The sequence below is a fragment of the Streptomyces sp. NPDC104106 genome, from assembly GCF_055584345.1.
In genome coordinates this window covers 1-57,262 of record NZ_JBVJMF010000029.1, presented here as the reverse complement: position 1 = coordinate 57,262, position 57,262 = coordinate 1, and the positions used below count along the sequence as shown (strand labels likewise).

Sequence of the window (57,262 nt, the reverse complement as noted above, 5' to 3'; positions counted from 1 at the left end):
GGCGCTCGGCGACCAACTGTTCCAGAAACGCATCTTCGTTCTCCGGCTTCACGGCCTGAGGAATCATCCCGAGCAGCTCCCGACCAACCGCATCGCCAGGAACCGTCGCGATCTCGGAGACCTCGGCCTCGCCTTCGGCAACGGCGAACGACCACACGTCACCGCCCTGCACATGCAGCGCCGCACGCGGGTCGCGCCGCAGGTGCCCGACCTTGATGCGGTCGGCCGTCGTCGAGAACCGCACAATGCGGGCCTCGGAGTCCCAGCTGTACAGCATGGTGGTCAGGTGGGGGTGGCCACTGCGCTTGACGGTGGCGAGCGTGCCGAACTGCTGCTTGCCAAGCAGGTCGGAGAGGGCTTCGTCGGACAGTGAGCGAGGCGCTGGTCCTTGAGTCATGACGTGGTCAACATCCATAGCCACCCAACAATTTCGGGGACGCCGTCCCCCCCCCCCCACTTTCACAACACGCTCTAGATCGCTTGTTCGAATTACTCAGATTGAACTCGCGACGTCCGGTGGTCTGATCGCGTCCAGATCCATGATCAGGCCGGTGGGCGGCAGGCATCCGTCGATCAGGTGGGGCCGGTACTGGATCTTCTTCAGCTTCCGCTTGATCACGCGGGTCAGGTGCGCGAGATCGGCAGCGGCGAGGTCGGCCAGGTGCCGCTTGAGGAGCGACCAGATGCCCTCGGCCGGGATCAACTCCGGTACGCAGGAGGGCATCTGGAAGATCCGCAGCCAGTCCTTGTGCTCCTCGGCGTAGTCCGCCAGATCCTTCACCAGGTGCACGTTCAAGTTGTCCCAGCACCGCACCACGGGTGTACCCAACTGCAGGTGGGTTATGACGATCAGATCGCGGTACTGGCGCCAGGAGAATGTCTTCGGTTCGCCCCGGCGCCCGTGCCAGATGTGCAGCGCGTAGAAGAACCGGGAGCGGTGCCCGGCGCGGTAGCAGACCACCCCGGCGATATTGACCCGACCCTGGTTACGGCCACGCACCCGAACCACGGGCCTACTCCTGCGGGGCGCCCAAGGTCTGGCCCTTCGGCGGCCTCAGCCCCTGACCTGCCTCGTCCTCAAAGCAGACGTGGGCGCCCAGGTCCGCCGCTGTCCTTTTACCTGCGGCCACACCTCGGCTTTCCACACCTCGATGGCCTCCTCGTCGCGTTCGATCGCCCGCCGCAGCGGGACCTGCGCGGACCAACCGTGCCGGCGTAGCAGCTTCCACACACCCTGGACCGTGTAGCCGACGTGGAACATCCGCCCGATCAGCAGCTTGATCCGCTTGAGCGTCCACCCCTGGAACTCATCGTCCCAGCCATGCGCCGGCGGACCGCGCTTCAACTCCCGCTCCAGCCGCTCCCACTGCCGTGCACTGAGCCGCTCGACGGACACCGGCCCCTTCGAGCGCAGCGCCTGCCCACCGCCCAGCTGCCACGCACACCGCCAGCGCCGCACCGAACGCGAGGTCACCCGTAACTCCCGCGCTATGACCTCAGTCTTCTCACCGCCTGCGAACCGCTCGGCGGCCTCCAGCCGCAGCCGCTCCCGCTTCTCCGGGACCGGTGTCAGCCCGCCCCCTTGCGCATATCGCATGAGGTCGTCGTAGCACAGGGATCACCACGCGTCACGACCGCCCGGGCAGCGCCGATTCAACCTGAGTACAGACACACGGACAATTTGCGAACGAGTGCCCGGAGCGGATCGACCGGAGCTCCTGGCGTCGAGCCGGTCGCGGACGCGACATGTCACTCCCACTGCCGGAGGGACCGAGTATCGACGTCACCACGCCTCTACGCCTGTTCCCCTGCTGATGGCTGTCCGAATTCCCTATGATCTAGGGGCCTTAGGAGTGGGGCGGGGCCCCGTGGCGTCGACTCGGAGGTCCGATGGATCCGGCCAGTGTCGGTACGACCGCTCGCATTGCCTCCTCGGTCGCGCGGCCGATCATCGCCCGGCTCTTCGTCAGGGAGGGGCCGGGCGCGGGACTCGTCGACAAGCCGGTGCGTGTGTCCCGGTTGGTCAGCTGGCACGGCGAGAAGCGCAGCCTGACCCATCTCGACATGTGGAAGATCGCCCGGGAACTGGTGAAACTGGCCGTCGAGGCGAACCCCCACGAGCCTCCGATCGCGTCCGACGAACGCGAATCTCTGGCGGATGCTCTCGCGGCGACGCTGAGTGTTCTGGGCGAACTGGACATGGACGACGTCCAGGCGGTCCGTCTCGGGCAGGAGGAGCTGGCGCACCGCCTGAAGGCAGCACGTCCGGACGCCACGCGCGACCTGTCCGCCGACGCCACCGCTCTCTATGACAGCCTCCTGGATCTGAGCTGTCTCCACATCCTGCACTTCTTCACCCAGCGCTCGACCTTCATCGCCAATGCGCTGGTCGCCCAGACCCGCATGCTTGACGAGACACTGCGCGCGCTAGACGCTCTGGTGGACCGTATTCCGCGTCCCGGCAGCGCCGACGAGGAGTTCGAGACCCGCTATCTGGCGCACATCGAACGCAAGTATGGCAAGCTCAACATCTTCGGCCTCGACCTGAGCGACCCCAACCGAGCTCGCTGGCCGCTGGACACCGCCTATTTGAACCTGGAACTGGCCTCGCAACGTGCCGGAGCCTCGCCGTCGGCGAACCGCCGGCGGGTGGAGGAAGCCCTCTCCGACTGCAACCGGGCGATGCTGCGGGGAACGGCGGGATCGGGCAAGACCACCCTGCTGCAGTGGATGGCCGTCTCCTCCGCACAAGACGCCTTCCCCGACGGGCTGGCGGAACTGCGGGGCCGCGTACCGTTCATGCTCCCACTGCGCGCACTCGCCCAGCACCCAGGACTGCCACGTCCCGAGGAATTCCTCGGCGCAGCGGGCAATATCCTGCACGGTCTGCAACCGGAACACTGGGCTGACCGAGTGCTCGCAAGCGGCCGCGGCATGGTCCTCATCGACGGCGTGGACGAAGTATCCGAGAGCGAACGACCCGTGGTGCGGCGCTGGCTGCATGATCTCGTCGACCTTTACCCCGGGACCTTCTTCCTCGTCACCTCCCGCCCGTCGGCCGTGGGCGCGCACTGGCTGGCGGAGCTCGACTTCGCCGAGTTCAACCTGCTTCCGATGACCCGCCATGACGTCGACCGATTCGTCCATCGGTGGCATGCGGCCGTCCTGACCGTGGTCGATGAACCCGAGGAACGACAGGCGGTGGAACGCTGCCGGGACGCCCTGAGCACCACGCTGCGGCAGAAGTACGACCTGTATCGGCTGGCCACCAACCCTCTGATGTGCGCCCTCATCTGCGCCCTGCACCGCGACCGGCTCACCCACCTGCCCGAGCGCCGCATGGAGCTGTACGCCGCCGCGTTGAGCATGCTGCTCGTGCGCCGCGACAAGGAGCGCGAGATCGCCGCGCCGGAGGGGCTGGCGCCCACGGAGGAAGCCCAGGTCCAGCTACTCCAACGGATCGCGTACTGGCTGATCCGCAACGGACGTTCGGAAGCCGCCCAGACCACCGCGATCCGAATCATCCGCGAGAAGCTCCCGGCCATGCCGCATCTGGCACCACCCGACCGGGCCGAGGACGTCTTCAGCTTTCTGCTGCTGCGCAGCGGGCTCCTTCGGGAGCCGTCGGCCGGTATGGTGGACTTCATCCACCGCACGTTCCAGGACTATCTCGGGGCCAAGGCGGCCGTCGAGGCTGAGGACCTTGACCTGATCGCTGAGTCAGGCCGTGACGACCAGTGGGACGACGTGATCCGGCTCGCCGTCGGTCACGCCCGGGACGGCGAACGCGCCTATCTTCTGCGGAAACTGATCGAGCTAGGAGACCAGACCGCCGACCCGCGGCTGCGTCGGCGCTACCACCTGCTGGCCGCCGCCGCGCTGGAGCACGCCACCACCCTCGACCCGGCGGTCCGCGCCGCGGTGAACCTGCGGGCCTCGGCCCTCATCCCGCCGGCCACTTCGGCGGACGCGGAGGAACTCGCCACCGCCGGGGACATTGTCCTCGACTTCCTTCCCGGACCGGAGCAACTGACCCCGGAGCAGGCCCGGGCGACGGTGATGACCATCGCCCGGATCGGCGGGGAGGCCGCGCTCGACCAGCTGGCCCGCTTCAAGCGTGTTGGCGACCGCAACGTACGGCAGGAAGTCGCCCTGTCCTGGCCCTACTTCGACGCCCACGCCTTCACGGAGGAGATCCTGGACGGGTTGCCGCTGGACGACCTCACGCTGCACCTAACCGGTCCCGAACAGATCAGCTGCCTGGAGTCACTCGATCGGATTCCGCACCTCCTCCTCAGGGGGCAGATGTTGACGAACGAGCTCGTGAACGTCCTCGCCCCGATAAAGGTCCACTCCCTGTCGATCGCACCGTCGAGCGCCGTGTCGATCACGCTTCCCTCACTGACCCCGCTGAGCGGGCTGAGCCGACTCACGATCGAGACTTGCGATGTCATAACGGACCTGGCCGCGCTCGGCGAGAGCCCAGTCGCAGAACTCTCCCTGCACCGGCTGCCGGACGGGGTGGATCTCTCCTTCCTGGCACGGGCCTCGAACCTGAAGTCCCTAACCTTGTCCTCCCTGCACGGTGTCCCGCTCCCCGGGATACCACTGTCCCAAGTCACCTCGCTCAATATAGAAGGGATCCTGACGGGACAGCAGATACCGGACTTTGCCGCGGCCTTTCCCTCCCTGGCCTCCTTCACCCTGCGCCTGGCCTGCCAGAGCTACCAGGCGCCCGTCGACCTGTCTCCGCTGCGGAATGTGCCGCGCGCACACATCGACGTCACCCTCGTGGACGCAGGGAAGATCCACGGCCTGGAGACTCTACCCGCCGACCGCGTCGCTGTGCGGCACGAGGGACGGGGCAGGTCGGAGGGTAGGATCAGGACTGGCCTTCTGCGGCGGTTCCGCACATAGCGCACCGGGCCTTGCGCATACCGCATGAGGTCGTCGTACCGCAGGGATCACCACGCGTCACGGCCGCCCGGACATCGCCGATTCAACCTGAGTACGTGTCACTTCGGACACGCCCGACCGGAGCCGTGGTCGAGGTCGCGCCGGGCGCGCCAGGGCCTGACGCCGGCGCGGATGGCAGCGGTGCGGGAGTGGCAGCTGGCCACCCCACTGGCCCGGATCGGCCGCCCCGAGGAGGTGGCCTGGGCAGTCACCCGGCTTGCCGCACCGGCCGCGTCGTTTGTCACCGGAGTGGTACTCCCAGTCGACGGCGGGGCAGTCGTGGCGTGATAGGAGTGGCCCGGGAGGTGGGATGGGTGCGGATCGGTGAACTGGCCAGGGCGACCGGGACAACCGCCCGTGCGCTGCGGCACTACGAGCAGGCCGGACTGATCTCCTCGCAGCGGGCCCCCAACGGCTACCGCATCTACGACGAGCGGGCGGTGGTGCGGGTCCGCAATATCCGCTACCTGCTGGCCGCCGGCCTCACCCTGGACGACGTGCGGGTGTTCCTGCCGTGCCTAGACGGCGATGTGGCCGCCGCATCGCCCTCGGACAAGGGCCTGCGGGTCGCGTTGGAACGGCTGGCGGTCCTCAACGAACGGATCGCTGCCCAGACCGAGGCCCGCGACCGGCTGGAAGCCGCGTTGCGACAGGCAACCGGTGGCCGGATCCGCCCAGTGGCCTGAACGCCCGCCTCGTCGCAGAAGCCGGAGGAACCTGGAGTCACTACGCCTTCCACGGCCACTCACGGTGACCACGCGCCCTCACCGGCCAAGGAATACGCGACTCTCGATTACGCGAGGTCGCCAGTGTCAGGCCCCCCGTATGCAGGTCGGGGCAGAGTTCGTGTTGCCACAGTGAGATGAACGTCGGCGACCGGATTCCGTGACACCCCGGTCCGTCGCGGGCTTCGCGTCCGGGTCAACGCCAAGCTAAAACGTCCGTTTTTGCTAGACGCCCGGCTCACGGCTCGCGTCGTCACACTGGAGGGAACGCCGGCAGCAGGATTTTGTGACACCCCCGCTCGGGGAGCGGGGCGCAGCTCAACGCCCCGCACTCGCCGCGTGACAGACCGCTGGCGCCTCCGTCATCGGCTGGCGCCCTCGGGCCACAGAACACGAACCGGGACGCCCGTCCGCTCGGCGTACGCCACCACGTCCGCTGTGCCTCCGTATGCCCACGCCGGTTTCCCATCCCATACGGCGATCAGCTCGTTGACCAGGCCGACGAGGATTTCGGATCCGGCCTGATGGGCTTCGGAGGTCGATTCGGTCATGCCGGTGTGGTGGACGTCGACGGCGCGGGAGATGAGCCGGTCGTAGACGGGATGGTGCCAGTCGGGCAGGCTCTGGCGGTATTCGGCGGCAGGGACGACGACCTCAAGGCGGCCTCCGTGCTGCAGGACGGTTTCGGCGAACCAGGAGTCGGGTCCGTCGGCGATGCACGAGATGCCGATCAGTTCGCCCGGGTCGTACTGGCTGACCTGGTCGACCAGGAGAGCCCGCACTTGTTCCTCGACCTGCGTGCTCAGTCCGCGGTGTCCGCTGATCCCGACCCTCATGCCGTGGTCACCCTCCTACAGGTAGACGCCGTGCAGGCGCTCGTCGAAGTCCCGCACCACTTTGGGCGGTGAGGTGGTGGTGAGGCTACGGCGCACGGCGCGGGCGCGTTCCACGATTCGGCCGGAACGGAACTGCAGGCCGGTGTCGAGCGCACGGGAGGCGAGGGCGAACGCGGCCTCTACCCGTCCGCCGGCAAGTTGCCCGGCGGCGATGTCGAGGACCAGCAGGGCACGCTGTTTCGAGTGGCCGGTGGTCAGGGCCTCGACGTCCTCACCAAGCACCCACTCCGGCAGTTGGAGGCGTGCGCCGCAGGTCACACGGCAGGCGGCCACCTTGTCCGGGGTGAAGGAGAACACCCATGGCCACGGTGGCGGTTCCTGGTCGGCCCTCAGCGTCTCCGCTGCTGTGCGGGCCGCCGTCAGGGCTTGGTCGGCGCTTCGCCGGTCCCCGGCTGCCGCGTGGCCGAAGGCTTCGACGCTGGACAGCCATGCGTCGGCTACGACCGGGCGCTGGTCACCGAGCACCCGCCGGGCGCGGCGGGCGAGGTTCAGGGCCTGCACACCGTTGCCGGCGTGTGCCTCGAACTGGGCGAGTGTGCCGGTCTGGTACGCAGTCAGAAGCGCATTCCCCGCCGCTCTCGCGGCTTTGACAGCCCCGCCGTACCAGGAGCGGGCCGATCCGTGGTCGCCCTTGTCCCAGGCGAGCCAGCCCGCGAAGGAAGCGGCCTCGCTGCCCACGGCGGCCAGCCGCGGCCGGTCGGCGTCGCCGGTCGCCGTGCGGGTGATGGTCTGGATGAGCCGGATATGGCCGTCCACCGCGTCGGCGAGGTCCCTGGATGGGGTAGTGCCATCGAGCCTGCGGTAGGCGCTCGTGGTCAGCCGTAGCGCGGCGGCCTGTCCGCCGGTCGTATCGTGCGTGTCTGGCACGGCGGCCAGGATGGGGGCCATCGCGGCGACCGCGCCGCCAAGGACGGTGCGTCGGTGCATGGAATCGTCGTCTCTCCCCTGGGGACCTGCGCCGGGCGCCCGTCTGCCAGCCCCACCAACGCCGGCGGAATCTGAAGGTGCGCAGCCGCCGCAGTCAGGACGTCCGTGCTGTATGAGGATGGGCCGCGCTTCTCCAGACGAGAGACGGCGGACTGCGACATGTCCAGGGCCTGCCCCAGCGCTGCCTGCGTCATCTGCCGCCCCTTTGCGGACCAATTCGATGACACGTCCGTAGTCCCCGGCCCGGGAGGCGTCCCGGATCGGGCCTGTCTGGAAGTCCACGACGTGCCCCCCACGCTACGAGTCCATGCGGCGTCCGGCGCCTGCCCGTACCCGCTGGGCGCATATCCGTATGCGCATGCCGCATGGGTGATGGTCCCATAGCGCACGTTGATCGTTGACTGGGTGTCAGCCCAACCGCCCCCGCAGCGGGGAGCGTTCGGCCGGTCGTCCCCAACTCGTCGGGGACGACCACGACACATCGACCGCGAGCGCGAGGCGACCGATCATGACGCGCAGCGTGGCTCCCCACCTGCCGGGGCGCGTGGGGATCGCGGCCGGTTCCCGCCTCTTGCGTGGGACCACCCATCGACAACAGTAAGTCATCAAACTACTACTGGTTGTCACTGCTGTCTGCGGGGCCCGACCGACTGAAGGGACGCACCTCATGGGATGGTACGAGCATTTCGGAGAGCTCTTGGTGGCCTACACCATCAGCGACTCCGCCAGGAACAGCTTCTTCTATTCCTCGCTGCGCGTGGGGGACAGGCAGCACGGGGACATGAACGTGTGGCTGCCCACCGACATGGGCCATCCCAGCTTCCGGCCGCTGGGGTCCTACGCGCGCCACTACAGGAGTTGGATGGACGCGATGAGGGACGTGGAGTTCGGGAAGTACGGGAAGGAGCCCCGGATCATCATCGCGCCAGTCTCCGCCCAGTCGGACGTCGTGGCCAGTCCGGTCGGCTACACGCGGCTGTGGTTCGACCGCAACACCGGGGCGGAGCGCCACGGGGCGGTATGGCGGCCGGAACCGCCGCGCGGGTACGTGGCCCTGGGCGACGTGTGGCACGAGGACTGGAACATCATGCCTCCCCTCAACGCGATCTGGTGCGTGAAGCAGGGGGCCGTCAACGGCCACACCTATGTGCGCCGCGGAGAGCTGCGCGAGCGGGTCTGGATCGACCGTGGCACCGGAGGCAACGCCGGCGACGTGGCAGTGTGGCGGGTCGACGTCCCGCCGAACGAGGCCGACAACTTCGAGAGGCTGCTCCTCGCGCCCAACACGGTTACCACGGTCACCAACTACAACGACGCTCCGGCGCCCACGGACTCCTCGTGGGTCCTGAGCCTGCCGGACGGCGCGGTGAAGAACCCGCAGCCGTCACCGCCGCCCTTGACGTCCCACGCGGAGCCGGCCCCTGTCGCCCCGGTCGACCACCGGGTGGTGCGCGTGCCGTTCACGGGCGTCAAGGACGAGGCCCGCAGCTTCGAATGGAAAGTGTTGAACAGCCCGTTCTACCGGCTGCACCGGCGCGTCGGCTACAACGTGGCCTTCCACAAGGACAACCAGCACAACAGCTCCGACGCGCCGCCGGAGGGCACGGACGTGACCGTCGGCATCAGCGAGGCGCAGTCCGAGTTCTTCTTCGAGAAGACCACCATCGTGATCTCCGCCTCGGCCGGCATCTCCTTCAAGGGCCTGTCGGCGGGGATCGACACCAGCATCACCCGGGAGGTCGGCTTCGAGCGACGTACCTCGGTCGCCGAACTCCGCTTGGACACCGACAAGCCCCGGATCGCGGTACCGGCGAGGTCATCGGGCGTCATCTGGATCAAGACCAACCAGCTGGCCTTGTACCGCGCCGAGCCGGCTGAGGGCGGATCCCCGGTTGCCGAGCCTGTCCAGTTCGACTCCAAGAGCTACGCCACCGCCACCTACCCCGACCGTCCCGCCGCCGAGCCGGTCGAGGCCGTCCCTGCCCCGGAGCCGGAGTTCCGGCAGCTGCCCGACATCGACTGGGAGAACGGCGGCCGCATCCCCGGATACGACGGAGAGGACCCGGTGAAGAAGCTGCAAGCCGCGCTGCTGGAAGCACCCGAACAGCCATAGCCCGACGGATCGGCATTCCTGCCCGGCAGCCGCGTAGCGGCCCAGGCAGGAATCCCGAAGACACTACCGCCCGGCGTCGCCGGGGCGAGCAGGCCGGTCACGGGCACGAGCATCCGTCCGATCTCATGCCCGCAGAGAGCTTCACGAGTGCAGGAACCGCGCTCGTGAAGCTCCCCAGGCAAGGAACAGCAAATTGTGCATGCCTCGGATACCGACCCTTTACCAGTGGGTGCGCGAGACCACCGAGGCCATCGTCGGCGCGGTCACCGGCACACTCGCCTCTCCGCGCACCCTGCTGCTCGGCAGGTTCGACGTCTGCCGCCGCCTTCAGTACGTCGGCCGCACCACCACTGTCGCCCGGACAGCGAGCAGCACGGTCGCCGGGCTACTCGCCCCGGCGCGGCGCGGTCATCCATGGACGGACTGGTCGTTCTCCGCCGGGTGGGGCAGCCGGCAGGCCCTGGACGCCACACTGGTGGAACCGGAGTTGGTGGTGGAAGTCGGCGTCGACGTCGCCCGCGATGCCTCCGGCCGGTGGCGCCACCCCGCACGCCTGCACCGTGCCCGCCCCGACCTCTCCCCCGCCGACGTCCCCCGCCTGGCGTCGCCGCCGCGCTGACGGCGGCACGGGGGCGCGTCGGCCTCGCCGACGGCAAACGGCTGAGCGCGCACCCTGGTCCCCGGCCGCATTGCCCATCTCGCCCGTCCCTTCCTCCTTCACACCAGCCAAGGAACCTTGGGCGAAAGCGGCCGCAACGAAGATGTCAGCGGGCCGACCACGAAGAACCCGCGTGGTGACCGGCACGGACACGGAGACGGTTATCCGGGGCGCGCAACAGTAGGCGCAACCCTCGGACCTCCGGGTTTTAGCGGCGTGCGGCGCCCGGGCGAGGCACCCTGACAGTCCCACGCAAGCACATGGATGCGCACCGGCCGCACAGACAGGAGGAGCAGGGTTCCACTGCTGAGTCTGCGGGGCCGGTGCATGACTCACGTACCCTGCGGTGCGTCCGATAAGCCCGATCCCTCCTGGCCGTCGCAAGCGCCAGTGGGCCCGGCCGTGTCGGCCGGGCCCACTCATTTCTCGTGCTGGCGCGCTCCGCGCCCGGGTGACTTTCGTCTACCAGCGGTACCAGCGGCCCTTGCGACCTCCGCTGTCCGCGGTCCGGACGACGAAGCCGAGCAACCACACGACGAGCACGATCACTGCGATCCACCACAGCGCCTTCAGGGCGAAGCCCGCGCCGAAGAGGATCAGGGCCAGCAGAAGAACCAGAAGCAGGGGAACCATCGTTATCAACCTCCTGGCCACCGGATGCCCTTACTTCGGCCCTACAAGCACACAAAATATGAGTTACTTCCAAGGAGTGAGGGGCATATGCGCGCCGCACGCCGTGGACGGTTCCCGCTTTCTCGCACCTCACGCACCGCAGACACGCAGCATTTATTACTCAAAGCTGTGTCATGGCCTTGGGTTTGGTGGGACCGTTACGGGGTCGCGCGTGCAGCCGGCACCCCAGACCGGCGACCGAGGAAACAGCCGCACGGCGGCCATCGAAGGAGGCCGAGCTCAGGCCGCACAGTGCGCCGCCGGCAGCGAGGATCTCGAAAGGCGCCAACACAGGCACGACCGTGGGCGACGCATGAGGCGGCGCGTTGCTGTGAATCAATCGCGTTCGCGGAAGTGGGTGACGCCATCGCTGCCTGCGGGCGAGCAGTCGCCGCAAGCAGTGGCGGGCCGTTGGTGGTTCGTTTCTCCGGTGAACCTCCACCCGCCATCCGAGTGATGCCGCTGACGGCACGCCGGCGCCCACGCGTTAGAGCCGCTACCTGTCTTGATCAGCTTCATTGCCGATCGAGAGAGATGAGCGCATGCATCCGTTCCACGCGAAGCTTGCCCTGGTCACCGCGGCGGTCGCCGCGCTGCTCGCCCCCGTCAGCTCCGCTCCCCCGGCTGCGGCCGCAGTGCCCGCCACCCACGTGGCCGGTGCTCCGAGCGTGCGCCGAGATCTTCCCGAGCCGCCGCCGGCCGAGGTCGTCCGCAAGGAACTCGGTGAACTCACCCGTCGCCGCTCCGCATCCGATGACCGGCTACTCGCGCTCGAAGTTCCCGCACTGGATCGCCCAATACGGCACCTGCGACACCCGCGAGGTCGTCCTCGCCCGCGACGGTCAGGACGTCGTCCAGGACGACCAGTGCCGCGCCGTCTCCGGGGTCTGGTACAGCGCCTACGACGGCAAGGTCTCCACCAGGCCGTCCACCGAGGTCGACATCGACCACGTCGTCCCCCTCGCCAACGGCTGGCGCTCCGGCGCCGATGAGTGGACCACCGCCAAGCGCCGCCAGTTCGCCCACGACCTCACCAACCCGCAGCTGATCGCCGTGTCCGCGAGTTCGAACCGGCAGAAGGGCGACCAGTCCCCCGACCAGTGGGCGCCGCCGCTTGCGCTCCTACTGGTGCACCTACGCGCGTGCCTGGACCCACGTGAAGTACGTCTACGCCCTCAACATCACCGAGCCGGAGAAGGACAAGCTGAACGAGATGCTGGACACCTGCCCCGCATGAACACGAGTCCGGACACCGATTCCTACACCAGCACCGTCACCGCCGGCCCGGGCGGGGCGATGACCGACGAGGCCGGCGTCATCACCGGCGACCTCACCGTCCGTACCACCCTCGCCGACGACGGGCGTGGCGCGCATGTCGCCGTCCAGTACACCGGTGCTGACGAGTGGTACACCCTCACCGGCAGCCCCGCACCCATCCCCGAGGGAGGTCTGCCGGCCTACCACCGGGACGTCCTCGGGCGTATCCGGCGGGGCCAGGGCGCCACGGCCACCTGACCTGACGCCATCGGCAGCTCCGGCCTGTGGGCAGGCCGGAGCTGCTCCCGCATTGCCCGGACAGAGCGGACGGCGGCCCGGAGGGGATAGCCGGCTCCGTCTGGCCAGCGGCGAGTCCCCGTGACGGGAAGGTTGGGCCCTGGGTGGTCATCGGGTCCTGAAGCGGCGGTAGAGGTTGCGGGCCACGTATACGCCGGGGCCGCCGAAGCCGACGATGTCGGCGTGTCCGTCGCCGGTGATGTCGGTGAGGAAGCAGGGGTGGCGGTCGACGCGCCAGGCGCCGGCGTCGTCGTTGTATCCGAATCCTCGGCACACCAGTTGGGCCTGGTCGAACAGTCCGTCGCCGCGGTTGTGCGCCACCCAGACGCCTTCGTCGCCGAAGCCGATGATGTCGGGGGTGCCGTCGCCGGTGACGTCGCCCAGGAGCCGCAGGTGCTTGGTGCCCGTCCAGCCCTGGGGGAGGCCGAAATCGTTCAGGACGAGTTTCGCGGGCTCGAAGGTGCCGTCGCCGCGGCCGCGTGCGACGACGACACCCTGGGGGCCGAACCCGACGATGTCCACGGCTCCGCCGGCGGTGGTCGCGAGCAGGAACCGCGGGTGCTCCTCGGCCGTGGTCCATCCGACGGGGGGTGCGACGGGCCGCTCATGTGGCTGATTGTGCACTGTCGATGAGGTCGAGCGTGGATTCGTTCGAGTTCGGTTGAGCAACGATGTGGTGTACCCACCACACGTGTCGTTCGCGTGCAGTGGAGTTGCGGACGAGGGTGCCGGTGACGAGGCGCCGGAACTCGTTCGGCTCCACGAGACGACGGCCCGTGCGTATGCCTCCCGTGCGGCCCGGTCGGCGCCGAGCGACCCGACCCTGCAGGTTCAAACGCCAATTCCGGGACGGAGCACCTGGACAAGACGGCTTCTGAACCCGTGGTCCGTCCGCCTTGGTAGCGGCAGGTCGGGCATATGCGGCGGGACAAGGTCGAGTGGGCCGCTCGGCGAGTGAGCGCGGCCTGTCGTGGGGCTGGGTGTGTCAGCACTCCAGTCGGTAGCCGTGTCCCCTGAGCGTGGTGATACGGGGCAGACGAGCCGGGCGGGAGGCCGTTTCGGTGGCTTCGGTGAGGCGGCGGCGCAGGCCGGCCATGGTGACGTCGAGGGTTTTGGTGGATCCGAACCAGTTCTCGTCCCAGACCTCGGCCATCAAGGTCTCACGGGAGACGGCTTGTCCTGTATGACGGCCGAGGAGGGCGAGCAGTTCGAACTCCTTCGGGCGCAGGAGGATGTCCATGCCGTGCAGGGTGCAGCGGCGGGCTGCGGTGTCGACGACGAGGTCGCCGAGCCGGAGTGGGATCGCGGGCGTGATGGGGGTGCGGCGGCGCAGGTGGGCGCGGAGGCGGGCGAGCAGGACGGTCAGGCTGAAGGGTTTGACGAGGTAGTCGTCGGCTCCGGCGTCCAGGCCGGCGATGACGTCGATGTCGTCGGTGCGTGCGGTGAGGATGATGATCAGCAGGTCGGGGAGGCGAGCGCGCAGGAGCCGGGCGATGTCGATGCCGTCCGTGTCGGGCAGCCCGAGGTCCAGGAGCAGGGCGTCGTAGGGCGTGCGGGCGGTCTCGGCCAGGGCGCCCTCGCCGGTGCGGGTCCAGTGGGATGTGTAGCCGTTGCTGCGCAGGCCGGTTTCCAGGTGGCGGCCGATGGTGTCGTCGTCCTCGACGACGAGGACGCGTGGGCGGTCGTGGTCCGGCACGGCGGGTGGGCGCATGCCCGACAGACTAGGAGCAGGCGTCGTGGCCGGCGCGGTCGGCGGCCGTGGGGCGGTCACAGGTCTCGCAGCTCCTCCACCGCGGGGCGTTTGGCGCGCCGGATTCCGTTCAGGGCTGCGGCCAGTACGGCTGCCAGCGCGGCGACTGCGGTGAGGGCCAGGTAGGAGCCGGGGACGGCGAGGCTCGCGGGTGGTGGGTCGAAGACGCCGGTCAGTACCTTGACCAGCATTTCGGACAGGGCCCAGCCGATGAGTGCGCCCCCGGCCAGCCCGCCGGTGATCAGCAGGAGGGCTTCGGTGAGGACCATGCCGCGCAGCTGATGGTTCTTGGCGCCGAGGACGGTGGCGATGGCGAAGGTGCGGCGGCGTTCGGCCAGACCGAGGGCGAGGACGAGGCCGCCGGCTCCGGCGGCCAGCAGGACGGCGAAGGCGAGTTCGATGCGGGTCAGTCCGGCCAGGTCGACGGAGGTCAGGCTGGTGCCGACGGTGCCCCGGGCCTGGGTGAGGTCGGTGACGGTGGCGCTGGTGCCGAGCTGGTGGCGCAGCTGTGCGGCGATCTGCTTCTGGTGGGTGCCGCCGGTGTCCAGGAGGAAGGCGCCGACCGCGTCGCTGCCGGTGGTCTTGGCGATGTAGGAGGCGTTGGCGACGAAGAAGCTGTCCTTGGGCGCGGTGGGGAACTCCTTGACGATGCCCGCGTAGTGGAACGGGACGGTGTGCAGCGTCTTGGTGCGGGCGTCCTGGATGCGCAGGTTGACGGTGTCGCCGGGGGAGAGCTGGAAGTCGTTGACTGTCTCGGCGCTGACCAGCAGGTCGTCGGGTCGCTGGGCGAGCTGGTGCATCAGCTGGGCTGCGGTGCCGCCCGAGAAGTAGGCGTCCTGCAGGGAGGTGGCCTGCGTGATGGTGCCCGGGCGGACGCCGTAGAGGTCCTGCAGGTCGGAGCCGACGTAGGCGAAGCGGTGCTGGAGCGGCTCGACGTGCCGCACGCCGCCGATCTTCAGGGTGCTGGCGGCGCTGGGCGGGATGGGTGCGCCGGGGGGTCGGGTGACGGTGACGTCAGCGCCGTTGGTCAGCCGGGCGTCGACCTCGGCCTGCTGCTTGTAGGTGGAGTTGAACACGGCGGTCGAGATGGCGAAGGACACGGCGAGGGCGAGGAGGACCACCGAGCGGGCGAGTGGACGTCGGCGTCGGGAGAGAACGGCGGCCGTGGTCCCGGCGAGTGAGGCGGTCAGGGGGCGGGCCAGGCGGGCCAGGACGGGGCGGCCGTGGGTGAGGGCGAGAAGGGTGAGGCGCCACAGCAGCAGGGCGGCGCCGATCCACAGCAGGGCCGGGCCGAGGAAGGCCCAGTACGACACCGAGATGCTGGGGACACCCTCGGGGGCCAGGACGAGGGCGTACTGGTTGCCGGAGGAGGCGCGGAAGACCAGCCAGGAGCCGATCAGGAGGGCGAAGTCCAGGCCGTACCGCATCCACCACGGGTTCCTCGTGCTGCGAGGGCCGGACTCCTTGCGGGTTTCCGCGACGGTCACCGTACGCAGGTCACGCAGGGCCGGGACGAGGACGGCTCCTGCGGCCACGGCGGCGCCGAGGACGAAGGCGAGGGCGTACCAGAGGGCCCAGGTACCCGCGCCCGCTCCGAAGGAGGTGGCGCCGAAGGCGAGGCGGCCGGTCAGCGCGGCGATGCCGACGCCGGCCAGGCCGCCGGCGACGGCGATCAGGGCCGCTTCCAGCCCGGCGAGGGCGGTGATCTGGCGGGGGCGCAGGCCGCGCAGCCGCAGCAGGCCCTGCTCCTGGCGGCGCCGTTCACCGCCGGCGGAGGCGACCGCTGCGGTCAGGGCGGCGGCCAAGACCGCGCCGGGGACGCCGAGGAAGAGGAAGAGGATCTGGGCGTAAAGGGCGTCCTGGCGGGCGGAGTCGAGGGCGGCGCCGACGTTGTTGCCGACGAGCGCGGCACCGGATGAGCGGGCTTCGAGGTTGTGGGCGGCTCGGGTGATGGTGGTGAACGCGGCGGCCGGGTCGGAGGGCAGCCGGCTGTCGTCGCGGGCGACGTGGATCTGGGTGGTGACGCCGGTGGCGCCCCGGGTGAGGGAGGCGAACTGCGCGGCGGGCAGCAGGACGACGTTGTCCGGGGGCGCGGTCGGCTGGGACTGGGCGGGGGCGCCGACGGTCTGGAAGAGTGAGTCGGCCTGGGGCAGGTCGATTACGCCGTCGATCTTCACCTGGCGTATGCCGGCGCCGGGGAGGCGAACGCTGATCGTGTCGCCGGGGGCGGCGTGCAGGTTGGAGGCGGTCTGCTGGGCCAGCAGGACTCCGTCGGAGGAGCCGGAGAGGGTGCGGATCTCGCCGGGGAATTGGCTGCGGTAGCCGTCGGGCAGGCCGAGGGCCATACCGGGACCGGTGGTCTGGGTGCTGCCCTGGACCTGGGCGGTGAAGCCGGAGGTGTGGGCGAAGCCGACCGGCAGGGCGGCGCGGGTCCCGGGCGTCTTGCGGATGAGTGACCGCACCGTGTTCGTATCGGCGCCAGGCTGGACTTGGACCTGCCAGTCCACGGCGACCGAGCGCACGGCGCGCTGGGTCATGGTCGCTTTAGACGCGGTGAGGAAGGAGCCGAGGGCGGCGATGAGAGCGACCGCGAGGGCGATCCCGGTCAGTGCGGCCAGCAGCCGTCCTGCCCGGTGCTGGGTCAGCCCGCGCGCCCAGGCGGTGATCATGACGTCTCCTCAGGTTCGAGCAGGCGGCCGTCGCGCATGCTGCGCTGGACGGTGAGCCGGGCAGCGACGGCCGGGTCGTGGGTGGTGACCACGAGGGCCGCGCCCGTACGGTCGGCCGCCGCCAGCAGCGCGTCCAGGACGCGGGTGCCGCTGGCGTGGTCGAGGCGCCCGGTGGGCTCGTCGGCGAGAATCAGCCGTGGGCCTTGGGCCAGGACCCGGGCGGCTGCCGCGCGCTGGGCCTGTCCGCCGGAGATCTCCTCGGGCAGCCGGTCCGCCAGGTCGGCAGCGTCCACCAGGGCGAGCGCCGCGAGAGCCGCCTGCCGGGTCTCTTGCTCCGGCCGGCCAGCGAGGACCAGCGGCAGGGCCGCGTTCTCCACCACGTTCAGGGCCGGGATCAGGCTGTCGCCCTGGAAGACCAGGCCGATGTCGTACGGCCCCAGGGAGGCGGCCCGCCGCACCGTGCCCCTGGTGGGCTGTTCGAGCCCGGCAAGCAGGTGCAGCAGCGAACTCTTGCCCGACCCGGAGGGGCCGACGACGGCGAGCCGATCGCCGGACCCGATCTCCAGGTTGGCACCATGTACGGCCACGACCGCCTGTGTGCCCCTGCCGAAGGTGAGAGCCGCGTCGGCGCAGGCCACAAGCACCTCATCCTGTGACATCAGGCGCCTCCTGCGACACGGGATAGCCCGCCGGAGCAGATGTGCCGGTGGCCCTGCCGTCCTCGAGCGCGATCACCCGGTCCGCGCTCCGGACGACTTCCGCACTGTGCGTCACGATCAGCACCGCGCACCCCTGTGCGGCCCGCTCCCGCAGCATGGCGAGGACCACCCGCTCGGTCTCTCCGTCGAGTTCGCCGGTCGGTTCGTCGGCCAGCAGGACAGCGGGCGCATTGGCCAGCGCCACGGCCAGCCCCGCCCGGGCCAGCTCGCCACCGGACAGCTGCCGGGGCAGCGCATGCGCCCGTTCGCCGAGTCCCACCTGGGCCAGCAGCTCCCTGGCCGAGGTGACGGGTTTGCGGGCCGCGGCGCGCTGCGGCAGGCGGACGTTGTCCCGCACGCTCAAATGGGGCAGGAGATTGCGGGTCTGCAGCAGCACGCCGATGTGCCGGGCGCGCAGCCGTGCCCGCTCGGTCTCGGGCCGGTGGCTGATGCGTACCCCGTCCACGCGGACCTCGCCGCCGGAGGGCTCGTCGAGCCCGGCCAGACAGGCCAGCAGGGTGGACTTGCCGGATCCCGACGGTCCCACGACCGCCACCGTCTCGCCCCGCCCGACCCGCAGGGACACCCCGCGCAGGGCGAGCGTCTCCTCCTCGCCGGCCCGGTAGAAGCGGTACAGCTCACGGGCGGCCAGCACAGGCTCTGACGGCATGGTGCTCACCGCCAGGCGAAGGAGTCGCTGATGGTGCGCCACGGGTCGACGTTGTCGGCGTTGACCGGGCCGGACAGGGTCAGGTCGACCTCGTGGCCCGCCTTGTAGAAGGCGTACCGCTCGAACGCGTCGCGCACGACCTTGCCGGTGACAGGGTCCTTCGCCGAGTCACCCTGATAGGTCAGCAGGACGACGCGGCCGGCGTGCCGGGACACCTCCGACACCTTTGGCGCGGCGAACTTCGGGACCTCGGCGCGCAGCTGCGGTACGACCGTGTTGGTGACCGAGGAGACCGTGGGTGCGGTGGACGCGGAGATCGCCGTGATCCTCACGGTGTTCAACTTGTCCGTGAACATGGTGACGCCACCCTTCTCGCTGCGGGCCCAGCCCTCGGGCACCTTCACGGTGAAGCCGGTGAAGGACCCGCCGGTCGGCTGGTAGGCGACGTACGCCTGATTGTCCGGGATGTCACCGGGCGGGTTCGACTCGGTGGGTGCCGCGTTGTTCTGCGGGTTTGCGCCGCTCGGCGAGGAAGCCGGCGGCCTCGACGTCGTCGAACCGGAACCGGAGTGCGAGCCGGAGCCGGAACAGCCCGCGGTCACCGCCGCGACGAGTACCAGTCCGGCGGCCGCGGACGTCCTTGCGTATGCTGCCATCACCACTGCCCTCCAGAAGGTTCCCGGCCGGACGGTCATGGCACTCACGTTAGGAAGCGGCGGGTTAACGCCGCCCTCGCCGAGGGTTAGACGACGGCAAAAGCCGGTGCCTCATCCCGTCCCGGATGGTGGGCGGCCCGCATGATGAGGGCACGAGACAGCGTGTGGTGCGGGTGGCCCTGACCACCGTCCTGGTCGCCCGCGTCCTCCTCGCCCCCCTCTGCGCCGCTTCCCGACCATTTCCGAGTCGCCAGGCGGACGATCCTGGGCAAACCTGGAGGGGCACGACGGGCCTTGTGGGGCGTATGCGCCACAGGGGGAAATTCGTCGACCAACGGGAGCCCATCCATGCGTGCCACTGTCCGCAGCCGCTGTGTCCGTGCGCTCGCCGCAGCCCGCCCGGTCAGCCGCGCTGGTATCGGCCGGATCGGCGGAGCCTTCGCGGTCGGCAGCGCGCCGATGCCGACGCTGGGCGCCACGCACAGCAAGACGCCGATGGCGACCGACGCGGTGTGCGCGCGGTGACCATCAGGGAGCTGCTGAGCTGATGCATCCCACGCCGATCGCCCGCCTGCTGATCACCGGCGCCGCGCTCGCCGGCTGCAGCAGTGCGATCCCCCACAAGGGCGGGTCCCTCCCCTCCAAAGCCCCCCTCAACCCCGTTCAGCAGCAGAAGATCCGGGGTCTGAGGGGCAGATCGCCATGTGCGTACGGCACCTACGCCCTCGGCCATCGGCTAACGGGCGCGGTCCTGGTCGCCCTCTGGGCCGCGGTGCCGCACTCGGCCGTCCTCTCTCCCCGGCCTACACCGAGCCACTGCGCACTCGCTGCGCAGGCGATGACCAGGCCGAGGCCGCTGCCGCAGGTATCGCGGGAGCGTGCAGGTACGAGGGACGGCCCCGGTAGCCGGTGCCGATCCGTGGTACGGCGACCTGCGGCCTTCGGAAAACAGCACGGTCGCGAGGCTGCCCGGGACGTCGCAGATGGTGTGCTACCCGGTGGGCCGAGTGTCCTGGAGCGGCGGCATCAGGGGTCAGGGGCCTCTCGGGAGCGTTCGGACCGCAGCCGGCCTGGCAGAGCCCGCCGAGAGAGGGCTGAGAGCCGTCATCGGCCACCGTAACGCGAGGGACATGTCTCAGGAGGGGCGGGGCAGGTCGCATCATGAAGGGCATGAGACAGCGCGTGGTGCGAGTCGCCCTGATCACCGCGTTGGTCGCCGTGGTGCTGCTCGCCGTTCCCCTGGGGCTGGCCGTCAGGTCCTCCCTGTACGCCGGACAGCGCGACACCCTGGAACGCGCGGCCCTGGCCGCCGCGGTACGGGTGAGCCCGGACTACGTGGCAGGTGATCCGGTGGAACTCCCCCACGCGCCGGCCGGGGGGCACATCGGCCTGTACGACCCGCAGCAGCGGCTGCGGGCGGGCAACGGCCCCGGGACGGGGGACGCTCTGGTCGGTCGCGCCCTCGCAGGGCAGGTGATTCGCGGACGCTCGGGCGGCGATCTGGTCGCCGCTGTACCGGTCTCCCACGCCGAGCGGGTGATCGGCGTGGTCCGGGTGTCCTCGCCCGCCGACGCGGTAGGGGACCGGGTGCTGGCCGCTTGGGCGGCGCTGTCGGGCGTGACCGTCGTCGCGGTGGCCGTCGCCGTCCTCGTGGCCCGCCGTCAGGCCCGGGTGCTGGCCGCACCGCTGGAGGATCTCTCGTGTCACTGCCGCGCCGTCGCCGAAGGCGACCTGAACGCCCGCGCGGCCCCCAGCAGGGTCCCCGAGATCGATCAGGTCGCCCGCACGCACAATGAGATGCTGCACAGTCTCTCCGAGCTTCTGCGTCACGAGAGGGACTTCACCTCCAACGCCTCCCACCAGCTGCGCACACCCTTGACCGGGCTGCAGCTCACCCTGGAGGCGGGCCTGGAGCAGCGCGATGACGCCCGGCTGCGCCCCATTGTCGAGGAGGCGCTGGCGACCACCCGCCGACTCCACGACACCGTGGAAGAGGTGCTGCGTCTGTCGCGCTCCCGGAGCCTGCTCCGGCCGGCTCCCGCCGACCTGTCCGTGGAAGACCTGCTGAGGGCGTCGGAGGAACGCTGGCACGGTGTCTTCGCCGGCGACGGCAGACGCCTGGAGTACGTCTGCGGCGACGGTCCGGGAGACGTCGCAGTCCCCGGCGGCCCCGTGACCGAGATCCTCGACGTTCTGCTGGACAACGCCCGCACCCACGGACACGGCACGGTACGCCTCACGGTGCGCGACCTCGACGACGCCCTGGCCTTTGACCTCGCCGACGAGGGCGAGGTACGCGGTGACACCGCGAGGCTGTTCGAGCGCGGGCACACCGGCAGCGGCCAAGGCACCGGCATCGGCCTTGCCCTGGCCCGCGACCTGGCCGCCTCGCTCGGCGGGCGGCTGTCGTTGACCAGCAGCGCACCGGCCACCTTCACCCTGCTCGTCCCGGTGCAGAGGGGCGGTACGGAAGCCGGGGAGCCGTAGTGAGGTGCCCCGCCGCAACCTCGCACTGCGGGGGGACGGCGGTCCGTTACCGGGGCGGGGTGAGCGGTGCGCTGATCCCCACGGTCGTCCCGGGCCTGGCAGCTCCCCGGCATTTTGGCGTGGCTGGGGAGCCGGTCGGCTGCCCTTGAGGCGTGAGTCGAAGGGGCTCTGGATCACCGCCGTCCGCCTCGTTGTCCAGGGACGGCGGTGCCCTGTTGCGCGCGGGGATCACATGATGCCGGCTGGCCGTGCCGGGAGTCGGCTCCGTACGGGCTTTCCGGAACGCTTCCTGCGGAACGGCTTGCGGCACCACTCTGATCGGCGCAATGAGAGGTACAAAGAGGACGTCCATGCAAAACGTGTATGGCGTACGGGCCCCCACCGACCCGATGCCCCAGGAGTACCGTGCCAGCCCGCCGTCCCGTGAGCACCGCCCTCGCCGTGGCCGCCGTCGCCCTGCTGTCGGCGACAGTCGTGGCCTGCGGGGACGCCGGCGGTCTGCGGGGCGCGGGGGCGACCGCGCCCGCCGTCAGCCCGGCCAGGCTCTGGCCCGAACTGCGCCCGGCATCCAGTCCCGCCTACCGCTACTCCCCGGCCATCAGGGCGGTCGTCAAGGGGATCACGGTGCCCGGCGACGACATCCGCAAGGTGGACCCGCTGGACGTGGTGCAGGCCGAGATCAAGGCGCATCCGGACGACTACGGCTCCAAGGGGCCGTATCACGCGACCGTGGACCGGCTGAAGGACTGCCGGCCCGCCGGCGACCGGGCGCTGTGCCCGCTGCTGACGCCGTACTACCGGGACCTCACCGGCGACGGCCGGGACGACATGACGCTCGGCTTCCGGCTGTACCCGACCAACCAGATGGCCGTACGGGTCTACACCGTCGAAAAGCACAAGCTGGTGCAGGTCTTGTCCGACAACAACGCGATCATCAGCGTGGAGCTGGCCGGCCGGTCGCTGATCGAGCGCTCACCGGCCAACATCTCCGGATACGAGTACCGCACCACCTGGGTGTGGGACCCCGGGCAGCGGGCGATGGCGTTCTCCCGCGACGAGTACCTGCACACCGGTAACGGCCGGCACGCCAAGTCGCCCTCACCGACGCCGTCGGCCGCGCCCGTCGGGTAGGGGTGCCCCCGTGAGCCGAGGACAAGGCAAGACCCAGCGCGCCGCCCGCGACCTGCTCGCCTTCGCGAACCGTCGAACCGTGGCCGGCGTTCATGTCAGCCATCGGGCTCGCGCTCTACGTCTACCGTGCCGAGTCACTGTGCGCCAGCCACTTGGACACTTGCGCCGTGTCTGCCGCATGTCGCCCGCGGTGCAACGTGGTCAGCGACGGTGCGTCTGCAGGCGGAGACTGCCGAGCGGCACGCAGGACCAGCTCGCGATGGACCGCCCGCACGTTCCCCTTCCACAGTGCCAGCAGTCCACGGACTTCGGGCGTGATCGTGGACGTCGCGCCGGCCCGGGGCGGGGCGCCAGGGCTGGCGGCCGCGGCCTCATCGCTTTCCGCCGCGGCCAGCCATCGCCATACCGTGCGCTCCGCCACCCCCCAGCGCGTCCGCAGCCACCCGTACATGGCCCGATGTCAGCTTCTTCCCCGCCCGCAGGGCGAGCAGCCGCCGCACCGCCGGGCCGCGTAGTGCCGTCCTCGATGCCGCGGGCAATCCGCCGCTTGCCCGGACGGCGTCACCGTCCTCCATGTCAGTTCCCCCTCGCACGGTGGGACGTCGTGTGCGTGCCGGGTGCCGGGCGCGTGCGATGGCCTTCCCGTCTCTTGCAGGAGCGCTTGGTTCACAACGGCGGCGCGACCCTCCTGAACAGCCGCCCCAGCAAAGCCCGGTCGACGGCCGCGTCAGCGGTAGTGAGCAGCACGTTCTGCAGGTACGCAGTCAAAGCGGCCCACGTGCGGAACGTGCCGTGCCCGCACGACTGGTCGATCCACCTCAGGTCCGTGGCCGGGACGGTGCGCCACACCGGATGGAAGCCGGTCACCACGGTCGCCACTTCCGCCGCGGCCAGGCGCGGAACCTCCTGCCACGCGCCGACCCGCGATGCCAGCTGCGGCAGCCGGGCCAGCGCCCGCTCGCTGCCCGCCCCGCACAGCACCAGCGTGATCCGCGTGCCGGGATGGTCCCACAGGCTCTGCAGGTACTCCAGGCACGGCACAGGCAGGCGCTGCGCCTCGTCGACCACCAGCACCCGCGACTCGCCCAGAGCCTTAGCGACCACGGCGTCGGCCCGCGCGGACGTGTGCGGGAAACGGCCCGGCAGCGCCAGAGCGTCGAACACCGCCCGCCTCATGCCGGCCACCGACGGGCGCACCGGCACCGGCACCCACGTCACCTTCCAGCCCACGGGCACTTCATGGAGCGCCATGCGCACGGCCGCGGTCTTGCCCCGGCCCGGGTCGCCGAACACACACACCGCGCCCTGAACCGCCATCGCCTGCCCGACCGCCTCGGCCACCGCGCGCACCGAGGACGTCCGTACCAGCCGCGCTCCCGCCGGCAACGCCACACCCGCCATCGCACCGCCCTCCCCCGACGGCAGGATCACGAACGCCGCCACCGGCGCGGGGTGCGGCGGCCGTCGCACAGCCGTCTTCGCCACGGCGCCCCCACCCGGTCCGGCCAGGGCAAGGTCAGCCAGTGCCCGCCGCGTTTGCTGCTCTTCCCGCTCCCGCCGCACCACCGCGCGGTCCGGCAGGACCCTGCCGGCCTGAAGGTCCCGGCGCACCACCCGGTACAACGACGCCAGCGACGGCACCTCTCCCCCGGCATCCTTCATGTGCCGGTGCAGCACCGACACGTTCCCGCCCGCCTGCGCCAGTGCCTCCCACGCCTGGTCGGACAACTCCAGCCGGACCCGCGGCCTGCGCTCCACACGGCCCTCCGTTCGCGCCGCCTCCAGCCAGCGCCACACCGTCCGCACATTCACCCCGCCGACCTGCGCGCCCGCACGCACATGCGCCGTCGTCAACGCCCCGGCCGCATCGAGCTGGAGCAGCCGCGCAAACAGCACTGGCCTGGACACCCTCAACCCCGCCGTGACCTCACCCCACACGCCAGGCTCCCCCACCCCACACCCTTCCGACGCGCAAAACCGACACCGACCACCGTGCCGCTGCCCAGTCCTCGAAGGATCAGAAGTGCCGTTCCCATGACAGTGGAACAGAGAAGGGTGTACCGCCCCATGACAGCGGCGCCCGCCACACAGACCACCCCATGTCAGTGACCTGATCCCCCGAACACGCCACCAACACAACCTGACATACCATCACCGACACTCACTCACTGATACCAAACCGGCACATCGCACACAGACGGCCCGTCTCGTCCTGCAGGGTCTGGCGGTGGCTGTCCTCGTCGCTCCATTCCACGCAGTCGGCCCACGCGGCGGCAGTCAGGGCTACCGGGACCGTAAAGCCCGCTGCCCGGGCCAGCTCGGCCGGGGCGGCCACCAGGACCCCGTCGGCAAGGGCCCGGGAACGTGTGTAGGCGTGGATGACGTCGGCTTCACCGCCGAACAGCTCTGTCAGGACGTCGGCGTGGGCGGGCGGCTCCTCGGGGGTCCAACGCATGGCGACCTCGCCGACGCCGTCGTAGTCGGACGCCCCAGGGACAAGAGAGTTGGACATGGCGTGCTCGGGACGCTCTCGTGGGTTCGTGCCGGCGGGGGCGGCACGCGTCGTATCAGCCCCCGGCTCTTATAAAACCGCACGCCTCGCATAGGCCGGCCGCGCCGCCGCGCCCGGCGCCCTGCAAGACACCGCGCCCGCCGCTGGGGCATGGGCACAGATCCCACCTGCGGCACCCGGCGTATTCCGCATCCGGCCGCTGGCCTTCGAAGCGACCGCCTCCTACCTACAGCACCTCGCCGACGCCTACCAGTTCACGCTGCGGGCCTCACCGGTCCCAGGCCCGGCCCCCACTGCATGACCTGCGGCACGCCGCGGCCAAGCGCATGGACCGAGCAGTACCTCGACCCCGCCGACGAGGGTTAGAAATGCGCCAAGTTAGAACGATTTGCCCATCCAATGCGCCCGGAGACACTGCGGCGGGAAGACTGTGGCTGAAGCCTGGGGCCGCACAGGGCGTCCCGGCCTGAAGGGGGAATTGCGATGCAGCGTGCTCGTCTCGGAGTCTTAACCAGCATTACCGCTCTCGCGATCGGAGCCCTGGCTGCTCCGGCAGCACAGGCGTCTACCGCCAGCGTCGCCGCGGAGCGAAACTACCTGGCTGGAGTCTGCGGACCTAACAACTCCGGCGCGTACGACATGGCGAATGTCGGGGGATGGAATCAGTACAACCAGTGGGTACACACTCCGAACTTCTGGCTTGACGGCGGATCGCAGTTGTGCGGTATCCAAGAACACTGGTGGTTCAAGCCCCACCAAACTCTGGAGATCAACGTCAGGGACGCCGGTGACGGGACGTGGTATCGCTTCTTCCGGAAGTTCGACAACTGCAGCACAGAAGGAGGGTGGAAGGACCGTCGATGGTGCACCGTTTAGTGACGGCCCTACGCTCTCAATAACCACCCGGCACCTGGCACCGCCGGCGCGTCCTGAGCCGCAGTGGATCGGCTGCGGGCCTTCTGCAAGGTCCGCAGCCCACCGGGTCGAGCCATCAGCGTGACGCGTACTCGATGTGGCCATCCGTGATCAAGCGGTGCTTCGCGCCGGCCCGGCCCGGTCTGCCCAGACCTCGCGGGGCCACTTTCACGGATTGAGGTCCAGTACGCGGACCGGCTCGCCGATCCATCGGCCGGGTGCCGTCGTGGCGATGATCGCTCCGTCGGGGCGGTCCGGAGTGGGCTGAGCAGCGTACTGGCAGTGTGCCGCGGCCCAGGTGTTCTGCTGGACCACGGCGAGGGCGGCGGGCAGGTCCAGGTCCAGGACAGTGATGCCGGGCAGCGCGGCCAGGTGCTCGGCCGTCCCGGGCCGGGCGTGGTCGGCTTCGACCAGCGCGCACGCCGGGGCGTAGAGGTACCAGCCGGTCTCCGCGTGGGCGCGGTGGATTAACCGGGAGGCGAGGACGTTGCCACGGCCGGCGGCGGCCATCGCGGTGTCGTCCAGGACGATGTGCATGGCGTCGCTCACCGGGCGGCCGCCCGGGCGAGTCGGCGGTCCAGCTCGCTGTCGAGGTCCTGCTCCTCAGCAGGGCTGGGGGCGTAGCCGGTCCACTCCTTCAGGGCGGCGCGCGCCTGCTCGGCCCGCTCGGCCCGCTCGGCTGGGGTGAGCAGGGACTCGGCGAGGCGGGCCAGGTAGGCACGTAGCGACAGGCCCTCGGCGGCCGCCAGGGCGGCGAGCCGGTCCCGGGCCTCCTCGGGGATACGAACGTTGGCGTCAGCCATCAGCAGACTCCTCTCGGCACACCAGGGTACGGGTACGTACCCGTAATCACGCCATGGCGGTCACGGAGGATGGCCGAGCCAAGGAATACCCCAAGCGCGGACCAGGCAGACGGGACTAACCTGTGGGGCTCGGAAAGTCATCGCTGCAGGTGGGGTCGTGTGCAAGGCCCAGGCTGGTGGTTGAGATGCTGCAGTGGTGATCGTCTCGATGGTGTACCGGATCACCCGCGCGTTGCTATCCGTGCCGGGCGTCCTGTTGCGCCGCAACACGGCCAAGGACGCCGAACTGCTGGTGCTACGGCACGAGAATGCTGTGCTGCGACGGCAACTTGGGGGCTCGGTCCGTTACGAGCCCGCGGACCGGTTCTGGTTGGCTGCGCTGTCGTCGCTGATACCGCGCTGCGACTGGAGGCGTGTCTTCCCGGTCACCCCGGGGACGCTGCTGGCGTGGCACCGCAGGGTGATCGCCAAGCAGTGGGACAACTCCGCCCGACGCCGCTGCACCGGCCGTCCACCGACGGCGGCCGTGCTCAAGAAGCTGGTCCTGCGTTTGGCACGTGAGAACCCGCGGTGGGGCCACCGGCGGATCCAGGGCGAGCTGGCCCGGTTGGGACATCCGATCGCGCCGTCCACGGTCTGGCAGATCATGCACGCAGCCGGCATCGACCCGGCTCCGCGTCGCACCGGCCCGAGCTGGCGCGAATTCCTGACCACCCAGGCCGAGGGGATCATCGCGGCGGACTTCTTCCACGTCGACACCATCACTGGCAGGCGGCTGTACGCGCTGGCGTTCCTGGAACACGGCACCCGCAAGCTCCACGTCACCGGCGTTACCGCCCATCCCACCGCGCAATGGGCGACCCAGCAGGCCCGCAACCTCACCACCGACCTCGGCAGCCGCGTCGAGTCGCTTCGCTTCGTGCTCCGTGACCGCGACAGCAAGTACACCGACCCCTTCGACGCCGTCTTCAAGTCCGAAGGCCTGCAGGTGCTGCTCAGCGCGCCCCAGGCGCCGCGCATGAACGCCCACTGCGAGCGCGTCATCGGCACAATCCGACGCGAAGCGCTCGACCACGTTCTGATCATGAACGAGGCCCACGCCCGACGCGTCCTCGCGGAGTACCAGGAGCACTACAACCGACACCGGCCACACAGATCACGAGACCAACGGCCACCCCAAGGCCCGGATAGGGAGCCGGTCCTGCCCGAGGGTGCGCCGTACAACCTCCTGCGCACCCGCATCCTCGGCGGAGTCATCAACCAGTACCAGTACGTGGCTTGACCTGCAGCGATGACTTTTCGAGCCCGACAGGATACCACCCGCCCGGCTTCAAGCAGCAGATACGCCAGAAGCGCGCGAGGCTTCGGGCCGCCCAAGGGCAGTCGTCGACCGTCATGCCACGCTTCAACAGGACCGAGTAAGCGAAAATCCACGCGTCCCCCTGTGCGTCCCCGTGCCCCAATCGCCGGGGCTGGGCAACAGCGAGACGAGCGTAACCAAGCTTTCCAATACCCCGTGAGGGGTCATCCGGCCGGTGAGTGCAGCATCGCCTTGCGCTGCTGGGCCACCTCGCTGTCGGTGTCCACGGGGTGCTCGGCGCGGTCCAGAACGCAGGCAGCTGGGCGGGCAGCCCCAACCACGGCGGAGCGCTGCTCCCCGAAGCGCCTCCGCGAGCTCCGGAGTCGATATGGTCCTGGCGGACCCACTTGCGCCTTGGCCATCACCATGGTGATCGCGGCCGACTCCGGATAGTCGCTGTGGACCTCGGCGACCATTCGGACCATGCGCTTGCGCAGCTCAGGGGATAGGAGGAGGGAGGTGCCATGGCTCCGATCGTTACACGGAATCGAGTCTCCAGTCGGACGAGGGCGGTTCGCTACGAGGCTGGGCAGGGGGGCTGGTAGTCGGCGTTCGGGATGTATTTGGACCACTGGGGCCGCGTAATGATGTCGCCGATGCTCAGGCAGAGCTGCCGAACGGCAGCGTCAGGATCGGTGTTCCACACATCCACCGTGCGGCTGGTGCTGGCGAGGAGCGGTTTTCCTTGCGTGCTGTAGGAGAGCTCTCCGCCGCCGAGGGACATGCCGTTGTAGGCGATTCCTGCACGGAAGACGGGTGTGTCCGTGTCGGTGACATCCCACAGTTCGATATGTCCGTTGACCTGTCCGGTGTAGGTGTGGAGGTTGCCGGAGCTGGTCAATGCCAGTGTCCGGCCGTCGGGAGTGAAGGCGATTCCGCTGCCCGAGCCGACCGTGCGCACTACGACGGGGTCGCGTTGGAGCTGGTCGTGGTCCACGTGCCACAGGCGGGTGGTGCCGGCGCTGTCCGTGACGGCGAGCAGCTTGCCATCGGGGCGGAATGCCGACTGGGAGACCACGGATCCGGGTGTGAGGCGGCGAGTCGGTTGTGCGACGGGATGGTGCGGGTCGGAAACGTTCCACAGCAGCAGTGTGTCGGCCGTGTTGCCGGCCAGTAGGTGGCCGTGGGGCGCGAACGCGAGATGGAAGACGTTGCCGGGCATTGAAGCGATCTGACGTGGGTGGGACGGATCAGTGACGTCGAACAGCTTGACCGTCGGTGGTGCCGGTTGCTGGGTGTTGGACAAGTTGTCGGTGGCGGCCAGTACGCGGCCGTCCGGACTGTAGGCCAGGGCTCCGACGGCGTTGGCGAAGCTGCTGACGGTGGCGAGGGGAGCCGAGCGGGGGTGCTGGGTGCTGCGCAGGTGAAGGACGATTCGGTCTCGGTCCAGGTCGCTGGTGGCAAGGATGCTGCCGTCGGGGCTGAACGCGGCGGCCGCCGCTCCGATGGTGCCGCTTCCGGGCAGGTCGGCCAGTTTGCGGTGTCCTCCCGGGCCGGTCAGGTCCCACAGCGCGCCGTCGCTCGCGCCCTGCACCACCATCAGCCGCCGGGGACCGCCACTGAATTGCGTGGCCACCACGAAGCCCGACGGTGATTCGCCGAAGGTGGACGCCGCGCCAAGCTGGGGCGCGTTGTCGACATCCCACAGGTGGACTCCCCGCGTCGTGGCGTGCAGCAGCTGATTGCCGTGCGGGCCGAAGATCGCGGTCCCGCCTCCGGCGACATCCGGTTCCGGCTCCTCCAGGTCGTTCACTTCCTGGATGCGTGAGGGGTTGCCAACCTCCCACAGAAACAGCTGGTTCCTGCATTCGGTGGCCAGCGTCTTGCCGTCGGGGCTGAACGCGCTTGACACCAGACCGTTGCGGCAATCGGCCAGACTGTCGTCCTTCGCCGTGAGGAGTGCGGGATGGGCGAGGTTGCGCACGTTCCAAAGTCGCAGTCCGTTGGCGTCGCCGTCCCCAGGCGCCGCCAGGACGTCGCCGTCCGGGCGGAATGCCACCCTGCGCATGGGTGTGCCTGACAGGTCCTGGCCGAGCGGAGCACCATCGAGCACGGATGCGAGGGCGGGCCGAGACGGGTCGGAGAAGGTCCAGAGGCGGACGTGGTGGTCGTCGGCGGAACTGGCCAGTGCCTTACCGGACGAGGAGAAGGCGAGCGAGTCCACCTGGGCGGTGTGCCCGGTCAGGTCTCGCAGAGGGTGCGGGGCGTCAGGGTTGCTCATGTCCCACAGGTGAATGGCACCGGTGACCGTCCCGAGTGCGAGCAGGCGGTTGTCGGGGCTGAAGGCCAACGAGGTGATACCGGTGGACTCGCGTGGGGGTACAGGGACTGCCACGGGCCGTGTGGGGTGAGTGACGTTCCATAGACCGATGGTGGCCCGGCGCGGGCCGTTGTTGGTCGCGGACGCCGCGAGCAGCCGCCCGTTCGGGCTCATCGCGACCGAGCCGGTACCGGGGAGCCCGATGCGGCCCTTGGAGTGACCGTTCACGTCCCACAGGGCGATCCCGAGACCGGTGGACAAGGCGAGCGTGCCACCATCACGGCTCTGCGCGATGTCGAAGACCGTCTCCTGGCCGTCGTAGACGCCGGGGGTTTCCAGGTTCGCCAGCAGCGGCGCCGTATTCCTCTCGGGATCCATCCGGTAGGCGGCAATGCTCAGCTGTTTGGCCAGTCCCGGATCGGTGTCGCGCAGTCGGTCGGCTTCCGCGGCGACAAGTCGGGCCACGGCGTGAGTGCGTTGGGTCGCCGCCTGCCCCTGGTACACGGCAGCCAACGCGCCCCCGCTGACGGCTAGAAGGCACAGCACGACCAAGGTCGCGAGCACGGCGGTGCGACGTCGGGCCGTGCGCTGCTCGGCTCGCCGGGACTCTTCAAGGAATGCCGCCAGGCGCGGGTCCGTGTCGGAGACCGCGCGACTGGCGTTGTCAGCGCTGGCTTGTGCTGCCGCCAACCGGGTTCCCCGGTACAGCAGGGACGGGTCCCGGTCGGCATGCGCCCAGGCGTCGGCGTCGGTGGCTATCTGCTGCCGGGCTCGCAGCCAGTCACGGTCGGCGTCCAGCCACTGGCGCAGCAACGGCCAGGCGCGCAACAGGGCGTCATGGCTAATGCGCACTGTGTGCTTGTCCAGGACCAGTAGCCGGGCCTCGGCGAATCGGTGCAGGGCCTGTTCTGCCGTGTGGGGGTCGGGCAGCCCGTCGAGCAGGGCAGTCCGGTCGGCCGGTCGGGCGGTGTCCACGGTGTCGTCGCCAATCCGCACCAGGCGCGGCAGCATGCGGCGAACAGCGTTCCTGCCGGCTTCGTCGAGCTTGGCGTACGTCTCGTCAGCGGTGTTGGCGATGGCTCCGGTGATCCCGCCGCTGTTCCGGTACCCGGCGATAGTCAGCCGGGTACCGCTGCGCTGTCGCCAGGTGGCCCACAGGGTGTGGGAGAGCAGCGGAAGTGTTCCGGCTTGCGGGCCGGGCAGGTGGGCTGCCCCCAGCTCATGCAGCAGGAGGTCGACCAGACCGTCGTCCAGGCTCAGCCCGGCGATTGCCGCAGGCTGTTCGATGGCATCGCGCAGCTCCTCCAGGCGCATGGGGGCGGCCAGTACCTGGTTGTCCCGCAGCGCAGCCGCCAGCTCCGGAACTGCCTGAGCCTCACCGTAGAAGTCGGCGCGCAGCGCCATCACCACAAGGGCGCCGCGCCCCGGCCCCGACTTGGCGACCGAGGTGAGTGCTTCCAGGAATGCTGCTCTTTCCCGTTCGCTGTGGCACACGGTGAGCAGTTCCTCCAGCTGGTCCACAACCAGCATGAGCCGGCCTTCCGGCTGACCCTCCAGAAGCGATGCGACCAGCGCCACGGCCAAGGCCGGGTCTGCCAGCAGGCTCTGACTTCCCGCGACGCCGTCCGGGTGCAGCGCGGCGGCCAGGCTTCGCACGGGGTGCTCACCGGGGGTGAGCACAGCCCAGGGCCAGCCGCTCGATCCGGGCAGCTGCGGGACTCCGCGGCGCAGCTCAGCCAGGAGCCCAGCGTGGAGAAGTGACGTCTTGCCGGACCCTGAAGGCCCCACCACGACGAGGGGTCGTCCGTTCCTCACGGACTCCGCAGATGCGGCCACCACCTCCGACACGAGCCGGACCCGGCCGTGGAACAGCTCCGCGTCGTCCACCGTGAACGATTCCAGTCCCAGGTACGGGCAAGGACCAGGAGCCGGATCGGGCTCTTCCTCCTCCAGCCCCGTCACCGCTACCTGGGCCGGATTCACCGCGATGACCAGGTCCCCTGACCGATCGCCGACCTGGCGTCGGGGTAGGGGCCCGCCCCTGGCACGCAACGCTCGGAACAGGTAGTCGTAGACGGCATCCAGCGTCAGCAGGCGCGGTCCGCGCGGATCGCCCTCGTCGAGGAGTCTGATCAGCTCGCCGGAGAACACCGTATGGAGCGCGTCCTCCGGAGCCAGGGCGAGTTGCTCCGCAGACCCCATCAGATACATCCCGTGCGCCGCGGGCAGCGCCAACGAAGAGGGCGGCGTCCGGCCTGCCAGCTGGGCCCGACCGGAGAAACAGCAGTCCAGCACGACGATGACGCACGAAGCACGGCAGACGGTCAATGCCTCCCGCACCGCGGACAGCGACAGCGCCTGGTGGGCGGCCAGACCCGGAGTGAGACGATCGGTGCTGCTCGCCGCCAGATACAACGTCTCCGAGGGCCCGATGAGACCGTGTCCGACGTAGTAGAGCAGCAAGGCGGTCTCGGCTTGCCGGGCCTCTTCTGCGATGGCCGTGGCCATCTCCTGCGCCGTACCCGGATCAATGATCGTGCGTACTTGGCCTGTAGGGACACCGCACGTGGCCACCAGGCGCTCTCGCAGGGCTTCCACTGTCCGAGCGACCGCCGGCACCGAGGTGAGAGTCGGCCCGGCGTGTGTGGCGGTGCCGATCAGCAGGACGCGAACGCCCGAGCCTGACAGGCCTGTCATGACAAGCTGCTGCGATCGTCCGAGCCCTCGAGCCCGGCGCCACTCAGCATTCCAGCCACGTCATCCATACACGTCCTGAGTTCGCCGACGCTTAGCAACTGCAGTCGCTTTGCGGAGAGCTCGATACAGGCCCCATCAGGCCGCGTGACCTTCACGACCACCTCACTGCGCCGGTGCCGGATCCAGGAGACCAGGGCGGTGGCAAGCGCGGTGGCCGCCCCGCCCGGTCCCAGCGCCACCAGCAGGCCATCGACAACGGGACCCAACGTGCCAGCGGCAGGGTGGCTCTCCAGCAGATCGGTCCGGCCGCGCAACTCGTCGACGTCGGTCAGCCAGGCAAGAAGCGACCGTAACTCGTCCGCCCCGTCTACGCCTTCAGCAGTGAGCCGCACATCCATGGCCTCGTGACTCCACGCAGTAGATCGATCGCGATCCGGACTTGCCAAGATACCCAAGGTCGCCTACTTCTGCGGCTGCTTCGCTATGCCCGCTGGGCGGGGTGGGGTCGGCCTCGTCCTTGACGAGCATAGACAGCAGTGTGGCCACGGTCCTCTCGCTTGGTCCAGTCCTGGTCGAACGCGAGAAGGCCACCGCAGCGAGAACAGCACGCCCTATGCTGCTGGAATGATCAAACCCGTCGAACTCGTCATATTCGACTGCGACAGCGTGCTGGTCGACGGCGAGCGCGGAGGACGAGGAACCCGCGACCCCGAACGCGCTCGCTCCCACCTCCGCGGCCGCCAAGTGGGACCAGTTCATCACCCGCTACCTCTGACCGCCGCCAGTCCCACGTCGGGCTCGGATCCTCCCTCCGGAGGCCCGGGCCCGGCTGCGTGTCTACCGTGGGGCCTTGACCACGCCCTCCGACGATGCAGCCGACCCGGTGCCGGTGCGGGTCGTGCTGCCCGCCGTGTCCACCCCACACCGCCTATCGCCTGGGCTCAGTACGCCCAAAACAGCTGGCTGAATACCTCGAAGCTGTTCAATCCACCGACTAGAGCGTGTCTCTTTGAGAGCTGATCAGTTGATCGGATATGCCTGTCCGGTTAGTGATCACTGATGCGATGTGGGACCGGATCGAGCCGCTGATGCCGGCCGATCCGGTCCGTGGGCGGCGATGGGCCGACCACCGCCGCACGCTGGAGGCCATCGCGTGGAAGTACCGCACCTGCTCGCCCTGGCGCGACCTGCCGGACGAGCTCGGCTCGTTCCAGACCGCTCACAAACGGCTGATCAGGTGGGCCGTGGACGGCACCTGGGAACGGATCCTCGCCGCAGTCCTGGCAGCGGCCGATGACAGCGACGACATCGGCTGGACCGTGGCGGTGGACTCCACCGTCTGCCGAGCCCATCAACATGCCGCCGGAGCCAGGAAAAGGGGGCTTTGGACCGCTCCGAACCAGACGATCACGGTCTCGGACGCTCCCGCGGCGGCCTGAGCACGAAAGTCCATCTCGCCAGCGACAGCTATGCATGGCCCCTGGCCCTGCACGTCACCGCAGGCCAGGCGGGTGACGCACCGGCCTTCGAGGCCGTCATGGCTGGCATCCGCGTTCCGCGGAGCGGACGTGGCAGACCGAGGACGCGTCCTGAGGCCGTCTTGGCGGATCGCGCGTATTCATCCCGCGCGATCCGTGGGCAGCTGCGCTGGCGAGGGATCCGTGCTGTCATTCCGCAGCCGTCCGATCAGGTTGGTCACCGTCTGCGGCGAGGTAGCGCAGGCGGTCGCCCGCCGGCCTTCGACGACGAGGCGTACAAGCAGCGCAACGCGGTCGAGCGATGCATCAACCGGCTCAAGCAGTGGCAGGGTCTAGCCCTGCGGACGGACAAACTCGCCATCACTTACCAGGCCGCACTCCACCTCGCTGCCATCCTTATCTGGGCCCGTAGGTGACCCAGCTCCGCAGCTGAACTGATCACGGTGAACCCACCCGATGGCCCTTGCTTCTGCGCGAAGATCAACCCATGGACGACCTCGTGAAGTTCCTTCGGGACCGCAACATGGAGGACAACCACGCCTATGCCGAGGTGGCCCACCGCTTCGGCGCCGACGCCCTCCTCGACAGCCACCTGCCGATGCTCGACCTGGTCGACATGCTTGCCGGGGACTACCAGGCGATGGACTCGGCGGATTCACGTCACGCAGGGCTCGCGTATGCGCTCAAAGTGCTGGCACAGTCCTACGCCGAGCACTCCCAGTACCGCGAGGAGTGGCGTCCGTAGGCCGACCAAAGAGACATCCCCTAGCCCCCGACTTCGAGGACCGATCTTGGGCACCGTCGTTCTCGTCAGGCTCCACCGCCTGCTGGTGCTGCGGCAGCACATCGCTGGACAGCACCCAACCCCAAGCGCATCCCCGCTCAAGCTCACTCAGCACCCCAAGCGCCTCGAACCACGCCTTCCTCTCCCTCACTCTCCGCCCCTCCCCTGCTTTCACCGACGCCGGTGAACCGACACCGTAGAAGCCGGACCCCGGCGGAGACACGGAAACACCCAAAAGATCACCGACACGGCTGGAAGGGCAGGTAGGGCGATACGGGGGAGGGTGGGATCTCGGCTGGCTCGCCGCACCCCTCACGCCGCCAGTCCGAGCTTGCTCATGGCGGTGGTCCAGTCGGTGGCGATGGCGTTCTGCGCGGCCTTCAGCGTGACCTTGCCGGAGCAGACGGCCGTGTGCAGCTTGGTCTCGACGGGGTCTTTCAGGTTGTTCACCCCTGAGCCGGGCTTGTGGCCCGGGTCGGCCGCCTCCACCCACAGGTTGCGGGCGTCGTTCGGGTCGCCTCCCAGCTGGAGGCTGAGGAGGTGGTCGTACTCGTCGCTCTTGAGACTGCCCTTCAAGCCGTAAGAGGCGGCGTTCAGCAGCTTTTCCTTGGTGGTGATCGCCTCCGGCGGGCGGATGCCCTTGGTGTAGCCGCCCTTGCGGCAGATGGTCGTGGCCAGGTTCGCCTGCGTCACGGCCGGCGAGGTGGCGCCCGGCGTGCACTTGGGGTCCGGCAGCGGCTCGCCCTTCTCGTACCGGTAGTGGCAGCTGCCTGCAGGCGGCTGCTGCTGCACCGTGTACGTCATCTGCGGCCCCGCACCCACCGGGATCTCCCCCCCCCCGACCCCGCGGGCACCGCCGAGCCCGAACCGGACGGCCCTGCAGCCGACGCACCGTTCTTCCCGGCACCCTTCCCCCCCCGGAATCCGACCCGGACGACGAACACCCCGCCAGCACAAGGCAGGACAGCACCACCAGCGGAACCGCGCGACCCAACACACTCATGACGACCCCTCACAGAGGAGCAGCAGCTCCCCCACCCCTACACAGAGCTACCCTCCGGGGCCCCGGGCGCACGGGCGCACGCCTCCTCACCCGGGTGAGTCCTGCGACAACGGCCGATTCGCTGAGCTGCGTCAGAACCCATACAGATCTGGTCATTCTCACCTGCTCAGATTCCTCCAAGATCACAGGCCCCTTACTGCTGCGTTCCTCAAAGGATGTACATATAGCGGCGGCGTAAGTGCCTGGTGGGTGGTGCGGGTCTGCCCCAGATCCACGGTTGGGCGCGGGCGTTGAGCTGGGCTGTGGCCACTTCGGTGGCGTGGGTGATGTGGTCGCGGTCGCCGAAGGAGCGTCCGGCCAGGGCGGTCTTGCGGAAGATGCGCCACCAGCCCTCTTGGAGGTTGAGCCAGCAGGCGCCGACCGGGATGAACACGTGCCTGATGCGGGGATGGTCCTCGAGCCAGGTCCGGGTCGACACGCTGTTGTGCGAGGACAGATTGTCGGTGATCACGTAGATGTCCCCGACGGGGTTGGCGTCCTCGACCAGCTGAAGGAACTGCTGGTAGAACGCGCTGTTGCGGGAGGTGGCGGTCATCGTGACCTCCTGGCCGTCCCGGACGCGTAAGGCGCCGTAGACCCAGGTTTTCTCCGGTCCGCGGGAGTAGTCGATCTCGTTCTTGATGCGGTGTCCGTCCGGTGACCAGCCCGGTGTCGGCGGGAAGGTGCGGGGGATCACCGGGCCGAGCTCGTCGGCGCAGACGACCGTCGCGCCGGCGGGTGGGCTGGTGTAGAGCTCGACGATCCGCGTCCTTTTCCCTCGAAGTCCGCATCTCTCGAGCGCGTCCATGAGCGCGTGCGTCGCCAGCGCACGCCCTCGGCCACCAGGATCCGGCGCACCTGGGAGCGGCTGACCTCGATGCCCCGGTCCCGGGCCGCGGCGGCCAGCGAGTCCAGGGTCCATTCCGAGGGCCCTGACTCGTCCGCGGCCCACATCTCGTTCGACGGCTGCACCTCGAGCCGCCCGGGCGGGGTCTGCTTGACCAGGCCGACGATCCGGGAGCGTTCGGATTCGGTGATCCTTCGCTTGCGGCCCTGCCCGCCCAGGTCCTCCAGGCCCTCCAGCCCCGAGCGGTTGAAACGGTGCAGCCAGCGGCGCACCGTCTTCTGACCACACCGCAGCTCGTCGGCGATCTGCGGGACCAGCCACCCGTCCCAGCTCAGCTCCACCATCCGGCACCGCTCCACCACATCCTTCGGCGCCTTTCTGGCCGATGCCAGGCGGTGGACCACCGCTTGCTCGCCCTCGTCACGTCCCGGCCGTGCCCTTAGCACCATGACCCAGCACCCGCCCCCGAGCACACGCAACTGCCCCGCTACCAGCAGCTATACCCACCGAAAGGGGAATCCAGCAGTAACGAACTTCAGTAAGGCGTGCACTGTCCGGGTGAGGGTGTCGATAATCTATGGGGGCTGGTGGGTATTGCGCAGCCCAGACACTGGGCGACGAGTCGCCGCGTCGCAAGCCGGGAGCTTCTCGAACAGGCGCTGGGGACTGCTGCACCTGATCAACCGCCTTGCCGTGGCTGGCCGGCCCATCGTTGCCCTCGCGGTAAGGACTTCATCGTCTATCGAGCCGCCTCGCCCGCCACGGTGTTCACGGGAGCACCGCCTTGACCGAGGAGGGCCTTGCAGGCTGCATCCGCACTGTCGAAGATCCGGCAGCTCATGCCGACGCCGGTCAGATCGAGAAGACGTCGTACCACTTGACTGGGGGCGACCAGGGACACGGATCCGTCGATGCTCCGCACCTCATTGGCGGCCCGTATGATGACGCTCAGCCCAGAGGAGTCCATGAACGGCACTTCCGCCAAGTCCAGCACCAGATGGCGTCGTCCATGCACTGCCTGGCCGGCGAGTTGGTGCTGCAGGACGAGGCCCGTGTCGACGTCCAGCTCCCCATAGACGGTGATGATCGCGGCGTCGGAGCTGATCACGGACACCTCGACACTCAGACCTGCTGGTTCGGTCACAAGCTCTCCTCGAACGGGCTCTACACGGGCAGCAGCTCTGTTACCCCGCCCGGCTACCTTCATCCATGCACCCACCGAGGAATGTACCGCTCCCGCAGGAGTGAGGGCTGTGCCTGGAGGCGCACAGTGGCAGCGACGCTGCCACGATCCGCAACGCCAGTGGGGCCGCATTGCCGCCGCTCCTCTATCCACGTGCCGGTGTCGCTCTCGCCCGGGGCGCCGCGGGCGTTCCCATGCTGCTGTCTGAGATCCGGCATGTAGAGGCGGCGGTGGTCAACCTTGGAGACCTACGGCGGTCATGAAGCCGTGCTCTGCGAGGGGACGTCCTCCTCGACCGACTTGATGAGCTCAAGAGGCGAGCCCAGGAGGCGCAAACAGCCGGCGGTGTCCTCGTTCTCCGTTGCGCGGCACCCTCGAACCCCTGCTCCGGCTGCCTGTAGTCGGCTCCCCGGCTCGGGGCCGGTCGACGCTCTCGTCCGCCGGGAACACGCCAGGCCCTGCGTACTAGCATGAAGCAGCCGTCTCCGGCTCCGTCGGAGCGGGCCCGGATGGGAGGCACAGCCGTGCAGAAGGAAGTCATTCGGAGCACCGGCGACGACGACGAACTGACCGGGGTTTTCGTCTACCGGGTGAAAGAAGACACCTGGTGGTGGTCAGACGAGATGTACCGCCTGTGCGGCTATGCACCTGACTCTGTAGAACCGACGAGCGAGATGCTCCGTGAGCACCAGCACCCCGATGACCGCGAACGCATGGGTAACGTGCTCGCGGCCGCGCTGACGGACGGGCGGCCGTTCGGCTGTTACCACCGCATCGCGGACACCGCGGGCAACGAGCGCGCCGTCGTCCTGGTCGCCGACGGCCGGACCGACGACACCGGCCGAGTGGTGACGCTGCGCGGATTCATGGTCGACATCACCGATCCCCTCAGCCATCAGGCGCGCGACCTTGCCGACGGCGACGTCAACAAAGCCCGGGCCAGCCAGGAGGACATCGATCTCGCACGCGGGATCCTCATGGCCCAATATGGGGTCGACGCCGACGTAGCCATGCGCATCCTGCGCCGGCAGTCTCCAGCTCACGCCGCCCTCGCCCTTCTCGTGGTGGCGCTATACGGGCCGAGCGACCTGCAGTCGGCCTACGGCCTGACCTCCGCCGCCGCCTCCAACGGCTCCGGCGAGACCATCGCCATCGTCGACGCCTACGACGACCGAATGCCGAGTCGGACCTGGCCGCCTACCGCTCGTACTACGGTCTGTCGGCCTGCTCGTCGTCCAACGGCTGCTTCTCGAAGTTTGCCCAGGACGGTTCCTCCAACCTCCCCACCGCCGACAGCGGTTGGGCCGGCGAGATCTCGCTCGACCTCGACATGGCCTCCGCCATCTGCCCGAACTGCAACATCACGCTCGTCGAGGCCAACTTCTCCTCGATGGACGACCTCGGCACGGCTGTGAACGAGGCAGTCAGCCTGGGCGCCAAGTTCGTCTCCAACAGCTATGGCGGCTCGGAGTCCTCCTCCGACACGACGTACGACTCCGAGTACTTCAACCACCCGGGCGTGGCCATCACCGTCTCCGCCGGTGACAGCGGCTACGGCGCCGAGTACCCGGTGACCTCCCAATACGTGACCGCCGTCGGCGGCACCGCGCTGTCCACCGCGTCCAACAGCCGCGGCTGGTCGGAGAAGGTCTGGAGCACCAGCTCCACCGAGGGCACCGGCTCCGGCTGCTCCGCGTACGACCCGAAGCCGAGCTGGCAGACCGACTCCGGCTGCTCCAACCGCACGGAGGCCGATGTCTCCGCGGTCGCCGACCCGGCCACCGGAGTCTCGGTCTACGACTCCTACGGCACCAGCAGCAACTGGAACACCTACGGCGGCACCAGCGCCTCGTCCCCGATCAGCGCCGGCGCCTACGCCCTCGCGGGCACTCCAGGCTCCAGCGACTACCCGGCCAGCTATCCCTACGCCAAGGCCGGCACCTCGGCGCTGAACGACGTCATCAGCGGCAGCAACGGCATCTGCTCCCCGTCGTACTTCTGCACTGCCGGCACCGGCTACGACGGCCCGACCGGCTGGGGTACCCCCGAAGGCGTCAGCGCCTTCAGCGCCGGCTGATCTCCACCGCACGGCCATCCCCGGCGGGTCACGGGGAGCCGCCACTGTGAGGGTGACGTGCGGTCCCCTCGGCGGCATGGATGGGAAGCGGGTCACGGCAAGCCGGCCGTGACCCGTTCTCCCGTTTCCCGAGCGTCCCTGATGACAGGCGATCGAGGCGCAGCCGAAGGTCATCGGTCTGCGTCATGCTGCGCTTCCACTCCGGTGTCCACCGGGGGAAGCGAGGAGGCGTGGGCACCGCGATTCCACCTCGTTCCGATACCGGGCGGTGCACGGCGGCTGATGCCTACACTGGGCGGGCGCTGGGCGGTGGCTGTGATGCGGCGGACGGGAGAAGACTGTGAAGCACGTCGTCGGGGGCTTCGAGGATCCGCCCGCCGAGGTACTCGCTGACGTGGCCGCCGCCTTCGGGCTGCTGGCGTCCCCGGCACGGCTGCACATCATGTGGGCCCTGTCCGAGGGCGAGAGCGATGTGAGCCATCTCGCCCACCGGGTGGGCGGCGCCCTGCCCGCGGTCAGCCAGCACCTGTCCAAGCTGAAGCTCGCCGGTCTCGTCCGCTCCCGCCGTGAGGGACGACGGCAGGTCTATTACCTCGGCGACCCTGACGTCGTCACCGTCGTCCGCCTCATGGTCGGCCAGCTCGCCCTGCGCACCGAGGGATCGCTCGCATCGGTGGGCCTGCTCCAGGGGACCAGTGCCTAGGACCGCGGACTGGGGAGAGGACGCCGAGTCGTCGTGTTCCCGAGTGACCCCAAAACCACGGGAGACCGGTACTTCCGGAGTGGATGTTCTGGAACCGGACGCTGCGACCGCACTGCAGGTGCTGCGGCGGCTGGACACCGGACCGCGCGGGTTGACGGAGGACGAGGCCACACTCCGCCTGGCCCGATTCGGGGCAAACACGCTTCCGGCCCGGAAGCACGCCTCCTGGCCACGCCTCGTCGTGCGCAGCCTGCGTGAACCGTTCACCGCGGTGCTGCTCTGCCTCGGTCTGGTCTCCGCCGCCATGTTCGCCTGGTCCACCGCCTGCGTCATCCTCACCTTGGTCGCTGCCAGCAGTGTGCTCCGGGCTTCGGGCGAGCACCGCGCCGACCGGTCCATGGATGGGCTGCGCAAACTGGTCGCCACCACCTCCACCGTGCTGCGTCGCGTTCACGACCACGCCGCGCCGGCGGCCCATGAGATGCCGGTGGAGGACCTGGTCCCCGGCGACATCATCAAGCTCGGCGCAGGAGACCTGGTCCCGGCCGACGTACGGATACTGCGGGCGCGGGGCCTGACCGTGCACCAGTCGGCGCTGACCGGCGAGTCCGCCCCAGTCCCGAAACACGCGGCGGACCTCTCCCGACCGGTCAGAACCGCGGTGTTCGAGCAGCCGCAGCTGTGCTTCCAGGGCAGCAGCGTCGCCACCGGCAGCGGCACCGCCGTCGTGCTGGAGACGGGCGGGCGCACCCGGTTCGCGGCCGCCTACGACCGCACGGTCGGCCGGCGCGAGGCGAGCGCCTTCGACCGGTCGGTGCACAGCATCTCGTGGATCCTGATCCGGTTCATGCTGCTCACCCCGCCGCTGGTGCTGATGGCCAACGCCACGCTGCGCGACCGCGGCCTGGAGACCCTGCCGTTCGCGGTCGCCGTGGCCGTGGGGCTGACCCCCGAGATGCTGCCGGTCGTCGTGACCACCTGTCTGGCGCGCGGGGCGTCGCTGCTGGCCCGTACGCGCGGGGTGATCGTCAAACGGCTCCCGGCGCTGCACGACCTGGGCGCGGTCAACGTGCTGTGTCTCGATAAGACGGGCACGCTCACCCAGGACCGGCCGGTCGTCGAACGGGGCCTGGACGCATGCGGCGGCACCGATCCCGACGTGGTGCGCTGGGCGGCCGTCAACGCCTGGTGGACCCTCCAGCTCGCCGACCTGCCCGAGCCGGACGCCCTGGACGAGGCGGTCCTGGAGACGGCGGACGAGGACGACCTCATGGCGTACGACGGGGTCGCGGCACTGCCCTTCGATCCCGTGCGCCGCCTGTCCACCGCCGTCGTCCGCACCCCCGGCCGGCTCGGCTCGCACACGCTCGTCGTCAAGGGCGCCGTGGAGGCCGTCCTGGAACGCTGCGCCCTGGAGCCCGAGGAGCGGGAGCGCCTGACGGACCTCGCGGACCGGGCCGCGCGGGAGGGCCTGCGGGTGCTGGCGGTCGCCACCGTCGAACGTCCGGTTCGCCTGCGCGACTACACCCCGGCCGACGAGCGCGGACTGGACTTCCGCGGCTTCGTCACCCTGCGCGACGCGCTCGCGCCCACTGCCGCGCCGGCCCTTGCAGCGCTCGCCGCACGCGGCGTCACGATCAAGGTTCTCACCGGCGACCACCCCGGCACCGCTGCCCGCGCCTGCCACGACCTGGCTATCCCGCTCGCCCCGGACCAGGTCCTCACGGCCGACCGAATCGACAGCCTCGCCGACCCCGAACTGGCCGCCCTCGCCCGCCGTACGACGGTCTTCGCCCGCTGCACCCCGGAGCACAAGGCGCGGATCACGGCTGCCCTGCGCACCGGCGGCCACACGGTGGGCTTCCTCGGGGACGGCGTCAACGACCTGCCCGCGCTGCGCGCCGCCGACGTCGGCATCGCCCCCCGCGACGCCGCCGACGTGGCCCGGGAGGGCGCCGACGTGGTCCTCGCGGAGAAGGACCTCACCGCGATCGACCATGCCATCACCGCGGGCCGACGGAGCGCCGGCAACATCGCCACCTATCTGTGCGTCACCCTGTCGTCGAACCTCGGCAACGTGATCGCGATGCTCGGCGCAGGCCTGCTGCTGCCCTTCCTGCCGATGCTCCCGGCTCAGGTACTGGTGCAGAATCTGTGCTTCGACACGGTGCAGATCGCCTTCGCCTACGACCACCCCCACCCGTCGATGCTGCGCCGCCCGAAGATGCTCGATCCCCGCTCGATCCTCCGCTTCATCATGGGATTCGGCGTCCTCAACGCCACCGCCGACCTGGCGACCTTCGCCATCCTGACCCTCGCGCTGCACCGCCCGGGAACGAGCGACGACGGGGCGGTCTTCCACTCCGGCTGGTTCACCGAGAACCTGATCACCCAGGGCCTGGCCATGGTGCTCCTGCGCGTCGGCCATCGCCTCTTTCAGGACCGTACGCCCGGTCCGGTCGGCTGGACCGCGGCCGCCCTGGCGGTCATCGGCATCGTGCTCCCGCCGTCACCACTCGGCCCCCTGCTCGGTCTGACCGCCCTCCCGCTGGAGTACTACCTCCTCCTCATGGGCGTCCTGGCGCTGTATACCGCCGCACTCCTGCCGGCCCGGGCACGTTACGAGCGGAGACTCGGCAGCCAGGAGTGAGCGTCTCGCGGTCTTGCCTGTCGCGGCATCAGGTGGCGTCGAGATCGAATGCAGGATGTGAGGCCGGCTCGGACGGTGTCTCCTTGGGCAGGGGCACGCCGCTTCTGGCCACCGTTTCCGCTCAGCCGGCATTCCCCGCGTCGCGTACAGCATCGGCGATGTCCGACAGCTCCGCGCTCGGGTCCAGGGCGGCACGGATCTCGTCGATCTCAGGGTTGTCGCCGTCGAGGACGTGCTTGCGGATGAACGTCTTGGGGTGCAGGTCCTCGAACTCGAAGCCCTTCAGCTCCGGGCCGAGTTCGGAGCGGACCTCCTCCTTGGCGCTCTCGGAGATCTCCCGCACCTTGCGCAGGAACCCGACCACGCTCTGGATGACCTCGGGCAGCTTGTCCGGACCGAAGAGCAGAACCACGAGGAGCGCCAGCGTGAGGAGCTCCATAGGGCTCACATCAGGGAACATCCGATGCCCTCGCCTTCGTCCCCGGCGCTCCGCCCCAGCGCGGAACACGTGCCGTAATACTTTAGCAATTGCGCAAATGATCGAATGGCTAGTGGTGGCAGCCGCCCGCTCTCACTCTCCAGGGAGGTCGTCTTCATGCCCTCTTCGTCACGGGCCCGCCGCGTCGCCCGCCCTGCCCGCGGCCCGGTCGTGATGGCCGTAACCGCGGTGCTGGGACTGTCGGGTGTCGGTTCCGGGTGCTTCCGCAGTCACGGGTGCCGGCACGGGGGCGATGGCCCAGGCGTTCAGGAGGGGCCTGGTGTACGTCGACCCGCGGGTCCAGGGTCAGTTACCGAAGGCCGTCGCCGACAAGCTCGCTGCGAAGGTCGAGGATCCGACAAGCCGGTCTTCGTTGCCGGGCTGCCTGAGTCCGCCGATTACCCGCAGGCGCCCCTGATGCAGGATCTGCGGTGGCTGACCGGCATCACCGGCGCCTACGCCGTCCGCCTCGGGACGCTGTTCAACGCCAAGGCCGACCATCAGGTGATGTCAGCGGGCGCCGTGACCAATCTGCGCGACGCGGTGCAGCGCGCCGACGCCTCGAACGCGGAGGCGCAGCTGAATACCTATGTCGACCAGGCCGTCCAGCAGGTCAGGGGCCACGCCCCAACCTCGTGGGCGCAGGCCGGTGGAGGCGGCTTTGGCAGTGCCGGGCTGCTGGCCGGCGGTTTGATCGCGGCCGGGGCGGCCGGGGGCGGGTATGCGCTGTACCGGCAGCCGAAGCAGGGCCGAGGCGGAGCGGGCGGAGCTGGAGGCTTATCGGGTGGTGGACGAGGACATCACCGCCTTCGGCGAGAGGCTGGTCCGGCTGGACTTCTCCCCGGCCGCGCCCGGTGCCGCGGATGAGATGCGCGCCGACTACGGGTTTGCCCTGGACGCCTTCGAGCGGGCCAAGGAGCAGATACCCGCTGCCCCGGGCCGCACGACGTGCGGTCTGTGACCGCCGCGCTGGCCGAGGGCCGCTTCGCGCTGGCTGCCCTCACCACGCGCCGCACCGGGGCACCGCTGCCGCGGAAGCGCCTGCCCTGCTTCTTAGACCCACGGCACGGCTTGTCGGTCAGCGCCGTCACCTGGTTCCCGCCCGGCGGCGGATTCCGTCTGGTCCTGGCCTGCTCCGAGGACGCCGTTCGCGTCAGCCAGGGCCAACAGCGCGTGACCCGCATGGTCCACACCGATGCGGGCGCCCAGCCCCAGTGGAACGCCGACCCCGCCTATGCCCCGGGGGCGGGCGGCTATTTCGGCGGCGGAGGCGCGGTGGTCGGCGGCCTGCTCGCCGGAACCCTTCTGGGCAGCCTGCTCAGTGCTCCCTTCGCCTACCCCGACTCCGGGGATGTCTGCTCGTCCGCTCCGGATCTGCCGGGGGTGGTGACTTCTCGGGGCGGACTTCAGCGCCTCCGACTTCGCGGGGCGGACTTCAGCGCCTCCGACTTCGCGGGCGGCTTCGGCGGCGACTTCGGGTCGGACGGCGGGGGCGATTTCGGCGGCAGTGACTGGGCGTAACCCTGCAGCTCACGGCGCCGCAAGCCCTTCTTGGCACCGCCCACCCTGTGAATCTGGGCAGGTTCGATGATGAACTGGCCATTCGTTTGCTAGGTTGCGCAACTATGCAACAGAGGTGAAGCCCCGCTTCGCCCGACGGATACGGCCGTGCTCGACCGCCGCATGCCCGAGGGACGGATGGGCCCGACCGTTCGCGGGAGTGAGAGTGGCAGATGAGTGACCTGCGGGACGGCTCCGCCGGCCGGGCTACGCGCAACCGTACCGGCCGGGTGCCGCGACAGCGCACGGGCGAACCCGCCCGCGGCCGCTCGTCCGGCGGACGAGCGGCTTCCCGCGCGCAAGGAAGCGCCCAGGCAGGAGGCCGAGCCAGGCCGACCTCGCGTGGCAGGCGCGTGCTGCGGATCAGCGGGATAGTCCTGGCGGTGATCCTGCTCGCTGCCGCCGGTGGCGGCTGGTGGCTCTACCAGCACCTCAACGGCAACATCCACAGCGTCTCACTCGACGGCAAGGGCGGCAGCGAGAAGGCCGACGCCTTCGGCCGCACCCCGATCAACATCCTGGTCATCGGCTCGGACGGCCGCACCAGCGCGGAGGACTGCAAGCTCGGCGGCGGCTGTTCACAGACCGGCGTGCAGTCCGGCAACGGGAACGCGGACGTGGAGATGATGGTGCACATAGCCGCCGATCGCTCCAACGCCACCGTTATGAGCATCCCCCGCGACACCATGACCAACGTCCCCGCCTGCACCGACCCCACGTCGAAGCAGAGCACGCCCGGCTACTACGGCATGATCAACAGTGCCCTGTCGTACGGCCCGGCCTGCCAGGTCGCCACCATCCACCAACTCACCGGCATCCCCATCGATCACTTCGTCAAGCTCGACTTCGCCGGCGTGGTCAGCATGTCAGACGCGGTCGGCGGGGTCTCGGTCTGCGTCAGCGACAACGTCTACGACACCTACTCCCACCTGAAGCTGGCCAAGGGCACCCATACCCTCCAGGGCGTCGCCGCCCTGGAGTTCGTCCGATCCCGGCACGGCTTCGGCGACGGCAGCGACCTGGGCCGCACCTACGCCCAGCACATGTTCCTCAGCTCGATGCTCCGCAAGTTCAAGAGCGCGGGCACGCTGACCGACCCCACTGCGGTCTACGGGCTCGCCGACGCCGCCACCAAGGCACTCACCGTCGACACGGGTCTCGGCAGCATCAGCAAACTGATCAGTCTGGCCTCGGACGTCGACAAAGTGCCCACCAAGCGGATCACCTTCACCACCATGCAGACCGACCCGGATCCGAACAACAACGAGCGGCTCGTCGTGGGGCCGGGCGCGAAGTCCCTGTTCGCGACGATCGCCAACGACCAGTCCTTGAGCGGCGGCTCGGACCAGAAGCCGACTACGGGCCCTGCCTCTCCGACGCCGGTCGACACTGCCCAGATCGCGGTGAAAGTCGAGAACGGCACCGGCATCGGCGGCCGCGCCTCCGATGTCGCCACCGCCCTCACCGGCAAGGGCTTCGGCTCAGGCACGACGGCCAACGCACCCGGCGCGACGACCACCACCCTCACCTACGGCCCTGGTGAGAAGCCGCAGGCCCAGGCGGTCGCCGGCGCGCTCAGCCTGCCCTCCTCACACGTCAAGCAGGGCACCGGCACTGGTCTGACCCTGGTGATCGGCAGTGACTGGCCCAGCGGCACCACCTACGGCTCCGACTCCGGCTCATCCTCCCCGGCCCCGGCCGACACCCATGCCGCAGTCTCCAACGCCCACGCCGAAACCGCCGACCAGTCCAAGACCTGCGCCCAGGTCAGCCCGTACCGAACTGTCTCCCTCAACGGCGTCAGCATGACCCCGGCCCAGGCGTACGCAGCCGCGCGCAGCCAGCCCGACTCCGACACGTGACCCGGGCGGGCAGTTGACCCAGGAATGCGACGCGTCGGGAGCGGCTGACTCGTTGCGGCAGCTCTTCGGGTGGTGGCGCTGAGAGGACCGTCCCTGTGCTCTACGGGTACTTGAGAAGGTCATTCGGCTGGTGCCGAGTGCGCCCTATATGAGTCGGGAAAAGGAGGTAACGGGGCCAGTTGGCTACCCGGATGAGGCCTGAAGGAGGCACGGGGGAATGAGCGAGCGCGTCAGCGGTGTGGTCCGGTGGTTCAATCAAGTGAGGGGCTACGGCTACATCGACGGGGACGACGGCCGTGAGGTACGGGTGCGGCGCGAGGACAATGAAGGTGGCACGTTCGTTACCGAAGGCCTTCGCGTCACCTACGAGGTGCGCGAAGGTGCCGCGGACGAACTGGAAGCCGTGCATGTGCAGATAGCCGAGCATGTGCATTAGGGGGGTGATCCGCGTTGGCGCACTCGCCGGGCGGGTGCCATTGGCGGTCACCTACGTGGGCGGACGCCGTTGACCGGACCGGGCCCGATCCCATGCGCGATTGGGAGAATGCGAGTCTGATCTTGCGAAAGAGTGGCGGGTCGCCTGTCCGGCAGAGGATGCCGCCTTCCGGCACAGGGCACCGGCGGTGGGACCGTCCTGGCGGCTGCGCGAGCGCCCTGGTGATAGCCGCACGCCTACACTGTGTGCGTGTGCCGACGGTGATTTGTGAAGCGGCGGGAGAGGACCATGACGGTTGACGTCGGTGGCCTTCAGGATCCTCCCGCCGAAGCGGTAGCGCAGGCGGTCACCGCGTTCGGGCTGCTTGCCTCACGTTCCAGGCTGCACATCATGTGGGCGTTGTCCCAGGGCGAGAGCGATGTCACCGGCCTGGCCGCCCGGGTGGACATGGCGCTGCCCGCAGTCAGCCAGCACCTGGCGAAGCTGAAGCTCGCCGGTCTCGTCGCCGCCCGCCCCGAGGGCCGACGGCAGGTCTACTACGTTGATGACCCCGACATTGCCGCCGCCATCGGCGCGATGGTCGCACTGCTGGCCGCGCGGGCAGAGCAGAAGTCGCTTCAGCCGATGTCGCCGCTGGAATTCACTCTGGGCAGACCGGACCACAAGCCGGCATGACGTTGGCCTGCGAGCGCAGGGGGCTGACGCTGGATGCTCGAACTTGACGTATGCCTCGGGCGGCTGACGGAGTGTCTTACGGTGTTGTCCACAGTGCAGGCACCGTTGGCCGCGCAGCGTGTACCCCGGTGGGAGAAACCCCGTCGGCGGGAGGGCGGACCTCGACACCATGCGCCTGCCTGTCGTGGGGCCCGTTGCCGGGGGTGGGGGTCAGTTGACGCAGGGGATGCCGCCCATCTTCACCGAGTCGCCCGCGAAGGCCGTCGACGGAACGGTCGACGGCTCGCTCGCCGGTGCGATGGCCTGCGTGGATCCGGAAGAGCCGGTCGAGGTCGTGGCGGGCGGGGTGAAGTCCGTGCCGAGAGTGATCTGGACTCGGTCGGCCAGGACCGAGGGGCTGGCAACGGGTGGCGCGGTGCCCAGGCGGCCGGCGATCTGCTGGGCCGCTGCCTGTGCGCCGGAGCCGTAAGCGATCGTTGTGCTGTGCTGGGTGGCAGCGTTGGACGTTCGCCCGCCGGTGTAGCCCAGAGCCGCAAGGGCCCTGAGTTCCGCGGCGGCGGCGCCTGTTCTGCCGGAGCCGTTGAAAACATCCACGGTGGCGGGGGCGGCAGGCGCGGCAGATGACGGCTTCCCGCCCCCCACGCCGTCGCTGGGTGAGGCGGACGCACCATGTCCGATCATCGCCTGCACGATCGACCTTATCCGCTCAGGGTCGACGAGGTTGACCTCCTCGTTGTTGCGGTGGGCGAAACCGGCGATCGGCAGGGTGTGGAACTCCACCTTCCCTCCGGTGAGGTTGGTGGCCTGCTGAGCGAAGTCCAGCACGTTCAGCCTGCTGTCGATGACCAGGTCCTGCTTCACGACGCCGAACAGGCCCTGCAGCTTGCTGAGATCACCGAACATCCCGTCGGTCTTCAGCTTGTGCGTGACGGAGGACAAGAACGCCTGCTGGCGGTGGGTGCGGTCGAGGTCGCCCATGAGGAGCCCGTGTCGCTGGCGTACGAAGGCCAGGGCCTGTTTGGGGCTCAGCTCCTGCAGTCCGGCGGGGAAGTCGGCGCCGGAGTACCGGTCGTGCACCGGGTGCTTGAGGCAGACCTGGATCGGCTGGAGCACCTTGGCGATGTCGTAGAAACCGAGCAGATTGACCTCGGCGAAGTGGTCGACCGGCACATCGAGGAACCTCTGCACCGTGACCAGGGTGGCTTCCCGCCCGGCTTCCCTACTCTGCGCTTCGAGGTCAGGGCCCTTGACGCCCTGCGCGCTCAGCCTGTCGTGCGCGCTCGTGTAGGCGTTGGCATAGGCTTCCTTGATCTTGTAGTGGCCCTGGACGGATCCGTCGCCGTTGAACGTCTGGACGTAGTCGTCACGCGGGACGGAGAAAGCCGTGACCTTTCCGCCGTCGGGGGGGATGTGCATCAGGATCAGCGTGTTGGTGTTGTAGTATCCGAGATCGCTCGATCCGGCGTGCAACTGGTCCTGCACGAACTGCCGCGGCAGATCGTTGCCATTCATGTCCTTACGGGAGTCCAGGCCGATCAACAGCAGGTTAACCGAGTTGTCCAGATGGTGCGGTGCCCCCTTGTTGGCCGCGTCCAGGGCATCGGAGGTGTTCAGGCCGCCGTTGATCCAGGTGTAGGTGGCCCACGTGACCCCACTGGCCAGCAGAATTGCCGCCGAGGTCATCGCGACCGCGACCCGCCCGGCCTTCACCCACAGCGAACGCCGTGCCGGCCTGCGGCCGCGCACCATCCTGCCGCCCGCCGCGCCGTTGCGGCGCCGACCCGGCTCCGTCCTGCCCAGGCCCGCCCCGCTCCGGTGTACCTCAGGCACCGCTGCCCCTCCTCCTCCGCTGGGACCGGATCACGCGAACCACCAGCACGGCGATCACTGCAAGTTCTGCCCCTGCCATCGCCGGGAACGCGTCGATGCCCCAGTGCACCGCCGAAGCGGTCAGCGCGCTGCGGGCACTCACGCCCGAGACCTGCTCGGCGACGACGGTGACCGCCATCAATACCAGCGGCGGCGCACACAGAACCCACCAGGCGCCGGCCCGGCAACACATCCCCGCAGTCACGCCCCCCGCGATGACCGCAGTGAGCGCGAACGCCCATCCCAGTCCTGATGCGAACAACTCGTCCACGCCGGCACCGACAACTGGCAGACCCCACACGAGGATTCCCGCCCGGCCGGACCCCGCTGAGGGGACGCCGGATCTACGACGTGACGACCCCGCCCGACGCGCCCGCGGGCCTGGCACACCGCGTGCTCCACGGGATTCCGCAGAAGACCGCACGTCGCTGCGGGAGGGGTACGTGTCCTTGCCGGCAGTGGCGATGCGCTGGCCTGTCATCCGCATTCCTCGTCCGAATCCGCTGACGGTCATGGGGGATCGGGCCCGACTCACGTACACAGCGTGCAGCGACTCGCGCCCCCGGTTTCCAAGACGTTCCGCACCCATTGAAGGTTGCTTAGTTGCGCAATATTGCAAGCCTACGTCATGCAAGCGAACAGCAGCAATTCACGCATGCCAGTGCCACGGGAGATCTACAGATGGGCATGCGCAGCGAGTCGCGCAGTGATCCCCGCAAAGAGCAGGGCAAGCCTGTGCAAGACAGGGGGTCCGTTCCGGCGGTAGTCCTCCTACAATCTGCCGATATCACCCATACATCGCATATCGCGTAACTTCTGACACTACGCGACGGGGGAGTCGGCAACATATCGGCCAGGCTCAGCAACCCTGCGCCGACTGCTCGACAGGGTTGTCAACCGGCTTCCGAGTTGACAGCCGAACAGGAAGCAGTCGCCGATACGGCGGGCGCCCTGGATGGACTATCAGCCACGTCTGAAGACGGTCGGCCACCTGTCCGGTCGACCATCACTGCGGACCGCGGTAGCCGCGCAACAGGAGCCAGGCAACGAGCGGGAGGCCGACGAGCAGCGCGCCGAGGACGATCGACAGCAAGTGCGAGCCGAACGGCGCAGGGTCATGGCCGCCCACAGCAACAGCGGAAAGGTGTCCGCGGCGGCGAGCATCGCAGCAGGGTGCATACGTCAACTTACCCGGCTTGCTACAGCACCTCAGCGGGGGCGGACGTGCCCGGCACAACGAGCGGAAACGCCGGCGCTGGGTCGTCGACCGGCAGTGGCGCCCCCGGATCGCGGGGCTGCGCACCAACGCCGCGGTCTCCAACGGCGCCACGCTGTTCGGGACGGCTTCGCCGTCCCCGAAGATGCGCGACACGTCGCCGAGGGCTTGGAGGTGGCCGCTCATTCGAATTCCACCTGTGCGGCGAGCGGCAGGCTGAGGGTCAGCCCTTCGTCGACGATGCGCCGGCGGGCGCGGGCGATCTCCTCGTCGGTACGAAGGCTCAGGGCCTCGATGACGTTGCGGCGGCTCTGCCCCCACAGGGCGTGGAAGTGCGGCGGGGACAGACGGTGCTGGAGTTGTTCGAGGTGGGAAGCGAAGAGCAGCAGCTGGGGAAGGTTGGAGGGCAGGACGAAGGCGTTGCGGCACTCCAGGCAGCGAGCGGGGGCGACCGGGCATAACTGCCCGGGGCGGCCGAACGGCAAGGTGAACGGGTCCCGGCAGCTGGAGACGCCCATGTCCAGCTCACCGGCCCGCAGTTGCTCCACCTCCTCCCGGGAAAGGCCCAGGGCCGCGGCGGCGCCCGGCTCGCCGAGCACCTGCTCCGCCCCCGGGGTGAGCACGATCGGGCCGTTAAGGGCCTGGTCGAGCCAGTGCTGCTGTGCCGAGGTGATGACGTGACCGGCGATGACCCGCAGGGTCGTGCCGTGGGCGTAGTGGCCGCGGAAGGTCTCGGTGGTGTGGTCGTCGGCAATGTCGCTGATACGGCCGGCCCCTGGACTCAATCGACCCGCTGAAGATCGCCGAGGGCTACTACCTCCAGCCGTCCAGCCCGGTCGCGGCGAAGCCGTACAAGCTCCTCGTCCAGGCCCTCGGCCGCTCCAGCAAGGCGGCCGTCGCGAAGTACGCCTGGTCCGGCCGGGAGAGACTGGGACTGCTCCGCGTCCGCGACGACGTCCTGGTCCTCCACGCCATGCGCTGGCCGGACGAGATCCGCGACCCCGCCGAGCTGTTGCCGCCGCCGGTCGAGGTGTCCGAGCAGGAGATCGAGGGCGCGCTCGCCCTCGTGGACACGATGACGGTGGACGAGTTGGTGGGCCCCGACTTCGAGGACCGGTACACCGAGGCCATGGCCCAGATCATCGAGGCCAAGCGCGAGGAGAAGCCACTCCCTGAGGCGCCCGAGCCGGAGCAGCCGGCCCAGGTGCTCGACTTGATGGCCGCGCTGAACGAGTCGGTGCAGAAGGTCAAGGCGTCCCGCGGCGAGGGCACCGGCCCGGCCGAGGTGCACGAGCTGCCGAAGCCGAAGAAGACGGCCGCGAAGAAGCAGCCGACCAAGAAGGCCGTAGCCAAGAAGACGACCGCGAAGAAGGCGACAGGGCGGAAGCCGAAGAGCGCCTGAGGTGCGGCAGGCGCAGGGGCACGGCTGTCCCGTGCCACCAGACCTTGACGGACGCGAGTTTGTGTCAACGGAGTTTGATCACCGCAGGTCAGCGACTCAACGCACCTTCGGTGCGCGCCGGGGGCGGCCATCTGCACGGGTGCAGCCCGTTGTCACCGTTCCGTCACAAGTAGCCGCCGCACGAACCCTGCTGCTCTCCCGCCCTGTCTGCACTCACGTACCACGACCACGCGTACCGCGGGGCAACAACCGACGACCGAAACCCGCGGACGAGACGACTCAGGGGGACGACAGCATGCGTCACAGCAACGGCATTCGCAGGGCGGCTCTGGCGACGACGGCGGTCACGGCCGTCGCGGCGGCGGTGACCGGCATCCTGCCCGGCACCGCCATGGCGGCGAGCACCACCACCTCCACCCCGCCGCCCGCCTGTTCGGCCTCCGCCCTCCAGGTCAGCGCCTGGCAGGCCGTCCACCGGCCCGTCGGGACCGGGACCGGGGCGGCGGTCGTGCAGTTCACCAACGCCTCCCCGAGGACGTGCGTCCTGAAGGGCCATCCGACGGTCGCGGGCGCCGGCAACGGCTCCCCCGCCCGCAACACCCCGCTCACGGTCACCCCCACCGGCAGGGCGGTCACCGTGACGGTCCGGCCGCACGGCAAGGCGTGGGTGAAGCTGACCTTCGTCCAGGTCCAGGGGGAGGCCGACGGCTACTGCGTGTCGGGCAAGGACCCGGTGACGTATCCGACGATGGTCATCGGGCTGCCGCGCTCCGGGAAGCACCAGGTCGCCCTGAACGACGGGGTGTGGGCCGAGTGCGACAACAAGGTGACCGTCACCCCGGTCTCGGCGGTCAAGCCTTCCTGACCCCCCGTCCCCACAGATCGAGCAGCCTGCACGACGATCGCAAGGCTCTAACCTGCACATTTACGAGGAACTGCACATAAGTGCAGGTCAGCTGCTCAACGCACCGAAGGTGCGCTGAGCCGCTGACCTGCGGTGATCAAACCGATGACACAAACTCGCATTCGTCAAAGTCCGATGGCAAACGGTCAAGATCCAGTGGCACGGGACAACGGCCGCGGTGACGGGGCTTCTGGTTCACCCGACGTAGATGACCCGTGCCGGTGAACGTTGATCGATTGCCGCTCAAGGCTGATCAACGTTGGTTTGTGCCACCGAAGGTTGATCAGTTGGCGTACGGGCGGGTGGGACCCGGAGAGGGGTATCTGTCCTCGGACGTCCGGGCCGGTCAGTCCAACAGGGCGGCCGTGAACGCCCTGCGATGGTCCACCAGCCAGGTCTGCATGCGGTCCCAGCGTTCCCCACCACCGCGCTCGGCCGACGCCTGGAGGTAGGCGGGGTCTCCTCCGGCCACGCGGCGGGCGACGAAGGCCCCGCAGACCTCCGTGGCCTGTTCGATGACACCGGGCAGCTCGATGCGGTCCCCTGTCGAGAGGCCGTAGCCGTCGGCAAGGATCCGCAGCCGTGCGGCCGCTCGAGGGCGGCCAAGGCCTTCTTCTTGCCCAAGCGGGGCATGAGCCGCATGTAGCGGGCGCCGAGGTAGGTGCGGTCCCGGGTACGGGAGGCCGCCATGGCGGCCGTGCCGAGGGCTGCGCCGAGCCAGCGGTTGCCGTGGCGTCTGCGACCCGACTTGTGCTTGCCCGCGGACTCGTGATGCCCCGGGCAGACTCCCGCCCACGAGGCCAGGTGCCCGGCGGTGCGGAACCGGGCCATGTCTGCGCCGGTCTCCGCGATCAGGACCTCGGCGACGGCCTGGCCAACGCCGGGGATGGTCTGCAGCAGTTCAAGCTGCCGGGCAAAAGGGCGCATCTCCCCCTCGATCCGCGCCGACAGTTCCGCGATGGCAGTCTTGATCTGGTCGATGCGTTCCAGTGCATGCGGCACAGGAACGCGTGATGATGGCTGAAGTTGCCGGTCAGCGCTTCGACGAGGGCGGGGATCTTGGGTCGCATGCGGGCCTTGGCCATCTGGGCGAGCGCGTGGACGTCGCGCTCTCCGTCGATGAGCGCATCGAGCATGGCCCGCCCGGACACCCCGAGGATGTCGGTCGCCACCGTGGAGAGCTTGATGCCGGCGTCCTCGAGTTCCTTCTCCAGGCGCTGGGCCTGCCGCGACAGCTCACTCGCGAGGGGGGAGCTGTAGCGGGTCAGGTCCCGCAGCTGCCGGATCGGCTCGGGTGGTACGAAGGAGCCCTTGAGCAGGCCACACTCGCCCAGCTGGCACAGCCACGCGGAGTCGGCGACATCGGTCTTGCGGCCGGGCAGGCCCTTGGCGTGGGCGGCGTTGACCAGGATCACATTCAGGCAGTCCTCAAGCAGGTAAAACGCCCGCGCCAGTAGTCGCCTGTCGCCTCCATCACCCCGAGGGTGACCTGCTCGGCAATCAGCCAGCCCGCAATTCCAGCAGCGAGTTGGTCGTGGTGGCGAAGGTCCGGATCTCCTGCCGTCGCGAACGCCGGCCGCTCGGACTCGGGGTCCGCACGCAGGCCTTGAGGTCCTTCTTGCCGATGTCGAGCGCCGCGCAGCGCTCGTGCAGTACGTCCATGACAGCCCCTCCCACCGCGACCGACAAGGGTGCGCCGTCCGGAGGAGCCACAGGGCTGAAGAGTCTGGTCCGCGTGCTGTCGCAACAATTGAGGGTCCCTGCAAGCGGCTCCCGACGCCATACTGACACGCGAGCTCACAGGCATCACAGATTCGCCGGCGTCCCGGACGGACACGCCCCCATTTTCCCGGCCTCACGGCGGCCCGCGCAGCGGCCTGGGTTACTGACACGAATCTGCACGTCGTCCCCAGCTGACGAGCGCCCCGCTCGGGGCGCCTGGAGCTGCGCGATCGGCCCCCCACGCACGGCGGCCGGCAGCGGACCCCGCCCCATCAGCGGACCCCGCCCCGAGGGCGGAGAACCGTCGGCTAGAGGAGCCCGTGGCCCCAGGTGGCCGCGCCCGCCAGGGCGATGATGGCGAGCAGGGTGTCGATCGCGCCCAGGATCAGCGCGACGAGCGCCGGGATGTCGCGGTCGTCGGACCACTTGCGGCCCATGGCCTGCCAGCCGCAGAAGACCGCGACCGGACCGAGGACGATGCCCAGCGCGAAGAAGCCGGCCACCGCACAGATCGTCCCGATGATCCCGAGCGTCGCGCGGTCCGGCCCGGTCCGTCGCCATGTCCGACCACGTGACCGGGGGTACCCGCGTGTTCCGTGCCCGAAGCCAGCCATCATCAACTCCCTGGTGCTCATGGACAGTTCGGCTTCGGTGTGCGGGTACCCCGGTTCACGGTCGGCAGACCTGCGCGCGCAGCCCCCTCCGCAGCGCGCGCCGATCCTTCACTGACACAGACAGCCATCGATCATCCCTCAGTGGCAATCGATCAACGTTCACCGGCACAGGTCAGTGGAGATTCGCAACCCTGGACGGCGAAGCGGTGTGTCCGGCCCTGCCAGGACCGGCAAGACCACCGCGCTCACCCAGCTCGGCACGGCCGCACGGGCCCTGCCCCGGCTGCGCGGGGAGCGGATCGCCGACCTGGTCCAGGCCGAACCGGACCTGACCCCCAAGGAGGCCGCCGCCCGCCTCGGCTACCCGACCGCGGTGCAGCGCACAGCCTTTGCCAGCGCTGCCACGGAACTGCGCGCTCGGCAGGTCCAGCCGTACCTGCAGCGCGTCGCGGCGACATCCAGTTGGTGATGCATGACCCCGACCCGCCCCGCTGCGCGCCCTTCTGTCGTGCCGGCCGGGGCGTGGCGGCGAACCTCGCGGTGCTCGACGTCCCCGTGTCACGCGCTGCGCCGGCCGGGCCGCCCGGGCACTGCAGGAGGCAGCCGAGATGGCGTCCGCCGACCTGCGCGACACCGCGGTGGTCGAAGCCG

General features: G+C 69.4%; 47 protein-coding genes and 7 pseudogenes (1 of these 54 cut by a window edge). 24 read left to right on the top strand and 30 right to left on the bottom strand.

From position 1 onward, the window contains the following. Both ACZ60X_RS40500 and ACZ60X_RS40495 read right to left on the bottom strand, forming a co-directional pair. On the bottom strand, window positions 1–397 hold the 5' portion of the coding sequence (locus ACZ60X_RS40500) for a PPOX class F420-dependent oxidoreductase (RefSeq protein WP_469610261.1). The gene continues 62 nt to the left of window position 1, outside the view; 397 of the gene's 459 nt are visible here — the first part of the coding sequence; the start codon lies at window positions 395–397; its stop codon lies beyond the left edge, outside the window. A 96-nt stretch (window positions 398–493) separates the two neighbouring features. Next, window positions 494–1,597, bottom strand: a pseudogene (locus ACZ60X_RS40495) (IS630 family transposase). Between the two features lie 293 nt (window positions 1,598–1,890). On the opposite strand from ACZ60X_RS40495, the gene ACZ60X_RS40490 reads away from it, so the two are divergent. From ACZ60X_RS40490 to ACZ60X_RS40480, 3 genes and pseudogenes are all read left to right on the top strand, one after another. Beyond that, window positions 1,891–4,917: an NACHT domain-containing protein gene (locus ACZ60X_RS40490; protein WP_469610149.1), complete on the top strand. Its 3,027-nt coding sequence runs from the start codon at window positions 1,891–1,893 to the stop codon at window positions 4,915–4,917. Window positions 4,918–5,067: 150 nt separating this feature from the next. After that, window positions 5,068–5,244 (top strand): annotated as a pseudogene (locus ACZ60X_RS40485) (SDR family oxidoreductase); the annotation flags it as partial. Window positions 5,245–5,270: 26 nt separating this feature from the next. Continuing rightward, a complete protein-coding gene (locus ACZ60X_RS40480) occupies window positions 5,271–5,642 on the top strand; it encodes a MerR family transcriptional regulator (protein WP_469610146.1) in 372 nt (123 codons plus the stop codon). A gap of 401 nt (window positions 5,643–6,043) precedes the next feature. On the opposite strand, the gene ACZ60X_RS40475 is transcribed toward ACZ60X_RS40480, so the two are convergent. Then, a complete protein-coding gene (locus ACZ60X_RS40475; RefSeq protein WP_469610144.1) occupies window positions 6,044–6,517 on the bottom strand; it encodes a hypothetical protein in 474 nt (157 codons plus the stop codon). Between the two features lie 15 nt (window positions 6,518–6,532). Continuing rightward, entirely contained in the window at window positions 6,533–7,504 is a 972-nt protein-coding gene (locus ACZ60X_RS40470; RefSeq protein ID WP_469610142.1) for a helix-turn-helix domain-containing protein, read from the bottom strand. A gap of 700 nt (window positions 7,505–8,204) precedes the next feature. Between ACZ60X_RS40470 and ACZ60X_RS40465 the strand changes: the two genes are divergently transcribed. Both ACZ60X_RS40465 and ACZ60X_RS40460 read left to right on the top strand, forming a co-directional pair. Continuing rightward, window positions 8,205–9,617: a Vps62-related protein gene (locus tag ACZ60X_RS40465; RefSeq protein ID WP_469610140.1), complete on the top strand. Its 1,413-nt coding sequence runs from the start codon at window positions 8,205–8,207 to the stop codon at window positions 9,615–9,617. Between the two features lie 199 nt (window positions 9,618–9,816). Next, on the top strand, window positions 9,817–10,236 hold the full coding sequence (locus ACZ60X_RS40460; protein ID WP_469610138.1) for a hypothetical protein: 420 nt from the start codon (window positions 9,817–9,819) through the stop codon (window positions 10,234–10,236). 501 nt (window positions 10,237–10,737) lie between these two features. Here the strand turns inward: ACZ60X_RS40460 and ACZ60X_RS40455 are convergent. Next, a complete protein-coding gene (locus ACZ60X_RS40455; RefSeq protein WP_011113206.1) occupies window positions 10,738–10,908 on the bottom strand; it encodes a DUF5670 family protein in 171 nt (56 codons plus the stop codon). A 762-nt stretch (window positions 10,909–11,670) separates the two neighbouring features. Between ACZ60X_RS40455 and ACZ60X_RS40450 the strand changes: the two genes are divergently transcribed. Next, the gene (locus ACZ60X_RS40450) at window positions 11,671–12,462 is read left to right on the top strand and encodes an HNH endonuclease family protein (RefSeq protein WP_469610133.1); all 792 of its coding nucleotides are present in this window, start codon (window positions 11,671–11,673) and stop codon (window positions 12,460–12,462) included. 147 nt (window positions 12,463–12,609) lie between these two features. On the opposite strand, the pseudogene ACZ60X_RS40445 reads toward ACZ60X_RS40450, so the two are convergent. From ACZ60X_RS40445 to ACZ60X_RS40420, 6 genes and pseudogenes are all read right to left on the bottom strand, one after another. Then, window positions 12,610–13,083, bottom strand: a pseudogene (locus ACZ60X_RS40445) (FG-GAP repeat domain-containing protein); the annotation flags it as partial. A gap of 403 nt (window positions 13,084–13,486) precedes the next feature. Next, window positions 13,487–14,212: a response regulator transcription factor gene (locus ACZ60X_RS40440; protein WP_469610131.1), complete on the bottom strand. Its 726-nt coding sequence runs from the start codon at window positions 14,210–14,212 to the stop codon at window positions 13,487–13,489. 56 nt (window positions 14,213–14,268) lie between these two features. Continuing rightward, window positions 14,269–16,920 (bottom strand): FtsX-like permease family protein, encoded by a 2,652-nt coding sequence (locus tag ACZ60X_RS40435; protein WP_469610129.1) that lies wholly within the window; start codon window positions 16,918–16,920, stop codon window positions 14,269–14,271. Continuing rightward, window positions 16,917–17,579 (bottom strand): ABC transporter ATP-binding protein, encoded by a 663-nt coding sequence (locus ACZ60X_RS40430; protein ID WP_469610126.1) that lies wholly within the window; start codon window positions 17,577–17,579, stop codon window positions 16,917–16,919. Before ACZ60X_RS40430 ends, ACZ60X_RS40435 begins: the two co-directional genes overlap by 4 nt. Further along, window positions 17,566–18,288, bottom strand: a complete 723-nt coding sequence (locus ACZ60X_RS40425) for an ABC transporter ATP-binding protein (protein ID WP_469610123.1) — start codon at window positions 18,286–18,288, stop codon at window positions 17,566–17,568. Before ACZ60X_RS40425 ends, ACZ60X_RS40430 begins: the two co-directional genes overlap by 14 nt. A 5-nt stretch (window positions 18,289–18,293) precedes the next feature. Further along, window positions 18,294–18,944 (bottom strand): hypothetical protein, encoded by a 651-nt coding sequence (locus ACZ60X_RS40420; protein WP_469610121.1) that lies wholly within the window; start codon window positions 18,942–18,944, stop codon window positions 18,294–18,296. Between the two features lie 348 nt (window positions 18,945–19,292). Between ACZ60X_RS40420 and ACZ60X_RS40415 the strand changes: the two genes are divergently transcribed. The 3 genes from ACZ60X_RS40415 to ACZ60X_RS40405 all read left to right on the top strand — a co-directional run bounded on the left by ACZ60X_RS40415 (window position 19,293) and on the right by ACZ60X_RS40405 (window position 22,562). Then, entirely contained in the window at window positions 19,293–19,469 is a 177-nt protein-coding gene (locus tag ACZ60X_RS40415; RefSeq protein WP_469610119.1) for a hypothetical protein, read from the top strand. A gap of 645 nt (window positions 19,470–20,114) precedes the next feature. Then, complete coding sequence (locus ACZ60X_RS40410) at window positions 20,115–21,431, top strand: HAMP domain-containing sensor histidine kinase (protein ID WP_469610116.1); 1,317 nt, start codon at window positions 20,115–20,117, stop codon at window positions 21,429–21,431. Window positions 21,432–21,794: 363 nt separating this feature from the next. Then, a complete protein-coding gene (locus ACZ60X_RS40405; RefSeq protein ID WP_469610113.1) occupies window positions 21,795–22,562 on the top strand; it encodes a hypothetical protein in 768 nt (255 codons plus the stop codon). Between the two features lie 666 nt (window positions 22,563–23,228). Here the strand turns inward: ACZ60X_RS40405 and ACZ60X_RS40400 are convergent. The 4 genes from ACZ60X_RS40400 to ACZ60X_RS40385 form a co-directional block, all read right to left on the bottom strand. After that, window positions 23,229–24,245: an AAA family ATPase gene (locus ACZ60X_RS40400; protein WP_469610110.1), complete on the bottom strand. Its 1,017-nt coding sequence runs from the start codon at window positions 24,243–24,245 to the stop codon at window positions 23,229–23,231. Window positions 24,246–24,723: 478 nt separating this feature from the next. Then, a complete protein-coding gene (locus ACZ60X_RS40395; protein WP_469610107.1) occupies window positions 24,724–25,074 on the bottom strand; it encodes a DUF6573 family protein in 351 nt (116 codons plus the stop codon). A gap of 1,083 nt (window positions 25,075–26,157) precedes the next feature. Then, the gene (locus tag ACZ60X_RS40390; RefSeq protein WP_469610258.1) at window positions 26,158–26,526 is read right to left on the bottom strand and encodes a PIN domain-containing protein; all 369 of its coding nucleotides are present in this window, start codon (window positions 26,524–26,526) and stop codon (window positions 26,158–26,160) included. Between the two features lie 8 nt (window positions 26,527–26,534). After that, a complete protein-coding gene (locus tag ACZ60X_RS40385; RefSeq protein WP_469610104.1) occupies window positions 26,535–26,792 on the bottom strand; it encodes a hypothetical protein in 258 nt (85 codons plus the stop codon). A gap of 196 nt (window positions 26,793–26,988) precedes the next feature. Here ACZ60X_RS40385 and ACZ60X_RS40380 point away from each other — a divergent pair, with 196 nt between their 5' ends. After that, entirely contained in the window at window positions 26,989–28,074 is a 1,086-nt protein-coding gene (locus ACZ60X_RS40380) for an integrase core domain-containing protein (RefSeq protein WP_469610102.1), read from the top strand. Window positions 28,075–28,669: 595 nt separating this feature from the next. Here ACZ60X_RS40380 and ACZ60X_RS40375 read toward each other — a convergent pair. Both ACZ60X_RS40375 and ACZ60X_RS40370 read right to left on the bottom strand, forming a co-directional pair. Continuing rightward, window positions 28,670–33,109, bottom strand: a complete 4,440-nt coding sequence (locus ACZ60X_RS40375; RefSeq protein ID WP_469610099.1) for a caspase, EACC1-associated type — start codon at window positions 33,107–33,109, stop codon at window positions 28,670–28,672. Next, the gene (locus tag ACZ60X_RS40370; protein ID WP_469610097.1) at window positions 33,106–33,507 is read right to left on the bottom strand and encodes an effector-associated constant component EACC1; all 402 of its coding nucleotides are present in this window, start codon (window positions 33,505–33,507) and stop codon (window positions 33,106–33,108) included. The genes ACZ60X_RS40375 and ACZ60X_RS40370 overlap by 4 nt, the downstream gene beginning before the upstream one ends. Before the next feature lie 636 nt (window positions 33,508–34,143). Between ACZ60X_RS40370 and ACZ60X_RS40365 the strand changes: the two genes are divergently transcribed. Together ACZ60X_RS40365 and ACZ60X_RS40360 are read left to right on the top strand one after the other, a co-directional pair. Continuing rightward, a protein-coding gene (locus ACZ60X_RS40365; RefSeq protein ID WP_469610094.1) for an IS5 family transposase occupies window positions 34,144–35,003 on the top strand; the annotation gives its coding sequence in 2 pieces (ribosomal slippage) (window positions 34,144–34,492 and window positions 34,492–35,003; 861 coding nt in all). A gap of 71 nt (window positions 35,004–35,074) precedes the next feature. Continuing rightward, the gene (locus ACZ60X_RS40360) at window positions 35,075–35,332 is read left to right on the top strand and encodes a DUF6221 family protein (RefSeq protein ID WP_469610090.1); all 258 of its coding nucleotides are present in this window, start codon (window positions 35,075–35,077) and stop codon (window positions 35,330–35,332) included. A 351-nt stretch (window positions 35,333–35,683) separates the two neighbouring features. Here ACZ60X_RS40360 and ACZ60X_RS40355 read toward each other — a convergent pair whose 3' ends face one another. The 4 genes from ACZ60X_RS40355 to ACZ60X_RS40340 form a co-directional block, all read right to left on the bottom strand. Next, window positions 35,684–36,175: a hypothetical protein gene (locus ACZ60X_RS40355; protein ID WP_469610088.1), complete on the bottom strand. Its 492-nt coding sequence runs from the start codon at window positions 36,173–36,175 to the stop codon at window positions 35,684–35,686. 407 nt (window positions 36,176–36,582) lie between these two features. Continuing rightward, window positions 36,583–37,176, bottom strand: a complete 594-nt coding sequence (locus ACZ60X_RS40350) for an IS630 family transposase (RefSeq protein WP_469610255.1) — start codon at window positions 37,174–37,176, stop codon at window positions 36,583–36,585. Then, on the bottom strand, window positions 37,107–37,709 hold the full coding sequence (locus ACZ60X_RS40345; RefSeq protein WP_469610086.1) for a helix-turn-helix domain-containing protein: 603 nt from the start codon (window positions 37,707–37,709) through the stop codon (window positions 37,107–37,109). The genes ACZ60X_RS40350 and ACZ60X_RS40345 overlap by 70 nt, the downstream gene beginning before the upstream one ends. A gap of 290 nt (window positions 37,710–37,999) precedes the next feature. Continuing rightward, the gene (locus ACZ60X_RS40340; RefSeq protein ID WP_469610083.1) at window positions 38,000–38,404 is read right to left on the bottom strand and encodes an STAS domain-containing protein; all 405 of its coding nucleotides are present in this window, start codon (window positions 38,402–38,404) and stop codon (window positions 38,000–38,002) included. A 509-nt stretch (window positions 38,405–38,913) separates the two neighbouring features. Here ACZ60X_RS40340 and ACZ60X_RS40335 point away from each other — a divergent pair. From ACZ60X_RS40335 to mgtA, 4 genes and pseudogenes are all read left to right on the top strand, one after another. After that, window positions 38,914–39,465: pseudogene (locus ACZ60X_RS40335) on the top strand (PAS and ANTAR domain-containing protein); the annotation flags it as partial. Between the two features lie 51 nt (window positions 39,466–39,516). After that, window positions 39,517–40,520 (top strand): annotated as a pseudogene (locus tag ACZ60X_RS40330) (S53 family peptidase); the annotation flags it as partial. Between the two features lie 340 nt (window positions 40,521–40,860). Then, the gene (locus tag ACZ60X_RS40325; protein WP_469610081.1) at window positions 40,861–41,223 is read left to right on the top strand and encodes an ArsR/SmtB family transcription factor; all 363 of its coding nucleotides are present in this window, start codon (window positions 40,861–40,863) and stop codon (window positions 41,221–41,223) included. Between the two features lie 79 nt (window positions 41,224–41,302). Next, window positions 41,303–43,873: a magnesium-translocating P-type ATPase gene (gene mgtA, locus ACZ60X_RS40320; RefSeq protein ID WP_469610079.1), complete on the top strand. Its 2,571-nt coding sequence runs from the start codon at window positions 41,303–41,305 to the stop codon at window positions 43,871–43,873. A 121-nt stretch (window positions 43,874–43,994) separates the two neighbouring features. Here mgtA and ACZ60X_RS40315 read toward each other — a convergent pair whose 3' ends face one another. After that, the gene (locus ACZ60X_RS40315; protein ID WP_469610076.1) at window positions 43,995–44,312 is read right to left on the bottom strand and encodes a twin-arginine translocase TatA/TatE family subunit; all 318 of its coding nucleotides are present in this window, start codon (window positions 44,310–44,312) and stop codon (window positions 43,995–43,997) included. Window positions 44,313–45,072: 760 nt separating this feature from the next. Between ACZ60X_RS40315 and ACZ60X_RS40310 the strand changes: the two genes are divergently transcribed. The 5 genes from ACZ60X_RS40310 to ACZ60X_RS40290 all read left to right on the top strand — a co-directional run bounded on the left by ACZ60X_RS40310 (window position 45,073) and on the right by ACZ60X_RS40290 (window position 48,884). Beyond that, the gene (locus ACZ60X_RS40310) at window positions 45,073–45,312 is read left to right on the top strand and encodes a hypothetical protein (protein WP_469610074.1); all 240 of its coding nucleotides are present in this window, start codon (window positions 45,073–45,075) and stop codon (window positions 45,310–45,312) included. After that, complete coding sequence (locus ACZ60X_RS40305; RefSeq protein ID WP_469610071.1) at window positions 45,309–45,872, top strand: hypothetical protein; 564 nt, start codon at window positions 45,309–45,311, stop codon at window positions 45,870–45,872. Before ACZ60X_RS40310 ends, ACZ60X_RS40305 begins: the two co-directional genes overlap by 4 nt. Window positions 45,873–46,084: 212 nt before the next feature. After that, window positions 46,085–47,773: an LCP family protein gene (locus ACZ60X_RS40300; protein ID WP_469610069.1), complete on the top strand. Its 1,689-nt coding sequence runs from the start codon at window positions 46,085–46,087 to the stop codon at window positions 47,771–47,773. Between the two features lie 217 nt (window positions 47,774–47,990). Next, window positions 47,991–48,209 (top strand): cold shock domain-containing protein, encoded by a 219-nt coding sequence (locus ACZ60X_RS40295; protein ID WP_469610067.1) that lies wholly within the window; start codon window positions 47,991–47,993, stop codon window positions 48,207–48,209. Between the two features lie 288 nt (window positions 48,210–48,497). Then, complete coding sequence (locus tag ACZ60X_RS40290; RefSeq protein ID WP_469610064.1) at window positions 48,498–48,884, top strand: ArsR/SmtB family transcription factor; 387 nt, start codon at window positions 48,498–48,500, stop codon at window positions 48,882–48,884. A 210-nt stretch (window positions 48,885–49,094) separates the two neighbouring features. Here ACZ60X_RS40290 and ACZ60X_RS40285 read toward each other — a convergent pair whose 3' ends face one another. The 3 genes from ACZ60X_RS40285 to ACZ60X_RS40275 form a co-directional block, all read right to left on the bottom strand. Continuing rightward, entirely contained in the window at window positions 49,095–50,714 is a 1,620-nt protein-coding gene (locus tag ACZ60X_RS40285) for an LCP family protein (protein ID WP_469610061.1), read from the bottom strand. Then, a complete protein-coding gene (locus ACZ60X_RS40280; RefSeq protein ID WP_469610059.1) occupies window positions 50,707–51,234 on the bottom strand; it encodes a DUF6542 domain-containing protein in 528 nt (175 codons plus the stop codon). Before ACZ60X_RS40280 ends, ACZ60X_RS40285 begins: the two co-directional genes overlap by 8 nt. Window positions 51,235–52,151: 917 nt before the next feature. Then, a complete protein-coding gene (locus ACZ60X_RS40275) occupies window positions 52,152–52,754 on the bottom strand; it encodes a hypothetical protein (RefSeq protein WP_469610057.1) in 603 nt (200 codons plus the stop codon). Here ACZ60X_RS40275 and ACZ60X_RS40270 point away from each other — a divergent pair. Together ACZ60X_RS40270 and ACZ60X_RS40265 are read left to right on the top strand one after the other, a co-directional pair. After that, window positions 52,745–53,371 (top strand): Ku protein, encoded by a 627-nt coding sequence (locus ACZ60X_RS40270; protein ID WP_469610252.1) that lies wholly within the window; start codon window positions 52,745–52,747, stop codon window positions 53,369–53,371. The genes ACZ60X_RS40275 and ACZ60X_RS40270 overlap by 10 nt on opposite strands. A gap of 295 nt (window positions 53,372–53,666) precedes the next feature. Beyond that, a complete protein-coding gene (locus tag ACZ60X_RS40265; protein WP_469610055.1) occupies window positions 53,667–54,236 on the top strand; it encodes a DUF4232 domain-containing protein in 570 nt (189 codons plus the stop codon). A gap of 385 nt (window positions 54,237–54,621) precedes the next feature. On the opposite strand, the pseudogene ACZ60X_RS40260 reads toward ACZ60X_RS40265, so the two are convergent. The 5 genes and pseudogenes from ACZ60X_RS40260 to ACZ60X_RS40240 all read right to left on the bottom strand — a co-directional run. Beyond that, window positions 54,622–54,867: pseudogene (locus ACZ60X_RS40260) on the bottom strand (aminoglycoside phosphotransferase family protein); the annotation flags it as partial. A gap of 134 nt (window positions 54,868–55,001) precedes the next feature. Further along, window positions 55,002–55,202: pseudogene (locus ACZ60X_RS40255) on the bottom strand (IS110 family transposase); the annotation flags it as partial. Further along, a complete protein-coding gene (locus tag ACZ60X_RS40250) occupies window positions 55,127–55,690 on the bottom strand; it encodes an IS110 family transposase (RefSeq protein WP_469610052.1) in 564 nt (187 codons plus the stop codon). The gene ACZ60X_RS40250 and the pseudogene ACZ60X_RS40255, both read right to left, overlap by 76 nt. 85 nt (window positions 55,691–55,775) lie before the next feature. Then, window positions 55,776–55,937 (bottom strand): hypothetical protein, encoded by a 162-nt coding sequence (locus ACZ60X_RS40245; RefSeq protein WP_469610049.1) that lies wholly within the window; start codon window positions 55,935–55,937, stop codon window positions 55,776–55,778. Window positions 55,938–56,305: 368 nt separating this feature from the next. Further along, window positions 56,306–56,611, bottom strand: a complete 306-nt coding sequence (locus ACZ60X_RS40240) for a small hydrophobic protein (RefSeq protein ID WP_469610249.1) — start codon at window positions 56,609–56,611, stop codon at window positions 56,306–56,308. 208 nt (window positions 56,612–56,819) lie between these two features. Here ACZ60X_RS40240 and ACZ60X_RS40235 point away from each other — a divergent pair, with 208 nt between their 5' ends. Next, a complete protein-coding gene (locus ACZ60X_RS40235) occupies window positions 56,820–57,080 on the top strand; it encodes a hypothetical protein (RefSeq protein WP_469610047.1) in 261 nt (86 codons plus the stop codon). Window positions 57,081–57,262: the final 182 nt, after the last annotated feature.

Coding starts and splice junctions, on each gene's coding strand:
- ACZ60X_RS40295 (WP_469610067.1), top strand. CDS start 47,991: ATGAGCGAGCGCGTCAGCGGTGTGGTCCGGTGGTTCAATCAAGTGAGG.
- ACZ60X_RS40490 (WP_469610149.1), top strand. CDS start 1,891: ATGGATCCGGCCAGTGTCGGTACGACCGCTCGCATTGCCTCCTCGGTC.
- ACZ60X_RS40370 (WP_469610097.1), bottom strand. CDS start 33,507: ATGGATGTGCGGCTCACTGCTGAAGGCGTAGACGGGGCGGACGAGTTA.
- ACZ60X_RS40265 (WP_469610055.1), top strand. CDS start 53,667: ATGCGTCACAGCAACGGCATTCGCAGGGCGGCTCTGGCGACGACGGCG.
- ACZ60X_RS40455 (WP_011113206.1), bottom strand. CDS start 10,908: ATGGTTCCCCTGCTTCTGGTTCTTCTGCTGGCCCTGATCCTCTTCGGC.
- ACZ60X_RS40310 (WP_469610074.1), top strand. CDS start 45,073: ATGCGCTGTACCGGCAGCCGAAGCAGGGCCGAGGCGGAGCGGGCGGAG.
- ACZ60X_RS40470 (WP_469610142.1), bottom strand. CDS start 7,504: ATGCACCGACGCACCGTCCTTGGCGGCGCGGTCGCCGCGATGGCCCCC.
- ACZ60X_RS40410 (WP_469610116.1), top strand. CDS start 20,115: ATGAGACAGCGCGTGGTGCGAGTCGCCCTGATCACCGCGTTGGTCGCC.
- ACZ60X_RS40440 (WP_469610131.1), bottom strand. CDS start 14,212: ATGCGCCCACCCGCCGTGCCGGACCACGACCGCCCACGCGTCCTCGTC.
- ACZ60X_RS40475 (WP_469610144.1), bottom strand. CDS start 6,517: ATGAGGGTCGGGATCAGCGGACACCGCGGACTGAGCACGCAGGTCGAG.
- ACZ60X_RS40360 (WP_469610090.1), top strand. CDS start 35,075: ATGGACGACCTCGTGAAGTTCCTTCGGGACCGCAACATGGAGGACAAC.
- ACZ60X_RS40430 (WP_469610126.1), bottom strand. CDS start 17,579: ATGTCACAGGATGAGGTGCTTGTGGCCTGCGCCGACGCGGCTCTCACC.
- ACZ60X_RS40460 (WP_469610138.1), top strand. CDS start 9,817: ATGCCTCGGATACCGACCCTTTACCAGTGGGTGCGCGAGACCACCGAG.
- ACZ60X_RS40435 (WP_469610129.1), bottom strand. CDS start 16,920: ATGATCACCGCCTGGGCGCGCGGGCTGACCCAGCACCGGGCAGGACGG.
- ACZ60X_RS40280 (WP_469610059.1), bottom strand. CDS start 51,234: ATGACAGGCCAGCGCATCGCCACTGCCGGCAAGGACACGTACCCCTCC.
- ACZ60X_RS40415 (WP_469610119.1), top strand. CDS start 19,293: ATGCGTGCCACTGTCCGCAGCCGCTGTGTCCGTGCGCTCGCCGCAGCC.
- ACZ60X_RS40390 (WP_469610258.1), bottom strand. CDS start 26,526: ATGCACATCGTCCTGGACGACACCGCGATGGCCGCCGCCGGCCGTGGC.
- ACZ60X_RS40420 (WP_469610121.1), bottom strand. CDS start 18,944: ATGGCAGCATACGCAAGGACGTCCGCGGCCGCCGGACTGGTACTCGTC.
- ACZ60X_RS40300 (WP_469610069.1), top strand. CDS start 46,085: ATGAGTGACCTGCGGGACGGCTCCGCCGGCCGGGCTACGCGCAACCGT.
- ACZ60X_RS40375 (WP_469610099.1), bottom strand. CDS start 33,109: ATGACAGGCCTGTCAGGCTCGGGCGTTCGCGTCCTGCTGATCGGCACC.
- ACZ60X_RS40425 (WP_469610123.1), bottom strand. CDS start 18,288: ATGCCGTCAGAGCCTGTGCTGGCCGCCCGTGAGCTGTACCGCTTCTAC.
- ACZ60X_RS40395 (WP_469610107.1), bottom strand. CDS start 25,074: ATGTCCAACTCTCTTGTCCCTGGGGCGTCCGACTACGACGGCGTCGGC.
- ACZ60X_RS40240 (WP_469610249.1), bottom strand. CDS start 56,611: ATGGCTGGCTTCGGGCACGGAACACGCGGGTACCCCCGGTCACGTGGT.
- ACZ60X_RS40290 (WP_469610064.1), top strand. CDS start 48,498: ATGACGGTTGACGTCGGTGGCCTTCAGGATCCTCCCGCCGAAGCGGTA.
- ACZ60X_RS40405 (WP_469610113.1), top strand. CDS start 21,795: ATGGCGTACGGGCCCCCACCGACCCGATGCCCCAGGAGTACCGTGCCA.
- ACZ60X_RS40315 (WP_469610076.1), bottom strand. CDS start 44,312: ATGGAGCTCCTCACGCTGGCGCTCCTCGTGGTTCTGCTCTTCGGTCCG.
- ACZ60X_RS40345 (WP_469610086.1), bottom strand. CDS start 37,709: ATGGTGCTAAGGGCACGGCCGGGACGTGACGAGGGCGAGCAAGCGGTG.
- ACZ60X_RS40355 (WP_469610088.1), bottom strand. CDS start 36,175: ATGACGTACACGGTGCAGCAGCAGCCGCCTGCAGGCAGCTGCCACTAC.
- ACZ60X_RS40245 (WP_469610049.1), bottom strand. CDS start 55,937: ATGGACGTACTGCACGAGCGCTGCGCGGCGCTCGACATCGGCAAGAAG.
- ACZ60X_RS40385 (WP_469610104.1), bottom strand. CDS start 26,792: ATGGCTGACGCCAACGTTCGTATCCCCGAGGAGGCCCGGGACCGGCTC.